The 57,671-nt window shown below is 66.9% G+C and carries 36 protein-coding genes (1 of these 36 running past the window's edge); 16 read left to right on the forward strand and 20 right to left on the reverse strand.

Annotated features, from left to right (window positions below; all coding sequences use genetic code 11):
- From U9983_RS04405 to U9983_RS04430, 6 genes are all read left to right on the forward strand, one after another.
- On the forward strand, positions 1 to 743 hold a 743-nt coding region (locus U9983_RS04405; RefSeq protein WP_322752788.1), incomplete at its 5' end, for a vWA domain-containing protein.
- A gap of 72 nt (positions 744 to 815) precedes the next feature.
- Entirely contained in the window at positions 816 to 2,411 is a 1,596-nt protein-coding gene (locus tag U9983_RS04410; protein WP_322752789.1) for an Hsp70 family protein, read from the forward strand.
- 43 nt (positions 2,412 to 2,454) lie between these two features.
- On the forward strand, positions 2,455 to 5,115 hold the full coding sequence (locus U9983_RS04415) for a hypothetical protein (RefSeq protein ID WP_322752790.1): 2,661 nt from the start codon (positions 2,455 to 2,457) through the stop codon (positions 5,113 to 5,115).
- A gap of 22 nt (positions 5,116 to 5,137) precedes the next feature.
- On the forward strand, positions 5,138 to 6,319 hold the full coding sequence (locus U9983_RS04420) for a TRAFAC clade GTPase domain-containing protein (RefSeq protein WP_322752791.1): 1,182 nt from the start codon (positions 5,138 to 5,140) through the stop codon (positions 6,317 to 6,319).
- The gene (locus tag U9983_RS04425) at positions 6,316 to 8,784 is read left to right on the forward strand and encodes a hypothetical protein (protein WP_322752792.1); all 2,469 of its coding nucleotides are present in this window, start codon (positions 6,316 to 6,318) and stop codon (positions 8,782 to 8,784) included. The genes U9983_RS04420 and U9983_RS04425 overlap by 4 nt, the downstream gene beginning before the upstream one ends.
- Before the next feature lie 48 nt (positions 8,785 to 8,832).
- On the forward strand, positions 8,833 to 10,542 hold the full coding sequence (locus tag U9983_RS04430; RefSeq protein ID WP_322752793.1) for a TRAFAC clade GTPase domain-containing protein: 1,710 nt from the start codon (positions 8,833 to 8,835) through the stop codon (positions 10,540 to 10,542).
- A gap of 159 nt (positions 10,543 to 10,701) precedes the next feature.
- Here the strand turns inward: U9983_RS04430 and grpE are convergent, their stop codons facing one another.
- A complete protein-coding gene (gene grpE / locus U9983_RS04435; protein WP_322752794.1) occupies positions 10,702 to 11,259 on the reverse strand; it encodes a nucleotide exchange factor GrpE in 558 nt (185 codons plus the stop codon).
- A gap of 624 nt (positions 11,260 to 11,883) precedes the next feature.
- Here grpE and U9983_RS04440 point away from each other — a divergent pair.
- The 6 genes from U9983_RS04440 (at position 11,884) to U9983_RS04465 (ending at position 21,944) form a co-directional block, all read left to right on the forward strand.
- The gene (locus tag U9983_RS04440; protein WP_322752795.1) at positions 11,884 to 13,137 is read left to right on the forward strand and encodes a toll/interleukin-1 receptor domain-containing protein; all 1,254 of its coding nucleotides are present in this window, start codon (positions 11,884 to 11,886) and stop codon (positions 13,135 to 13,137) included.
- Positions 13,138 to 13,615: 478 nt separating this feature from the next.
- On the forward strand, positions 13,616 to 14,839 hold the full coding sequence (locus U9983_RS04445; protein ID WP_322752796.1) for an effector-associated domain EAD1-containing protein: 1,224 nt from the start codon (positions 13,616 to 13,618) through the stop codon (positions 14,837 to 14,839).
- 225 nt (positions 14,840 to 15,064) lie between these two features.
- Positions 15,065 to 16,186 (forward strand): hypothetical protein, encoded by a 1,122-nt coding sequence (locus U9983_RS04450; RefSeq protein WP_322752797.1) that lies wholly within the window; start codon positions 15,065 to 15,067, stop codon positions 16,184 to 16,186.
- 82 nt (positions 16,187 to 16,268) lie between these two features.
- A complete protein-coding gene (locus tag U9983_RS04455) occupies positions 16,269 to 18,488 on the forward strand; it encodes a glycosyltransferase family 39 protein (RefSeq protein ID WP_322752798.1) in 2,220 nt (739 codons plus the stop codon).
- Between the two features lie 173 nt (positions 18,489 to 18,661).
- Entirely contained in the window at positions 18,662 to 20,083 is a 1,422-nt protein-coding gene (locus U9983_RS04460; RefSeq protein ID WP_322752799.1) for a cyclopropane-fatty-acyl-phospholipid synthase family protein, read from the forward strand.
- A gap of 151 nt (positions 20,084 to 20,234) precedes the next feature.
- Positions 20,235 to 21,944: a serine/threonine-protein kinase gene (locus U9983_RS04465; RefSeq protein WP_322752800.1), complete on the forward strand. Its 1,710-nt coding sequence runs from the start codon at positions 20,235 to 20,237 to the stop codon at positions 21,942 to 21,944.
- A 253-nt stretch (positions 21,945 to 22,197) separates the two neighbouring features.
- On the opposite strand, the gene purU is transcribed toward U9983_RS04465, so the two are convergent.
- From purU to U9983_RS04505, 8 genes are all read right to left on the reverse strand, one after another.
- Positions 22,198 to 23,055, reverse strand: a complete 858-nt coding sequence (gene purU / locus U9983_RS04470) for a formyltetrahydrofolate deformylase (RefSeq protein ID WP_322749105.1) — start codon at positions 23,053 to 23,055, stop codon at positions 22,198 to 22,200.
- Between the two features lie 39 nt (positions 23,056 to 23,094).
- Positions 23,095 to 24,957 carry a metallophosphoesterase gene (locus tag U9983_RS04475; RefSeq protein ID WP_322752801.1) on the reverse strand — a complete coding sequence of 621 codons (1,863 nt, stop codon included), beginning with the start codon at positions 24,955 to 24,957 and terminating at the stop codon, positions 23,095 to 23,097.
- The gene (locus tag U9983_RS04480) at positions 24,954 to 25,655 is read right to left on the reverse strand and encodes a hypothetical protein (protein ID WP_322752802.1); all 702 of its coding nucleotides are present in this window, start codon (positions 25,653 to 25,655) and stop codon (positions 24,954 to 24,956) included. Before U9983_RS04480 ends, U9983_RS04475 begins: the two co-directional genes overlap by 4 nt.
- Positions 25,652 to 27,391, reverse strand: coding sequence for a GMC family oxidoreductase (locus U9983_RS04485; RefSeq protein WP_322752803.1), 1,740 nt, complete (start codon positions 27,389 to 27,391; stop codon positions 25,652 to 25,654). The genes U9983_RS04480 and U9983_RS04485 overlap by 4 nt, the downstream gene beginning before the upstream one ends.
- Before the next feature lie 199 nt (positions 27,392 to 27,590).
- The gene (locus U9983_RS04490; protein WP_322749101.1) at positions 27,591 to 28,034 is read right to left on the reverse strand and encodes an SRPBCC family protein; all 444 of its coding nucleotides are present in this window, start codon (positions 28,032 to 28,034) and stop codon (positions 27,591 to 27,593) included.
- A gap of 66 nt (positions 28,035 to 28,100) precedes the next feature.
- Positions 28,101 to 29,933, reverse strand: a complete 1,833-nt coding sequence (locus tag U9983_RS04495; protein WP_322752804.1) for a hypothetical protein — start codon at positions 29,931 to 29,933, stop codon at positions 28,101 to 28,103.
- Between the two features lie 160 nt (positions 29,934 to 30,093).
- Positions 30,094 to 33,720 carry a TM0106 family RecB-like putative nuclease gene (locus U9983_RS04500; RefSeq protein WP_322752805.1) on the reverse strand — a complete coding sequence of 1,209 codons (3,627 nt, stop codon included), beginning with the start codon at positions 33,718 to 33,720 and terminating at the stop codon, positions 30,094 to 30,096.
- Positions 33,721 to 33,818: 98 nt separating this feature from the next.
- On the reverse strand, positions 33,819 to 34,832 hold the full coding sequence (locus U9983_RS04505) for a hypothetical protein (RefSeq protein WP_322752806.1): 1,014 nt from the start codon (positions 34,830 to 34,832) through the stop codon (positions 33,819 to 33,821).
- A gap of 396 nt (positions 34,833 to 35,228) precedes the next feature.
- On the opposite strand from U9983_RS04505, the gene U9983_RS04510 reads away from it, so the two are divergent.
- The 3 genes from U9983_RS04510 to U9983_RS04520 all read left to right on the forward strand — a co-directional run bounded on the left by U9983_RS04510 (position 35,229) and on the right by U9983_RS04520 (position 40,123).
- Positions 35,229 to 37,775, forward strand: coding sequence for an ATP-binding cassette domain-containing protein (locus U9983_RS04510; protein WP_322752807.1), 2,547 nt, complete (start codon positions 35,229 to 35,231; stop codon positions 37,773 to 37,775).
- A gap of 71 nt (positions 37,776 to 37,846) precedes the next feature.
- Positions 37,847 to 39,172: an ATP-binding protein gene (locus U9983_RS04515; RefSeq protein ID WP_322752808.1), complete on the forward strand. Its 1,326-nt coding sequence runs from the start codon at positions 37,847 to 37,849 to the stop codon at positions 39,170 to 39,172.
- Positions 39,173 to 39,262: 90 nt separating this feature from the next.
- Complete coding sequence (locus tag U9983_RS04520) at positions 39,263 to 40,123, forward strand: ParA family protein (protein WP_416211269.1); 861 nt, start codon at positions 39,263 to 39,265, stop codon at positions 40,121 to 40,123.
- Between the two features lie 96 nt (positions 40,124 to 40,219).
- On the opposite strand, the gene U9983_RS04525 is transcribed toward U9983_RS04520, so the two are convergent.
- The 3 genes from U9983_RS04525 to U9983_RS04535 all read right to left on the reverse strand — a co-directional run bounded on the left by U9983_RS04525 (position 40,220) and on the right by U9983_RS04535 (position 45,658).
- A complete protein-coding gene (locus tag U9983_RS04525; protein WP_322752810.1) occupies positions 40,220 to 42,628 on the reverse strand; it encodes a lamin tail domain-containing protein in 2,409 nt (802 codons plus the stop codon).
- A gap of 262 nt (positions 42,629 to 42,890) precedes the next feature.
- Positions 42,891 to 44,549 (reverse strand): metallophosphoesterase family protein, encoded by a 1,659-nt coding sequence (locus U9983_RS04530; protein ID WP_322752811.1) that lies wholly within the window; start codon positions 44,547 to 44,549, stop codon positions 42,891 to 42,893.
- Between the two features lie 146 nt (positions 44,550 to 44,695).
- Positions 44,696 to 45,658 carry a DUF2889 domain-containing protein gene (locus U9983_RS04535; protein WP_322752812.1) on the reverse strand — a complete coding sequence of 321 codons (963 nt, stop codon included), beginning with the start codon at positions 45,656 to 45,658 and terminating at the stop codon, positions 44,696 to 44,698.
- A 605-nt stretch (positions 45,659 to 46,263) separates the two neighbouring features.
- On the opposite strand from U9983_RS04535, the gene U9983_RS04540 reads away from it, so the two are divergent.
- Positions 46,264 to 46,428 (forward strand): hypothetical protein, encoded by a 165-nt coding sequence (locus U9983_RS04540; RefSeq protein ID WP_322752813.1) that lies wholly within the window; start codon positions 46,264 to 46,266, stop codon positions 46,426 to 46,428.
- 104 nt (positions 46,429 to 46,532) lie between these two features.
- On the opposite strand, the gene glgA is transcribed toward U9983_RS04540, so the two are convergent.
- The 8 genes from glgA to U9983_RS04580 form a co-directional block, all read right to left on the reverse strand.
- Positions 46,533 to 47,681, reverse strand: a complete 1,149-nt coding sequence (gene glgA / locus U9983_RS04545) for a glycogen synthase (protein WP_322752814.1) — start codon at positions 47,679 to 47,681, stop codon at positions 46,533 to 46,535.
- A 99-nt stretch (positions 47,682 to 47,780) separates the two neighbouring features.
- The gene (gene glgC, locus U9983_RS04550) at positions 47,781 to 49,019 is read right to left on the reverse strand and encodes a glucose-1-phosphate adenylyltransferase (protein ID WP_322752815.1); all 1,239 of its coding nucleotides are present in this window, start codon (positions 49,017 to 49,019) and stop codon (positions 47,781 to 47,783) included.
- A 460-nt stretch (positions 49,020 to 49,479) separates the two neighbouring features.
- Positions 49,480 to 51,576, reverse strand: coding sequence for an ArnT family glycosyltransferase (locus U9983_RS04555; RefSeq protein ID WP_322752816.1), 2,097 nt, complete (start codon positions 51,574 to 51,576; stop codon positions 49,480 to 49,482).
- Between the two features lie 16 nt (positions 51,577 to 51,592).
- Positions 51,593 to 52,969, reverse strand: coding sequence for a glycosyltransferase 87 family protein (locus U9983_RS04560; RefSeq protein ID WP_322752817.1), 1,377 nt, complete (start codon positions 52,967 to 52,969; stop codon positions 51,593 to 51,595).
- Positions 52,970 to 53,225: 256 nt separating this feature from the next.
- On the reverse strand, positions 53,226 to 53,981 hold the full coding sequence (locus U9983_RS04565) for a hypothetical protein (RefSeq protein WP_322752818.1): 756 nt from the start codon (positions 53,979 to 53,981) through the stop codon (positions 53,226 to 53,228).
- 67 nt (positions 53,982 to 54,048) lie between these two features.
- Positions 54,049 to 54,474: a roadblock/LC7 domain-containing protein gene (locus tag U9983_RS04570; RefSeq protein WP_322747977.1), complete on the reverse strand. Its 426-nt coding sequence runs from the start codon at positions 54,472 to 54,474 to the stop codon at positions 54,049 to 54,051.
- Positions 54,475 to 55,106: 632 nt separating this feature from the next.
- Positions 55,107 to 56,354 carry an FAD-dependent monooxygenase gene (locus U9983_RS04575; protein WP_322752819.1) on the reverse strand — a complete coding sequence of 416 codons (1,248 nt, stop codon included), beginning with the start codon at positions 56,352 to 56,354 and terminating at the stop codon, positions 55,107 to 55,109.
- A gap of 230 nt (positions 56,355 to 56,584) precedes the next feature.
- Positions 56,585 to 57,671, reverse strand: partial view of a glycosyltransferase gene (locus U9983_RS04580; protein ID WP_322752820.1) — the 3' portion only. Its footprint extends 74 nt past the window's final position; only the last 1,087 of its 1,161 coding nucleotides appear in the window; its start codon lies off the right edge, out of view; the stop codon is at positions 56,585 to 56,587.

The following is a 57,671-nucleotide window of genomic DNA, read 5'->3' on the forward strand; positions in this document are numbered from 1 at the left end:
CTTTCGAATCCACAGCCAGCGTGGCGGTCCCGCCGACCGATGTTGGCGGCGACGGCGGTCGTTCTCGGGTGAAGGAAGCGATCAACCGTCTCAGCGCGTCCGGCGGAAGCACTAACTGGGATGCGGCACTCACGTTGGCAGGGACACTCCGGCCAGATGTGATCGTGTTGGTCACTGACGGAATGCCAGACTCCTTGGGCGCCGCTGCACAAACTGCGGACAGGATCCGGGGCGATGGCGTTCGCATTGTCGCGGTAGGCGTGGACCTCCGGGCCGGCGCTGCGGTAAACATCGCCCGGGTGTCGGGATACGTGGAGGGCGACGACTACTTCACCTCCAGTGCGGACAACCTGCTCCGACAGCTTTACCAGATTGCAAGTAAATCCTGTGGTATACCGGTCGCTGCACTTCCTCAGCCCGAAGGCGGTTCATTCCCGCTCGCCAAGGTGATTGGCGGGATGTTGGGCGCGCTCGCTGTTCTGCTGGTCGCCGGCCTGCTACTCAGTCGGCAACGGGCCGGCCGGGCTCTTCAACCGGCACTCCCGACACCGCGGGTGACGGAGAAGACCGTCGGCTCCTTGGCGGACCCCACGATCGGCATCGACGACCCGCCGCCGGCCAACTCGTCGCCCTCGCGCGATCTGGAGCCCGACGGGGTGACACCGTCACCGATCAGAGGGAAGCGCCGGATCTCTCCGTCGTTCCTGTTTGACGATGGCGAAAGCGACACCGATCGCCGCTGACCCCACCGGCCGCCCTGATCAGAGCGGGTTGCTGGCGGCCTACTGACGGATCAACAACCTGGAAGGTGAACGATGGCGGACCGCCCCACGCTTGGTATCGACCTCGGCACGACCTACTCGTGTGTGGCACACCTCGACGAGTACGGCAAGCCGGTCGCCTTGCAGAACGGCATGGGGGAGTACACGACGCCGTCGGTCGTCTACTTCGAGGATCGTGACAGCATCGTGGTCGGCAAACCGGCCAAGAATGAGCTGCACCGTGACTCTGACCGGGTGGTGCAGCACATCAAGCGGCACATGGGCGAGGCCGACTTTTTCCTTGAGATCGACGGCCGGGATTTCTACCCACAGCAGATCTCCTCGCTGATCCTCAAGTCCATAGTAGAGGACGCGCTTGCTGCCCTTGACGTCGAGCAGTCGACGAACGGGCAGCTCGCCGACGTCGTCATCACTGTCCCGGCCTATTTCGGGGGCGCCGAGCGCGAGGCGACCCGGAAGGCCGGCGAGCAGGCGGGCCTGAATGTCCTGAGTATCATCAACGAACCTACCGCGGCAGCCATCGCGTACGGCCTGCTCAACCAGGGCAGCGAGCGGACCGTACTGGTCTATGACCTCGGTGGCGGTACCTTTGACGTCACGGTCATCAAGGTGTCCCCGGCGGAGATCCGTGCCATTGCCACCGGCGGCGACCGCGAGCTCGGCGGGGCCGACTGGGACAAGAAGCTCATCGACCTGTTTCTTGAGAAGTTCGAGGAGCAGTGCCCTGAAGCCGGGGACCCGCGTACGGATACGGATGCCGTCGGCGATCTTATCCTCCAGGCCGAAGCCGCCAAGCAGGACCTGTCCCGGCGTGCGAAGTACGGAATGAGTGTGACCGCGAATACCGTACGGGCAAAATTCGACGTCACGCGTGAGGAGTTCGAGGAACTCACCGAGGATCTCGTTGAACGGACGCTGAACTATACTGATCTGGTTCTCGATGCCGCTCGTGACAAGGGTGTGGCGCGTATCGACGAGGCGATCCTTGTCGGCGGGATGTCGAGGGTTCCGATCATCGGGACCAAGCTTGCCGAGCGGCTGCGCCGACGCTTTCCCGATCTACCCGACCCGAAACTCCAGGATCCCGACCAGATCGTTGCCAAAGGGGCCGCGCTGTTCGCGGCCAGCAAGGTCAACGAAATGTACGGTTCCGACGAACCGCTTGCCCGCGAGCCCGGTGGGTTTCTCGGCGGTGCGCTGCCACGCATCGTCAACATCACCTCAAGAGGCTATGGGGTCAGGACGTTCCGGAGTCAGTCCGACACAGATGGGTATATATCCTGGCACATCCGGCCCAATGATCCGTTGCCGGCGGAGCACAAGGACGATTACAGGACGCTCTTCGACAACCAGACCGCGGTGGACGTGGCCATCTACGAGTCCGCCACCGACATCCTCAACGACGACGTCGCGGTCAACAAGGTGCTGACCGAGGCCGAGCTCAGTGGACTTCCTCCGAACAAGCCCGCAGGCCAACCGTTGAAGGTCACGTTCTCACTCGGCGACGAGTCGATTCTGCGGGTGCACGCGGTGGGCCCCAGTAATCGGGAGCTGCACATCGAACTGAAGGTTGCCGGGGAGGCGCCGGCAGCGGAGCTCGCCAAGCCTCTCCCCAAGATCATTAAATAAATGTGGTGCTGAGGCGGCAGGAACAACCAGGCAGGAGGACGCGGTGGTGGCCAGACCGTGGTCGTTCGACGCGGCGCGTTTCGAGGAGGATGTGCTTCGGCCGGTCAGCCACGGCTGGGACCCGGCCGACAATCTCTTTCGCTGTTATCTGCTGCCTATCGACACGGATGACGAGGAAACAATCACGGTTGCGGCGGATGCGGTTCAACGTGCGATCAACAAGAACACGATCAAGGGTCATTACACGGTAGCCGCGAGGATCCTGAAACACCGTCACAAGGCTGCCACAGAGACGCTGCGGCACGATGATGCACGGGCTGCGCACCGCAGTCAGGTGGTGACCAATCGACGCTTTCTGGCTGCGGTGCTGCGGGGCGAACTGAAAGATCTCCCAGCCGTGCCGGCGACCTTCGTCGCGTCGCTGGTGGAGCGGTTCGCCGGCCGCTTCACCATGGATGAGGTCACGGAGATACTCGTTGGGCTGCGCCTGTCGATTCGCGACCCGGTCGCACTGCCGGCGTCCAGAGAGCTGCCTCGCGAATGGTCGGAACTGCGTGGAGCCCTGGGTCTGCTCGACCAGGCAACCCTCCGGAGCTACCTGCTCGCGCGTTTCCCTGCCTTGGCGGTCACGCCCGCTCAGCTGGCCGACCGGAAGACCGCGCTGAGCAAGACAGCGAGCGGAGAGGCGTTGACCGCCGAGACCACGGTCCTCGGGCGGGTCAAGACGTGGCAGCGGGAGGATCAACTGGTCGGCCAGTTACGGGCCGAGCTGGTCGGCCAACTCACCGAGGCCATGGCGTTCGGGCAGGCGGCCGTGCAGACGCTCATCCGATCCAGTGACGTTGCGGGCCATCTGCGAGAGCTCGACCTGCCGGACAACCCCGACGATCTGGCGTATGCGATCGTCTGCGTGGTCCGTTTCGCACCGACGTCCTCGGTGGCCTCATGGCGGATCGCCTACGAGGGTTGCCTCGCAGCTCGCGACCTGCGCGGGGCCCTGGCGTTGTTGGACGCGCAGCCCCACCTGCAACCGGGTGACGATAAGCAGCGAGATCACCTGCGCCACCAGGTGGCCGAAATCGATGAGCGGCTGGCCCACGCCCGGGCGTTGGAAGACAGCGATCCAGAGGCAGCAGTAGGTGAATACCAGCAGATAGCCAAGATCAGTCACGAGCCCGATGTCGACGAGGCGGTACGCCGCTGCCGACCGGCGCCACCGCGCCAGGTGGGTGCGACCGTGCACGAGGGGCGTGTGCTTGTGCGCTGGTCTCCCGGCGACGCCAAAATCGGGACCATTACATACCGCGTCCTGCGCGGTGTCGGGTCACCGCCGAGCTGGGCGGCGGGCACGCCGATGGCCGAAGATGTGGCCGAGACGGAGGCGGTCGACGCCGACCCGCCGGCCGGGCAGCGCCTTTTCTACACTGTCTATACGCTACGCGATGGGAACCCCTCGGCTGAAGGCGCCTGCACCGACCAGGGCGTCGTCATCCTTCGGGAGGTCACCGGTCTGGAGATCCGCGGCGGCGAGGGCCTCGTCGAGGGGCTATGGCGGCTGCCCGACGGGGCCCACAGCGCGCGGGTCACCCGATCGAACGATGGCGCCGCCGCAACGCGGATCACCGCGGGTTCGACGAGCTTCCGCGATGTCGACGTGCGACCTGACCTTGCCTACGAGTACCGCGTAGCGGCTGAGTATCGGCTACCCGACGGCGAGGTCAGGGCAAGCGACGGCCGGAGCGGCTTTGCCAGAACCCAGTCGAGGCCGGACCCGGTTCGCGATCTCGCGGTGGGGCAGGACGGCGAGACACTCGTCGTGAGCTGGACGCCGCCGGCGCGGGGTACCGTCCAGGTCAGAGTCTTCGATCGTCGTCCCGACCTGCGACCGGGCTCCGTCGTGGCAACGACATCGCTTCGATCGGCTGGAAACGAGCTGACATCGGTGCTGTCGAGCGGCCCCGGTGAGCTGCACGCCGCTGTCCCGAGCGACGGACGTCAGTACTGGCTGCTGCCTCTCACCGTCCTGGATGATCTAATTGCTGTGGGTCAGGCGTGCGAGATGGATACCCGCCTCCCGCCGGTGCTTGGGTTGCGTGCGGTCCGGCTCGGCCCGACAGTCCGGCTGACCTGGCAGTGGCCTAAGGGCGCTCCGGAGGTGGTGGTCGGTTGGAAGCGGGGTGGTGCGCCCACAGGCCTGGACGACAGTGGCGCAACCTACCGCCGGTATACCCTCGCCACCTACGCACAACGCGGGGTCGAAGTGCCATTGGCGTCTGGTAACCACACCTTCATCGTCTGCGCCGCCGCACACGCGTCCGGAACGCCGGTCTACGGCCCGCCCGCCGTCGTTCAGGAGCGTGTTCGCGGCCGCGCACGCTATGACGTCCAGCCACTTGGCAGGCGGATCGGTGCGCGCGGTTCGCGACGTTACCGCCTGATCGTGGAATCCGTTGACGGGAGCAGCCTGCCCCCTGTCCGGCTTGTCGCGCGGTCGCGTCTCGCGCCGCTGGATGCGTCCGACGGTGACCGAGTTGCCGATGCCGTCGCGGCTGCGGACGGCGCCGCCCGTATCGAGCAGGAGTTCGACCTCGACCAGTTCAGGAACACGCCGCGCCCGATCGTTCTACGGGTATTTCCGGCCGAGGCCGGGATCGGGACCGTCGAGTTGGTTCCGGCTGATCCCCGGAACCTGGAAATCGGATAGTGGAACAAGACGAGATGTGCCGATGGGGGAAGCCATGGCCCAACTGAACTGCCCATTCTGCTTTGAGGCGGTGCCGTTGAAAAGCCTGTGCCGGCGCTGTCCGGAAGAATGCGGCGAGGAGCCCGACGTCGAGCTCTCCCGGTTCCGTGGCCAGGAGAACCGGACCATTTCGCTGCCGAAGGTGTTCACGCCCACAACCCGTAAGAAGGATTTGTGTCCGCACGGGAAAATTGCGCAGCGTACCCACCTGTGCCCCCACTGTCATAACGATCTTGAATATGACTACGTCGTGACCGCCGCCGGTAGCAGGCCGATCGCCTTGATCGGCGCGTCCGGATCGGGGAAAAGCGTGTATGTCGGGGTCCTCGTGCGGGAGTTGAAGAACCGCGTCGGATCGGCCTTCAACGGGATGGCTGTCGAGTTCGTGGGCGACGCGTCCCGCGCCCATTACGACCAGGTATTTCGAGTTCCCATGTTCGAACGTGGCGTCACGCTGGAGATGACTGCCTCGATCCGCCGGAGTAAGCGGCTGGATCCGCTGCTGTTCACGCTCAAGTTTCCTGGCGCCGCGCGCCGATGGAGTGACCGTATGGCGATCGCCATGATGGTCTTTCTCGACACCTCCGGCGAGGATGTCCTTGAGGCCAGATTCATGAGCCGGCTGGCGCGCTACCTTGACGCCGCCGCCGGCATCATAATGATTGTTGACCCGCTGCAGATGCCGAACGTCCGGGACTCGGTCAGCACGACCGTCTACCCGCGTGGCGCGACGCGTCAGGTAGATGTCCTCGAGCGGCTGGGGGCGTTGCTGCGAGAGCAACGGAAATTGGGACCGGGTAAACGTGTCGATACACCGCTGGCAGTCGTCCTGTCAAAGATCGATACTCTTACCGATATCCTTCCGGATCAGTCGTCGCTGCGCCGCCAGGCCGAGCATGCGGGCTACTACGATGAGGCCGACGGTCAGTTGGTGCACGAGGAAGTGCGGGCGTGGATTCAGAAGTGGTACGGCGAAGGATTTATTGACAGCATCGAGGCGAGTTTTTCCGTTTACCGGTTCTTCGGTATGTCGGCGCTCGGTACGGCACCTCCCGCCGAGGGTCGTATCTCACCCTCGGGAATTCGCCCGCTGCGGGTCGAGGATCCCATGTTGTGGCTGCTCAACCGCTTCGGCTTCGTTCGGCCCGGGGAGGCGAAGATATGATCCATCAGCTCCATTACACGTCGTGTGAAACAGGCCGTGACGGTATCCAGGGATTCCAGATAAGCGCTGCGACGTCCGGTATCCCCGAACGCCTGGAGGACCTGGCGATCCAGCTCAGCGCCTACCACGTGCCGCCGAGATTTCCCCTCGAGCCCACTGTCGAGGAGATCCGGCGGTGCCCGGTCAGCTTCGGTTACATCGCGTCGAATGCCGGTACGGTTGTCTTTCGTAGCGTCTACGTGGGGACCGACTTCACCGGTCGGCAGGGGAATTACTTCGCCCACGCCCTCGTCCTCGACGATCCCGCGGAGTTGGGTGGGCTGTTACCCATCGAACTCTGGGAATCTCGGCTATGGGTCCAGACGTCACCGGCATCAGGCACCCTGCCCAACGTCGGGGGTCTTACGCCGAGCGGTTTCGCCGAGCCTGAGCAGCTACGGAATTTCCTGCTCATCGGCCGCCGGCTCGACATCTTCGGAGCGCTACTCGACGCCGTTACGAACGCTCTGCTGCCTGGCGGCCGGCGGGTGATCGTCGTTACTCCGAGTTCGCGGGACGCAGCTCGTTGGATCGGCGCTGTGGTTCGCTCACTGCCCCAAGGCCTCGCGCGGGACATCTCCTTCTCGACATTTGCCGCCGTACCCACCGGCGGGGAGTTCCTACTCGTCGCCACCACCCCGGACGTGACGGTCATCCCGAGTCCGTACGACCCGCACGTACTCATCGACCTGACTGGCCCTGGTCCGATCGACGACGATCCCCGGACGGGCGCCAGCAGGTACGCCGCTGCCCTTACTGCTGTCTGGCGGGCGTCCGCCACCGATGTCCTGGCAATCGTCGAACACGCCGGACGTGCTACCCCGCCCATTGCTTCCGATGAGCTCGACGTGTTCATCGACGGCTGGCATATGCTCGCCGGTTATCCCGTGAACACGAATTTAGCCGACGCTGTCGAATTTCTCCTGCGGCGCTTTCCCGCTGCGTACCAGGCTGATGTGTGGACACGCGCTGAGGCTGCGGCTCTCGCTGGAGCACCCTTCGGGGAGCTGGCACGCTGGTCCCGCCTGCTGCGGCAGACATCGCAGGCGGGCGAGTTGCCGCAGCAGGCTATCGAGGCCATCTACCTGCGCGCAGTCCTGAACTCGGTCGTCGCCGGGCAGGCGTCCGACGATCTGTGGCTGCCCGATCTGACCCGGGCGTCTCTCGAGACAGTCGTCTCCAACTGGTTGCATGGCCAACTAAGTAGCTCCGCCAACCCGAGCATCCTCGCTCTGGTGCGGGTCGTCGTTTTCGTTGTCGGATCATGCTCGGCCGCGGAACAGGCACGGATAGCTGATGCGATCGGACCTGTGCTCGCCCGCTCCGGTTCGCCCGAAGCGTGGGACGAGATTGCCGCTCACCTCGCACACGGCGAGCTCGCCGCCCGCCTCGTCGCGGCGCTTGAACGTCATATCAGTTCGGACGACGAAGCCCTGGCAACGGTAGTGCGGTCAATGCCGGCAGCCGCAGCGGACTTCCTCGCGCGGGTTGCACCGCGGTCGTCGCGGGTCCACATCGCGGTTGCGTTGGTGCGTGCACACATCGGCGGTGGTGACAAGGTTGAAGCTTTCCGGAACGCGTTGGGTGCCACGCACGGCGAACCGTCCGCATCCCTTGTCAAACTCTTTACCGATATCCTCTGGCCGGACTCGCTGCCGACTCCGCAGGAGGCACTGGACCTTCTAGACATCCTCGATATTGACACCGTGGCGGCGACGAAACTGCCCGACAGTTTCTATCAGCTGCTAGTCAATGATGCAGAGAGTGCCGATGGTCTCACTGAACATGACTGCGCGCTGGCAACGCGCCTCGCGCAGCATGATGCATTCCTCCTGAAAGACCTCGGTACCGGGCCGCAGCACACTGTCCTGGCCATCCAGTACGGCGCCCATTTCCGCACGGGGCCGTCGCCATCGAAGAAGAGCTCCACCGCCGCGGTCGCGGCTGTGGAGCTCTACCCGCGGACGGTCCAGGCAGTCGGCGGCTGGCTGCTCGACGCAATCGCGGACTGGCTGCTGCACGTGGGTGATGCCGAATACCACCTGCAGAACCTCACAGAGCTTGAAAAGAAGGGCGGTGGAAAATTCTGCACCGCCTATTCTCGCCGGGCCGCGGTGGCAGTCGACTCGGGTACCCCGGCCGACCTCGCTCTCATCATCCCGGTTTGGCTCGCGTTTTCCCAGAAGAATGAATTCGGTGTGAAACTGATGGATCAGACCCTGCGTAGGGGAATAGCCCGGTGGCGCAAGCGCGACCTCGACCAGGTTGGGATCAAGATGGGAGCGCTCTCGCGCCGTCTGCACCGGCTCGACTATGCGCTCGACCCGACCTGGCGAAATGACTGGGCGAGTTGGTGGGCACACTGGCGGGCATCCAACCTGAGATCGATCTTCGGCCGGATCCGACGCCGGTCGGGCGAAAAATGACGACTGGGCATCAGTCGTGAGGGGGAGGTTGTCATTTACTACATCTTTATGCTCTCTGCTGCGATAGTAGGTCTTTACCTGTCATTCACGCTGCTGGCACCATTCGCTTTTCTAGGAGCCGCTGGACTAGCAGCCTCGATTTTCTGGATCGAATTCTGTGTCGCTGCACACACGGTATACCGAGGCGCCGGGTCCATCGGTAACATTAATATTCTGCCGCCCCCGCCACTTGCTTCGGGCGAGCCGCAGACCCGTGAACCTGCCTATCGCTCCTACTATTTCGGCCCAGTCTTCTACGATTATTTCTTTGTTCTCCGGGACGCCTCGGAGCAAGGTCAGCAGCGGATTTTCGGCGGTCCGACCCAATCCCGGAACGGGGGGCGTCTGCCGCCGACGCCCTTACTGAGCCGCATTCTCGAAACCCGTCAACGGCCCTACCCGACACCGGTGCGAATTCTTGGAGCCGGCCCGTTCTTCGGTGCTCTTGCCGGTATCGTGATCGGTTTCGCCGTAGCGGCCGCGGTCGTGGCCTTGGTGTCTGTCTTCTACCTGGTCGTACTCACTCTCACCATTGCCGGGTCGCTGCTCGTGGCCGGAGTGATGCGGGTGATCGAGCATACTATGCTGGGTATACGCGGAATCACCCTCGAATGCCAGACATGTCACCGCAGGGTCACCTCCCCGGTTTATTCCTGCCCATCGTGTCGGCCGGAGACACCCGGTCTGCACCGCAAGCTCGTGCCCGGTTCCCTCGGCGTCTTCCATCGACTGTGCCGGTGTGGCCAGATTTTGCCCACCCTGCTGATGGGCGGAAAATGGAAGCTTCCAGCTTACTGCAACAAATGCAACCAGCAGCTGCCGGTGAAAGGCATGACAGCGCCGACTTTTCATGTCCCGGTAGTAGCGGGCCGACGGGCCGGGAAGACTGTTTTCATGATGTCGGTGATGGCGCGTATGGAAGCCCGTGTCCGCGCTGGGGAAAAAGGATTCGGCTTCGAGTTCGCGGACCAACGGGCGAAAGAAGAGTTCGCCCGGGCACGCTCCGCGCTGGAAGCGGGCTCCCTGCAGGCGATCGCTGCGACGCAGGCAGTGGCTCGCCCGCGCGCCTACAACGTCTATGTGGGTCCCACGGGATCGACAAGGCGTCGGCTTTTGTACTTCTACGACGCCGCGGGTGAGAAGTTCGAGCACAAGGAGGTGCGCGGTGGGCTCGCAGGTTTTCACTTCCTTGGCTTCACCCACGGCATTGTCTTCGTGATCGATCCGTTCGCGTTTCCCGACGTACGCAGCGCCGCGGGCACGGCAGTCTTGTCCGCCGTTCATCCGTCGGTTGTTGAGCCAGAACAGGTGTTCGGGCGCGTAGTGCAGAGTCTCCGGGAACATCGCCGGGCTAAGGTCGATCGTCACCTGAACCTTGCGGTCGCGGTTACCATCACCAAGACCGACGCGTTGGTCGGTCTGGACGACTACCCCCATCCGTACGAGACGCTCGTCAATACTGCGGGTAGAGAACCCGCCCGCGAGGAACGGTCCACAGCGGTGCGCGACTGGCTTATCACGACTGCCGGCCAACGCAGCCTGGTGGCAAACATCGAAAGCACCTTCGGCGAGCATAACTATTTTGCGATCAGCGCTCTGGACGCCTTCGTCGTTCAGGAACACACCAGTGGACGGACCGGCACGAAATTCCGGAACGACGACCCGAGCGACCCCGTGTCGTGGCTGCTCACGACACAAGGACGGAGGAAGAAGCAGTGAATGATATTCCCCGGATCATCGTACGCGGACGCCAGACGGCGGGAATACTGCTCATCTTGACGAGTACGGCAGTGCTTGCGATGTCTATCCTGTTAATTGCGTGGCTCGCGACGAGACCCCCCACGCTGTGAACATGACCGTGGGATGTGTTTCACACGGTCATGCCCACTGTTCGGAGCTCGCCTCAGCCGGGACGTGTTTCCAAACCACCACATCAGCGAACCGGAGTGTGCGTGCCCCGTTTCGGTACCCGGGTCGGAGCGTAGCTGCGACCATCCCGCCGTTGGCTTCGTCGGATGTGGTTTCCGTGCGTACGGATCGCTGCTGCTTCCGGTCGAAGGGCGTACCCGCCGCGGGTTCGTACACTTCGATGCCCTGCCGCTCCAGGATCAAGGTCAGGTCGCCGGCGACGTTATCGAGTACCTGTGCGGTATCCGCCGGTGTGGTCGACGATCTGGCCAGCCACGCCTGTGCAGTGCGGAGACACGTATCGGAGAGTGCAATGAGATCCCGCACGATCGGATCGAGCATGCGGTCGAATTCGCCGCGCCGCAGGCGTTCGTTTTCTTCGTGTAGCTTGTCGATCAATCCTGCCTGTCGGTCGACGACGGCGTACATTTTTTCGACCGAGCCTCGTAACTGCTCAAAAGCATCAACGAGAAAGGGCGCGTCGAAAGGCACTTGGCTTGTCGCCTCCGTGTCCTCCTGACTGGGCACTTCGGGCCCCTGAGCCGGAGAGTCGTCCCACGGCTCACCGCTGCTGGCGTCGGAATCGACCAGTGGTGGTGAGTCACTCGGTCCGTAATTGTCATTGTGCGACTGCATCAAACTCCAATCCGAGTGAAGAGAAGATTGGCGCCTCGGCCTGGGCGGGTGTACTTTCATGCGTTTTAAGTGATCTTACCAAGCGTAGCGTACGATCTTGAAACTATCTTTCGATGATACTATACCAGTGACGCAGAATACGAGCTGTTTTCAGCTTCCGCCGGCTGCGACGGCTTACGGCACTGCTGATCGATCTGGCCGGCCTTGCTCCAAATCACCCTGGGATCACTGGGTCGTTGACGGTCTTACTGGCGGGTGGCCAACCCCCGGCAGTCAGGTGCCGGGGTAAGTTGTGACCGCCTGTTCGCCACAATTTACCGTGGTTGCCGCCGCACGTCTCGGTGTCCCGTCGGCGGCACGCGGTGGTGTGGAGGACGGCGCCGGTACGGAACCCGGGGAGGTGAGTTGTCGGTGGTGTGGGCGGGAAGTGGACCCGGTGCACTTGCTGTCACGTCAGCAGCGGCAGTGCCCAGCGGGCTGACCTCTGCTGTCGGCCTGTTGTTTATGGTCGGTAGGATGATCGTAGCTGTTGACCTTGGCGGTCTTGCCTGGATGCTGGCATGGGTCCCGTTGATCATCTATCGACCGGGTCACATTCGTGGGTGGGCGGCAAGGAAGGCGGGTCTTAGGATCGATCGGGTGGCAGCTGTTCTCTCGACCGACGGAAAGGCCTTTCCCGCCGCTAAGTTGAAAGCAGCTGATGCACGTCGCCGCCAAATTGCATGGCGCGAATGGATGCTCGTGCTACCCGTTCTGATCATTTGGCTCGCCCTTTTCTCGAGTGTATCCGGGTGGGAGCTCTGGGTTACGGCTCCATGGATGAACCCAGCTGTTCCCAGCTGGCCTTTCTTCGTCACAGCCGAGCTCTGTGCGGGATTCTTGGTCGAGATTTTCCTGGTCAACCGGATCCAGAAATGGGCCTACAACCAGAATTCCGATCTCTTTGCCGTGGACTGTCTGCTGTCAGTCATGGAACTGCTGATCAAGGTTCGCGACAACGCCAGCCTGGACATGACGATAGTACGGCGGGACGTGGCTTTCCGGCTGGGTGCCGCCGCCGGGTACATGAAGCGGATGATCAGCAGGACGCGCCCGGCGGGGAACTATCGCGGAAAGAGTCGTCCAGATATCGCCAAGCATGCCGACGAACTGGCTGAAGCCATCAGGAAACTTCAGGTCACGGCGCTCACTGCTCCATCCAGTAAGGTTGTAGATCTGTTACCGATGATCCGAGAAATTCTAATCGCCCTGACGGAAGGTCAGATTCCTGATATTCCGTATACACCGCCGGGACCGAACCCGCCATCGGTGACACCGGCACCGGCTCAGCCGGACCGCGCGAAAGATCCCGACCCGAACGACGTCCGTTCGGCTGACCGGTCGGGAATTTTTCTGTGCCACTCAAAGGCTGACAAGGATCGGGTTCGGGAGATTTACTCGAAGCTGCGCGCAGACGGGCTGTCGCCATGGCTGGACGACGAGGATATCCGACCGGGTCAGGACTGGGAGCACGAGATCCGAAAGGCGATTGATCAATCGACGGTCGTGCTGGTTTTTCTGTCCGAGCGGTGGGTGACGAGCCGAGGTTTCGTTCAGAAGGAGATCAAGCTGGCGCTCAATCTTGCCGATGAGCAACCTGAAGGGTCGATTTTCCTGATCCCGGTGCGCCTGGAGGAGTGCGAGGTTCCGGAAAGGCTACGCCGCTGGCAGTCGGTCGACCTGTTCAGATCGGACGGCTATGGTCGTCTGGTGGCTTCGCTCCGCGATTAACAGGGACGATCAATGGCGGCAGGGCCGGTTCAAGCTTCTTGCGGGATGAGGCTGGAGGGTGCGGTGGGGGAATTCCCGGACAGCGCCGGGCTGGTACAGGATTCCAGGTTCTCGGGAGTGGTCGAGAAAGGCCGTGAGATCGCTCGGGAAGCGGTCGCGCCGGGGGAGTCAGCACCGGGCCCAGCCGGCCGAGCTGAACCCGGCCGGGCGCGGCTGAGCGCCGGCCCAGCCGGCCGCTGCGGGGCTGACCGCGAAGGCCATCGCCGACCAGCATGCCGGCCAGGCAGTGAAGGCAGCCCTCGCCCATTATCGTTGTAGATCTTCATGATTTTGAGTTATCGCGAGGTGGACTGTGGCTACAACGCGTGGGCGGTCTATCGTGGTACGAGGCAGTACGCTCTTGGCACCCCACGGTCGGATAAGGCGGCGTTGAGAACAATGGTGGAACGGGCAGGGGCGGAGGCACGATGACTCGTTGGTGGATATCGTGAGCGGCTTGGTTGTGCTCGCGGTTATGCCAGCTGCTGCGGGATCATCGTCGGGTTCTGCTGGTTCCGGCGACACGCTGCTTTATCTCGGCGTCCTCGTCATGGTTACTGCTCTGAGTGTTTTCGGCTCTGCGTTGACCCTTGTCCCTTGGGTGAGCATGCGGCCGCGCGGCACTCGCCGGTGGGCGACCAGGAGAGCGGTGTCCAGAGTCGAGCCGGTGGCGACTGCTCTCTCAAGATCGGGCACGGTCTTCCCTGCAGCCGAGCTCATCGCTGCCGATGCTCGTCGTCGCAGGCTCGTATGGCGGACGCTGTTTCTGTTGATGCCTGTTTTTATCCTGTCGTCCATCGGGTTGGCGCTTGGAAGTCTTGGATTAATGCTTGGGGCCAAACCATGGAGGATCGGCGCAACGACTGTCACGCCTGAGCTCTGGTTGCCCATTGGAATGATCGTTCTTGTTGGGGGTTTCTTCACCGAGTTGGCCCTGGTGCTTCAGACGCAGAAGTGGATGTATAATAGAAGCGCAGACCTCTTCGCGGTGCATGGCCTGTTGCGCGCAGTTGAACTGGCTCTCCAGGTCCAAAAAGATCCAACTCTCGACATGGTGATGGTACGTCGGGAGACGGCCGCTCAACTCGGTGCCGCCGCCCGCGACCTCGATCGACTGATCCGCAGGATTCTCCCACTTGGCGTCCGTGGGGAGGAACGGGCCGATATCGCCCGGCATGCCGGTGAGTTGGCACGGTCCGTCCGTCAGCATCAGGTCACGGTGGTCAGCGGCTCTCGCGCGCAGCTCGTGGGATTGGCGCCTATGATCGGTGCGACTCTTGCCGCGCTGGTCGAGGACAGGTTCACCGACCTCCCGCGCACGCCGAAGCCGAAGAATCCAGTGCCATCAATCGTGTGCGGTCCGCAGGACGATATTAAGCTTTCGGAAGATGATCGGCAAGAATTTATCCTAGCTCTTTCCCGGGTATTCACCTCGGATTCTTCCGCCGACCTCGTGCTCGCCAAGATCGGATATGAACGGCAACGGCGACGCAGCATTGACAACTCTCCCCCCGAGCAGGTATGGAATGAGATTTTTGTTGACCTGGAAAATGGGGTTGTGGTAGCGCCGTACCGTAGGCTACTGCAAGTAGTGCTCCGTCGAAACCGAGGTAATTCAACCTTTTGTTCGCTTGCTGAACGTTACGGCATGCTTCCTGAGTGAGTTGCCCGACCGTCCCGAAAGAATAGGGCGACACAAGCGCGATCGCGATGTCGGCTCTGCTTGCATGATGACCGGTCGGCGGGTCCGCCGGCCGGATCGACGTGTCAGGCCGGCGGGGTCCGCGGGTCGGTGACCTGCCGTGATCTGGGTGTGTCACAGCGATCCACAAGGACATCCCAAGGTTTCCGAAAGCTTCCCCTCAGGCGCGACCGCCACGGTATGCACATGACACACGTGTGGGTGAGCCCGAGTCTCCCCGCCGACCCGGGCGTGCTGGCCCAGGCGCTCGGACCCGGTTATGACGTCCTGACGCCGTCGGCCGAGCCACCCTTCGGACAACGGCTCGATGATCAACTAAATGATCAACTGTCAGTCGGTTCGGCGGAACCGGCGGAACCGGCCGGTGCGGACCTGTTCGGGCACCGGCCACGATCGCCGCTACAGATGATCCTCGTCGTCACGATGTACGAGCGGGAGTTGCTGGCGACGCTCACGGCTAGGCCCGCCGGCGCCGTCCTGGTGCTGGTCACCCCGCCGGGTGTCGATGTGCCGCCGGATCTGGGGGCTGCGGCGCGGCCGCAGCTGGTCGGCGCCGCGTCGTCGGTCGCCGACGTGGCCGCGCTCATCCGCAGCGTCCCCATGGCCACGTCCGTGGATGTCCTCGGATCGGCCCAGGCCGACGCGCCCTGGTGGGTCGGCTCTGGCCGGCCCGAACCCTACCCGGCAGGCGGGTCGACAGGCGGGTCGGCGGATCGGCCCACGACGGTGGCGCCCGCTGTGCGGGCCGGCCGAGGACTCAGCCGGCGCGGTGGCCTGATTGCCGCAGTCGCGGTACTCGCCGTCGTGCTGGGTACCAGCGCAGCTGTCATGGCCGCAGCCGGCGGGGGAGGCGGCACCAGCCAGGCCGCGAACGATTCGACTCCCGCGGACGGGCTTTCCGGTTACGGGACCCGAGGCGGTCAATTCTCCGGTGGTGAATTCCCGGGCGGACGGTTGCCCGGTGGTGGATTCCCAGGCGGTGGTCGGTTCCGGGGCGGCAACGGGCCTGCGATCGATCTGGAGAAACTCCAGGCGTGCCTGAAGGACAAGGGCATCACGCTTGACGGCAGCAACGGGCAGCCCCGCCCGGACATGACAGATTCAACGGTCCGTGAGGCGTTCCGACAGTGCACGGCGGACCTCCGGGGCTCAGTTCCGTCAGCCGGCGCATCCGGTGGCGCTCCGTCAGCCGGCGTACCCGGCGACGACCAGTCGGGCGGTTCGGGTGGTGGCACCACCGGCGGTAGTTCCGCCACGGGCTCGGCCAGACCCGCGACCTTCGTCGTGTCGGCGGTAACTCTTACGTGAGGACGGCAGCACCGCCAGCACCGGGACGTCCGCCATCGGCAACGGAACGTCGGCCAGATCGGCACATCGAGGAGATCACGCAATGACCACGAACGTCGGCGACCTCGACTGGGGGTCGGTCAGGCCCGACGTCGACCTCCCCGAGCAGCGCGGGGACGGATCGCCGCAGGCGCCGGACGGGCCTTCGCGTCCGACGCCGGGCGCGCCCGCGATACGCCTGCCCCGGCAGTTGCGAGGGCACGCCGCGGACCCCTGGTGGGTGCGCCTGGCATTGCTCGTTCTGCTGGCCACGGCCGCGGTCCTCTACCTGTGGGGGCTCGGCGCGTCCGGCAACGCAAACAGCTTCTATGCCGCCGCGGTGCAGGCCGGAACGCAGAGCTGGAAGGCGCTGTTCTTCGGGTCGTTCGACTCGTCGAACTTCATCACCGTGGACAAGCCACCGGCGTCATTGTGGGTCATGGCCCTGTCCGGGCGGATCTTCGGCTTCAGTAGCTGGAGCATGCTCGTACCGGACGCGCTGGAGGGCGTGGCGTCCGTGGGCATCCTCTATCTTGCGGTTCGCCGTTGGATCGGGCCGTGCGCGGGTCTTGTTGCCGGCGCCATGCTGGCCCTGACACCGGTCGCCGTGCTGATGTTCCGCTTCAACAACCCCGACGCGCTGCTCACGTTGCTGCTGGTCATCGCCGCCTACTGTGTGGTGCGCGCGACCGAGGACGGCAGCTACCGGTGGATCGCCCTGACGGGCGTGGCGGTCGGGTTCGCCTTCCTGACCAAGATGATGCAGGCGTTCCTGCCGGTACCGGCGTTCGGGCTTGTGTACCTGGTGGCAGCTCCGACCTCGATCGGCCGGCGGTTGCTGGGCCTGCTGGCCGGCGTCGGCGGAGTGCTGGTCGCCGCGGGCTGGTTCGTGGCGGCCGTGGAGTTGTGGCCGAAGAATGCCCGACCGTTCATCGGCGGCTCGACCAACAACAGTTTCCTTGAGCTGACCTTCGGCTACAACGGGCTCGGACGGATCTTCGGCGGCAGTGGAAACGGCGGTGGGGCTGGCGGCCCCGGCGGTCAGGCCGGTGGGCAGCTTCCGGCCGCCATCGCCCAGTATCTGCAGGGGACGCCCGCCGGTGGTCGGTTCGGTGGCGCAGGCCGCGGTGGTGGCGCCGGTCCCGGTGGGATGTTCGGCGGTCCGACCGGCTGGCACCGGATGTTCGGCAGCCAGTTCGGTACTCAGATCTCCTGGCTGCTGCCGGCCGCACTGATCGTCCTGCTGGGCGGGCTGTGGGTCACCCGTGCGGCGCCGCGCACCGACCGCGTCCGCGCCGGCCTGCTGCTGTGGGGCGCGTGGACGCTGGCCACCGGTGTCGTGTTCAGCTATATGAGCGGCACCATCCACCCGTACTACACGGTTGCGCTGGCGCCGGGAATCGCCGGCGTCGTGGCCTTCGGTGGCACCGCGTTGTGGCGGGCGCGGAACTCTCGGGTCGCCCGGACGCTGATGGCGGTCGCCGTCGGGGTCACCGGCGGGTGGGCGTTCGTGCTGCTGGACCGCAGCCCCGGCTGGTACCCGGCGTTGCGGTTCGTCGTGCTGGTCGCCGCGATTCTCGCCGCTCTCGCCCTGCTGGTCGGTCCTCGCCTGGTCGGTCGTCGGTTGGTTGGTCGTCCGTGGGCCACCGTCGCCGTGGCGGGTGTGGCCACGGCTGTGGCCACGGCTGTGGCGATCGCGCTGGCAGCGCCGTCGGCCGCATACGCCCTCGACACCGCCTCGACGCCGCACATGGGTGCGATCCCGACGGCCGGGCCGGCTACGGCCGGCGGTGGTGGGTTCCCCGGCACGAGGGGAAGCCAATTCTTCGGCGGCGGGAACGTCCCCGGTTTTGGCCCCGGCGCCGGTGCCGGCGGACAGCCAGGCAGCGGGCAGGGCGGCGGCGGTTTCGGTGCTGGTTTCGGTGCCGGGGAGAGCGCCAACTTCGAGCTCGTCCAGTTGCTGAGGAACGGCCAGAAGGGCTACCGCTGGGTTGCGGCAACGTCGGGATCCCAGACGGCCGGATCGCTCGAGCTTGCCAGCGGTACCGCGATTATGGCGATGGGTGGCTTCAACGGCGGTGACCCGGCACCGACGCTCGCCGAGTTCAAACAGTACGTCGCACAGCACAACATCCATTACTACATTTCGGGTGGCGGTTTCGGCGGTGGCGGAGGCTTCGGCGGCCGCGGCAGCAGCGGGATCACATCCTGGGTGCAGAGCACCTTCACCGCGAGGACCGTCGGTGGGCAGACGGTCTATGACCTGACGCAGCCCAGGACCTGACGCAGCCCAGGACCTGATCCCGGGCTGGCGTTGCGTCCCGACACGGGGCCATGACGGGACGCAACCGTGACCGACAGCGATGATGGGGGTGAGCCGAGCGCGCGGCGAGATGGGTTCCCGCCGCACCGGATGCGGTCGGTGCGGAGGTGCCAGTGAACCGGGGTGACGCTGCAGTGTCCGGAACTGACTCGGCCAGGGCCGATCTGCCCGCAGCCGCGATCCCGGGCCAGGGTGTGCCCGCAACCGCGGTTTCGGGGTCCGCCGTGCGCACAACCGCGGTGTCCCGTGCTGTGATCGATCTGCTGACGGGCCTCGTCGGGCCGAAACCACCGGTACGGATCGAATTGTGGGACGGGACGGTCCTCGGGCCTGAAACCCCGACCAGGGTTGTCGTGCGGACGCCGGAGGCAACGCGGCGGGTGCTGTTCCGTCCCGGTGAACTCGGTTTCGCGCGAGCGTATGTGGCCGGAGAGATCGACGTCGAAGGCGACATTTTCGACGCCCTCGATCTGCGGAGCCACCTTGGGGTCCAGACCGTGACGCCGACCGTGCTGCGCGCGGCGGCGACGTTGCTGCGCCTGTTGGGCCCCCTGCCCCCACCACCACCCACGGCCGAGGCGAGGCCGCGGGGCCGCCGCCACAGCCGGGCGCGGGACGTCGCCGCCATCACCCATCACTACGATCTGTCCAACGCCTTCTATCGGCAGGTTCTCGGTGCGGCGATGACGTACTCGTGCGGCCTGTGGGCGGCGCCCGACGTGGGGCTCGCAGCGGCGCAGGACGCCAAGCACGAGCTGGTCTGTCGCAAGCTGGGTCTGCGCGCCGGGATGCGTCTGCTCGATGTGGGCTGCGGCTGGGGCAGTCTGCTGCTTCACGCCGCGCGGCACCACGGAGTCGAGGGGGTCGGCGTCACCATCTCGCCGAACCAGGCAGACCTGGCCCGGCGGCGGATCGCCGACGCGGGTCTCGCCGACCGCATCCAGATCCGGCTACAGGATTACCGGGACGTCGGCGACGGTCCGTTCGACGCGATCAGTTCCATCGGGATGGTGGAGCACGTCGGCGCCGCGATGCTGCCGGTCTATTTCCGCTACCTGTTCGATCTGCTGCGGCCTGCGGGCCGGCTGCTCAACCATGGCATCGCCTTCCCCGGCGACCCTGCCGGGCAGGCGCGTAACCGTCCGCGGCTCGGACCGCTGCCGCTGCCGGCCGGGCGTAACTTCGTCGCGCGGTATGTCTTCCCCGACGGTGAACTGCACGAGATCGGCGTGCTCGTCAGTGTCATGCAGGCGGCTGGTTTCGAGCTCTGGCACAGCGAGAATCTGCGTGAACACTATGGTCCGACCTTGCGCGCCTGGGTGGGAAACCTTGAGGCGCACTGGGCCGATGCCGTGGCCGAGGTCGGTGAGGCCCGGGCCCGGGTATGGCGGCTGTACATGGCCGCCTCCGCGCTGATGTTCGAAGCCGGCCAGGCCCAGATCCACCAGGCGCTCGCGGTGCGGCGCGCGGGCGGGCGGTCCGGTATGCCGCGCCGCTCGTCCTTCGAGAGCATGCTGGTTGTTGGGGAGTCTGCGCCCGCGCTGGGCCTGGGATGAGTGACGATGGGAGCCGTGTACGGGCGGGCCACACGTCGGTGGGCCACACGCTGGCGGGCCACAGGCTGGCCGGACCACCGGCGGGCGGGCCGTGAGCGGGTGGTTATGAGCGGGGGGTTATGAGCAGGCGGGCACCAGCACGGCGGCGGGCATGACACGGCCAGGTCGAGCGGGGGGTGGAGCGACGGCGGAACCACTGGAGCCGCTACAGGCGGACGACCCGGTATCGGTCGGCAGGTATGTGCTGGACAGTCGCCTCGCCGCCGGCGGCATGGGCACGGTCTATCTCGGTCGGGACACGGCGGGCCGCCACGTTGCGGTCAAGCTGATCCGGCCGGACCTCGCGGCCGACCACGACTTCCGGGAACGGTTCCGCCATGAGGTTGCGGCGGCCCGGCGGGTCTCGCCGTTCTGCACGGCTTCGGTGCTTGACGCGGACCCGGACGCCTACCCGCCGTACCTCGTCACCGAGTACATCGAGGGCAGGCGGCTGGACCGGGTGGTCATGGAGGACGGCCCGCTGCCCGCCTCGACCCTGGCCGGTACCGCGATCGGGGTGGCAACGGCGCTGACAGCCATCCATCACGCCGGGATCGTCCACCGTGACCTCAAACCGGCCAACGTGATCATGTCGTTGTCCGGACCGAGGGTCATCGACTTCGGGATAGCCAAGCCCGCGGCTACCGTACGCCATGACCTCGACCGGGGGCTGATCTTCGGGACCAGTGGGTGGATGGCGCCCGAACAGATCCTCGACGATCCGGTCGGTCCGGCCGCGGACATCTTTACCTGGGGTCTTCTGGTGGGCTATGCGGGCACGGGCCGCCACCCGTTCACCGAACCTGGATGTTTCGGGCCGGCCGCCGACGCGAGTCTGGGGCAGCGGATCGTGGACGCGGCGCCGGATCTGACCGGCCTCGCCCAGCCGCTGCGCGGGCTGGTCGAGATCGCGCTGACCAAGGATCCGCGGGCCCGACCGGCCGCGCGTGATCTGCTCATGCGGCTGGTCGAGGGAAACGCGGACGTCAACGCGTCCACGCCGATCGACCAGATACTCGGCAGGACGCAGCGGATGGCCGCTGTCGTGCCACCGACCCGCCTCGGCCCGCCGGCATTCGCGACCGGCTATCCGCCGGGCCCGCCGGGCCAGTCCGGCCAGCCGGGCCGGTTCGGGCAGCCGGGCCGGTTCGGGCAGCCGGGCCGGTTCGGGCAGCTGGGCCGGTTCGGGCAGCCGGCGCGGTTCGCCGAGTCCGCGGCCCAGGCCCCGCCTCCCTTGTACCCGCCTGCCGCGCCGCCGCGCCCACGCCGCTGGTGGCTGCTGGCCCTGGCCGCAGTGCTCCTGTTGCTGGTCGGCTGGGTGGCCCTGCGGAGCCTGCGCGGCAACGACTCGGGCGGGGGGCCGTCCGCCGCCCCCAGCTCGTCGGCTGCGGGCTCGGCGTCCCCGTCCCCGTCCCAGTCCCCGTCCGCGAAGGCGGGGATCGGCGTCCCGGTCCGGGACGGGCAGCTTGAGTTCACCGTGACGAGCGTGCAGTGCGGGGTTGATCAGCTGAAGGTCACGTTGATCACCAGACATCCGGACGGCCAGTACTGCCTGGTTGCGCTCACCGCGCACAACGTCGGCAGCTCGACCCGGAACCTGTCGTTGGCTTCGCAACGGCTTGTCGACAGCGCCGGATCGGACCACGATTCCAGCCAGCTCCTGTCGCGGGCCGCCTTTTCCGAGGGTATCTGGGGAAACCTCTCCGAGGGAGAGACCGCGAGCGGCACCCTTGTCTTCGACATCCCCCGGGACGTCACCGTTGATCATCTGGAGCTGCACGACGGCCCCTTCAGCGACGGGGCCACCGTCCTGCTCCGATGATCTCGATCTCGATCTCGATCTCGGTTCTGGTCCCTGGCGCGGCCGGCTCTCAAGGATGTGATTCGGGTGCTACTGCAGCAGCACCCGAATCACATCGCTAAGAGCGCCCGGCGATGGGGCCCCGCGACGCCGCGTCCCCAATTGCCGGTCGCACTTCGGCGCTGTGAACCGTAGACGATCGTGGGCGGCCTTTCGTCGTTCCGGACGTTCGCCGGCGCCCTCTGGAGCACCAGACGGTCGGATGACCGGCTGGTCAGGCGAAGACGACGGTGCGGACGCCGTTGAGGAGCACCCGGCGCTCGGCGTGCCAGCGCACGGCCCGGGCCAGGACCTGAGCCTCGATGTCACGGCCCACGGCAACGAGCCGGTCGACGTCGCAGCCGTGGTCGACCCGGGCGACATCCTGTTCGATGATCGGACCTTCGTCGAGGTCCGGTGTCACGTAGTGAGCCGTGGCGCCAATGATCTTCACGCCGTGTGCGTGGGCCTGGGCGTAGGGCCGGGCGCCCTTGAAGCTCGGCAGGAACGAATGGTGGATGTTGATAATCCGGCCCTCGAGCTCCTTGCACACGTCGGCAGACAGGATCTGCATGTAACGCGCGAGCACAACAAGATCGACGTTTTCGTCGGCGACCAGCTGTAGCAGCCGCTGTTCCTGGTCGGTCCGGGTCTGTGCTGCGACCGGCAGATGGTGGAAGGGCACGCCGTGCCAGCGGACCAGTTCTTCGGCGGCACGGTGGTTGGACACGACGCCGACAACCTCGACGGGCAGTGTCCCGGCACGGCGACGTGACAGCAGGTCGGCCAGGCAGTGATCGTGTTGTGAGACCATGATCATTATTCGGGGTCGGACGGCGGCGTCCCAGATCTGCCAGTCCATCGAGAAGGCTTCGGCGACCGTGCCGAAAGCGTCGCGTAGATCGTTCAGGCTGGCGCGTGGCTCCTCGACGTCAGCGGCCAGGCGCAGGAAGAAGTGGGTGGTGTCGGGGTCCAGGTACTGCTGAGCCTCGACGATGTTGCAGCCGGACGCGGTGACGAAGGAGGACACCGCCGCGACGATGCCCCGCCGGTCGGGGCAGCTGAGCGTGAGTACCAGACGCTGGTGTGACACCCCGCCAGCCTAGTCGGGCGCCGCCCGCCGCCCACGCGATCATGCTCCTTCCCGCGCGCCCGGCGGCCCCAAGCAGTCTGGCTGCTGGTCAGGAGCGGCTCGGGTGATGGTGATCGGCGATTCGATGAGGAATGCCTCCAGCGGCCGGTCGATCGGGGTGAACCAGGGTGTGCCGGCCGCGGCGTCCGGGGCGAAGCGCCAGCGTTTCGGGACTGCGCGAACCCCGACAGGATAGATCGTCAACTGTCCGTCCGGGCCGATGCGCAGCCGCAGGAAGTTCTTGTAATCGGCGATCCCCTGCGCGGCGAACAGTTCGTTGGTGTTCAGGCCCGCAATGCGGTCGGCCAGCCAGAGGTAGGCGGCGAGCACCTCGGTGGCGGCCAGACCGCCGACCGCGACCACCAGCGGTAGCACCCCGGCCAGCAGCCACGTGCCGGGCAGCGGGCCGGCGACGGCGACGGCGCCGGCGATCACGGCGACGGCCAGGACGAGCTGGGTGAGCCCGTGCGCGACTCCGGCGACCCCACCGCGGGCGGTACGGCCGGCCTTGGTCAGCGCGACGCCGGCACCCATGACCCCGAGGCTCAGCGCGAGCCCGGGAACACTGTTGATCAGACCCTCGAACAGGCCTGGGACGCCGGCGTGCCGCAGCCCGGCCGCGATGGCGTCGAGGCGGCCCACGGCCCCTCGCCCGGTGGTCCCGGCAGCGCCGCCGATCGCCAGCGCCAGCAGCAGGTGGACGCCGCCGAGCAGTGCGATCAGACCTGGTGCGAACGCCGGCAGGCCGACGATGCCGGCGGCAAGCCGGCGGGACGTCTGCGCATCCGGAAAAGTGCTGCTGGCCAGCTCGTAGTGCGCGGGCGGGTCGCTCTTGCCCGGTGCCCGCGACGCCGTCGGCGGCAGAACCAGCCGTTGCGGCAGCCGGTGGGTCGCGGACAGATAGGCGCCGCCACCACCGGCGGTGAACTTCTGGGCGGAGCCGCCGACCTCGGTGTCGCGGGCACATTCGCTGTAGCGGGCATAGTGGTGCCGGTCTCCGGTCAGGGACACCCGCACCTGTGCGCCGACCTTTCTGATGATCGTGCGTTCGAAGTAGTCGAGGACGGCATACGCCTCGGCATCCCCGTCGGCCGCACTCAGCCAGCTCGGTTTCGCGGAGCACAGGATGACCGCGTCACCGGGACGCATCCGCGCCGCGATCTCGATGAAGTACCGGCGCTGAGGGTCGTCGATGTAGGAGTCGAACTGGATGTCGATCCCGAGTAACCACCATCGGTGCGGTAGCTGTACCGCGAAGTAGCTGCGGGTCTGTTCGGTGCGCCAGCCCCCGATGCTCGAACCCTGGCAGAAGACCCGCATGAATGCGGTGAGCCCGTCGTACCAGTCGTGGTTGCCGGGCAGCACGAACAGCCGCGGCGCCCCGGCGGGATCCGGGCACGTCCTGGGCAGCGCGGCGCGGTACGGGCCGATCAGCTTGTTCTCGTAGCCGGTGATGCTCGGCGTGGGGTAGCACTGGTCGCCGCCCATCACCAGCATCCGGCCGCGTGGGGTGGTCGTCCCGGCAAGGTCGAGGCTCGGCGTGGCCAGCAGCGAGGCCATCGCGTAGGTCGCGTCGAATCCGTCCCCGAGGTCGCTGACGTAGTCGAACCACAGCTCGCCACCGTCCGGCGCCTCGGCGTAACCCGGCGGTTCAGCGCCGTCCGACAGGTCAGCCGGCGGCGCGGCCGGTAGCGCCGCCATCTCCTCCCGCTTGTCGGCATAGGAGCCGAGCACCGCGCTGATACCCACCCGCACGGCGGTGGCGAACAGCAGCGAGGGCGAGAGCCATCGGGTCATGGTGGCACGGGCGAACCCGAGCGCGCGTTCGCTGTCGTCGGCGGGCCGGGGCGGTAGCTGCGTCACCGCGGCTCCCCGATGGCGTCGGCGTTCCCGGCGGGCACGAACGCACCGTAGACCTTCCAGAGGTCCCCGAGAAACAGCCGGCCGAACGTCTCCAGGCCGCGGGTGGCTTCGAGCGCAGAACCCGATACCCGAAACGTCGTGAGCTGCCGCAGAAAGTCCGGGATGTGGATCGTGATGATGCCGGCGGCGACGACCCGCGCACCCGCTTCGGCGGCGGCAGGGTCCGCAGGGTCGGCAGGGTCGGCAGGGTCCGCAGGGTCCGCAGGGTCGGTATGGACATGGCCGGCGAGGATGCGGGTGTAGAGCGTCGAGGTGTCCCGCCACAGGTCGAACCCGGGGTCGTCGTGGACGTCCTTGAAACCGCTGAGCGTGAGCGGGTGCCCGGCCGCATCCTGGAACGGCAGCCGGTAGAGCATCCGCCTGCGCCCGGGTGCATCGCCGACGAAGAGGTTGAAGACGCCTCCCTCGACCGGCTGCCGGCCGCCCAGGACATCGCAGTCGACATAGCCGTCGGCGACCGCCTCCCGCATCGGGTCGGCAGCAAAGGCGTGGACGTCCCCGGTGCGGATGGTGAGCCGGAAGTGCAGTGCGGTGGCCTCGGCCCGGCCCTGCTCGTAGCCACGCTGCGGGTCGGTCTCGTCCAGAGTGATGAAACCCTTCATCGTCTCGGTGAATTCAAGGCTCGTCGGTTCGGTCATGGCGCTGCCTCCGAAGCGTTGTGGGCATCGCGAACCGGATCGGAGGCCAGGACGTGTTCGGCGAGCCGATCGGCGAAGGCCGCGATGGTCAGGGATGGATTGGCGCCGACCGGTCCGGGCATGGCGGCGCCGTCGGCGACATACAGGCCCCGGTGGCCGAACACCTCGCCCCATTGATTGATCACCCCGCTGGTGATGTCCGCGCCCATGCCGGCGCCGCCGAGCGGGTGCACGGTGATGACCCGGGACAGCAGGCTGAGCGGGTTCTGCTGGAAATCACCGCCCATTTCCTTTGCGAGGTCATTCATGATCCGTTCCAGTCGGTCGAAGTACGGCCTGCTGCCAGCGGGATAATCCGTAATCTGCAGGTAGTCGTCATGTACCGACATGCGTCCGGTCGGGACGTCACGTCCCATGCCGAGCAGGGGCATCGAACCGGCGGATGCGGTCCCCGAGCCGAGCAGCCGACTGATTATCATGTCGATCTGGGGCGCCGGGTTGTCGACGATGCGTGATCGGATCAGCTGGTAACCCGCGCTGACGACTCGTGCGGCCATGCCGGTCAGCTGGGCCGCCTCGATGAGCCATTCCGCGAAACCGGGATAACCGGCGTCCTCGATGTAACAGCCGCGCTCAGTGCTGGCGGGGATGGCGCCGTCACCATTGACGATGTCGTCGACCTGGTCGGGTACGCGAACGGCGGTGGTGATGACCGGCGCGTGCGCGCTGCCGAGGGACGCACCGGGCACCCCGCGGACGAAACCGAGCAGGTCACCGTTGCCGGAGAAACGCCGGCCGAGCATGCGGGAGATCCCGGGCAGGGCCGCGCGATTGCGTAGCAGCAGATAGGTGGTGCCCAGAGTTCCGGCGGCGAGGACCAGGCGGTCACACGTGATCATTTGCTCCGGGATGGTGGCGAGGGCACCGGTATCACCTGGAGTGTGTAACACATAGCCAACTGTGTAGCCTCCACCATCCCGCGGGGTGATCGAACGTACCTCGTGGTGGACCCGAAGGTCCGCGCCATGGTGCGCCGCGGCGGACAGGTAGGTGTGGTCCAGGGTGTTCTTGCTGCCGGAGTTGCACCCGAGGTCGCACTCGCCGCATAACACACAGGTGATTCGCGGTCGCCCGTGGATGTTTCCGTAGCTCGGATCCGGGATGGGCGCGCCCGGCACGGGCTGGGCACCGCCCGCCGCGAACGTCACCGCCAGCGGTGGCTGCTCGGCGGTGTAACCCAGGCGCCGCCCGGCCAGCGTGAGCAGCTCGGTGCGGCGGGAGGCCTGGTAGCCGGGTTGCCCGGCCGGGAACCGCTGGGCGCTCAGCATGGTCTCGACGGCCGCGTAGTGCGGTTCGAGGTCGGCCCGGGTGATCGGCCAGCTCTCGTACCCCCCGCCCGCGGGCGCATCCCGGATGAACCACTTCTCGTCCTTGCGGAGCAGCACGTTGGCATAGATGAGTGAGCCGCCGCCCAGACCGCTGGATACGACAGCCTCGAAGTCGGCGAACGACCATATGTCGAAAAGACCGTGGCGTCCCTGCATCGGGTCCCAGAAGTTCGCCGCGATGTCGGACGGCGAACGGGCGAATGACCCGGGGGGATACGCCTTTCCCCGCTCAAGAAGGACGACGCGTCGTCCTGCCTCGGCGAACCGGTACGCGGTTACCGCGCCGCCGAACCCCGACCCGACAACCAGTATGTCGGTGTGTTCAGCTCGAGTATCCTCGCGCGTCATGTTTCCATCCCCCATACCCGCGGCATGCAGACTGGGAACACTCCGCCTACGGGCGGGATTGAGTCAACCACACCGACCCGGTGGCTGTGCAGCGCGTAGTCGTGTCCCCGACAGGGGATCCGGTGGCCTTTTCGCGAAGCCGTCGAAGGCCGACATCCGCCTCCGGACCGAATTCCGTCAGCCGATTGTCAGCCGATTGTCAGCCCAGCCGAGGCGCGAGGTTGTCCAGAACGCCGTTCCACAGCTTGCGGATGCCGATTGGCGCGAAGGTCCGCTCGAAGAAGCCACCGATCCCGCTCGCGCCCGACCAGCTCGTCTCCACCGATATCCGGGACGTTCCCGCGTCGGCGGGCGCGACGGTCCACTCCGTGCGCAGAGTGGAGTTCTGGTCGGCTTCGATGAGCGTCCGGCCGGGAACGGGCGCGGAGACGACCGCCTCGACGGTGCGGACGCGGCGGCGGGTCGCGTGCAGCTGGTAGCGGATCCGGGTACCGGCGCCGGTACCGCCCTCGACCACCTCGTAGTCGGTGATCATATCGGGCCAGGCCTCAGCGCGGCTGCCCTTGTAGTCGCCGAGCACATCCATGACCGTCGCCGGCGCCGCCGTCACGACCCGCTCCACCACTACCTTGATCTGCGCCACCTGAACTCCGTTTCATGACCACGCCGTCCCGGCCTCGCGGCCCGGTAGGCCTCGGTGAGTACCTTGTCACGACCGGCCCGGGGCACTGTCGAGCAACCATAGATCGACGCCGTCGACGTACCGCCCGGGTGCACCCGCCAGCCCCGTCAGCAAGGTCACGAGCTCGTCGTGGTGGTCGCTGGGGCCAAGGATGATCGTGTTCAGATGGTAGCGGTCGAAGGTGGCCGCCAGCCCGGGTTGTCGCAATGCCGCCGCCGCGGTGCTCTGGCCCGTCGCGACGGCGATGAGGGCCGAGTTCAGCGGGTCGGTCTCCGGGTGGAAGCTGGACCGCCCAAAACGGTCGGGGACCGTACAGTAGCAACCCGGCATGGCGAAGCGGAAGTCAGCCTGCGCCTGCCAGAGCATCGCGATGTTCTGCTGGGGATACGGGTAGGGCACGACCAACGCTGTCGCAGCCGCGGGCAGGTTGTCGACCTGCGGGCCGGTGAAGAACCTCGGTGTGGCGGTGCTGAAGGTGATGGGCGTGGCCGGTACCAGCGGTACCAGTGCGGCGGCGGCAACGACGCCGGTGGCGGCGCGCAGCCGTGGTGGCCGTGCCTGGTCGAGCCAGAGCGCGATCATCACGCTCGCCGCCAGCGCGAGGTACAGCGACAGCCGGGACGGCAGTGCGTTGTGGAGCACCGGCCCCAGCTCCAGCAGGCGCCATGGCAGCGGGATGCGGGTGCCGCGCCCGCCGACGTGCAGGTGCGGGCCGAGCGACAGGACGGCGACGACGGCGAACAGCGGCGCACACACGGCCACGAGCGGGTTGCGGCGCAGCCGCACCGCGATGAACGCGAGCAGGGCCAGCAGCGGGAGGCCGACGTAGCCGCTGACCTCCACCGCGTTGCCGGAGAACCGCAGGCTCTCCCGGACCGCGACGTCCGGGCCGAGCGCCTGTAGCGGTGTGGGCGTGGCGAAGGTGAGCAGGTCCGACACTGCGATGTCCGACGGCTGGATTGATCCGTGGACGCGCTGCGGGCCGAAGAACTGGATGTAGAGCGGCCAGGCGAGCAGCACGGTGGCGACGACCGCGCAGACCGCGAGTCCGCGTACCGCCGCCGCGGCACGCGGACGGACCTGGTCGCGGTGGCCCATGCACAGGATCGCGATGCCGATGACCGCCACCACCGCCGATGTCGCCAGTACCTCCTCGCTGATCAGCGCCTGGGCGGCCACGGCCGCACCGAGCAGCCCGCCGGTCCGCGTGACGGTGCGTTGGCGGATGAGCAGGTCGTCCAGCAGCAGCAGGAGGATCGGGGGAAAGAGCGCGAACGACAGGTGCAGGTGCCCGTAGGAAGCGCCGATGATGTACGGGCTGAAGCCGTAGAGCAGTCCGGCGACGGCGGCGGGGAACGCGGCGGTCCAGCGCCGCATCACCAGGAACATCACCCAGCCGGACAGCGCCGGTGCGAGCGTGGTCAGCACCTGGAAGGCCACGAGCGGCCCGGCCAGCACGGTGATCGGCGCGGCCACCACACCGAGCAGCGGCACGCCGGTGCTCCACATGATGTTGACGCCGTCCGGAGCGTTCAGAAAGTGGGTGACGAACGGGTCGAGCCCGTGGGAGATCGCGTAGGGCGTCCAGGCCAGGTACCAGGAGAACAGAATGGCGTCACCGCCGCCGTAGGCCCTGCTGCCCAGCGCCGTCCAGCCGTCCCAGAATAACGCTACGGACAGTGCGCAGAACATTGCGAGGATCCCCGCTGCGACCAGCCACCTCTTCCTCCACGTGGCGGTATTCCGCACCGGGGCGGCCACCGGGGCGGCCAGCGGGCTGCCAGCGCCGATGTCTGTTGCCACACCGGTGTCTGTTGCCGCATCGACCTCCGAGAGCGCACCGATCTCAGCAGCCGTCACGGGCATCCCCTCACGTCGTCGCCGGCGAGCCGCCTCGTCCGGAGCACCGTCGTGGCGCGGACATCGCGCTGTGTGCTGGACTCTGCTGTCCTGGACGTCTCGCCAGCGTTTCGGACTCTTCCCCGCAGAAGCAGGAGTGTAGGTCACCGGAAACAGGTGACTACCGGTGGGCTTCGGGGCGCTGCGAGGGGAAACCGGTACGGGCCGTGGCCCGCAGCCGCGCGAGGCCCGCCAACAGGCGCAGCTCGTCGACCGTGCGCGCGGTGCTGTCGAGCAGCGCGGGTGACATCACCAGCGCCGCCAGTACCTGCGCCCGCGACAACGCGACGTTCAGGCGGTTGCGGGAGAGTAGAAAGTCCAGCCCGCGGGGAGCCTCGGACGCGCTGGACGTGGTCAGCGACACGATGACCACGGGCGCCTCCTGGCCCTGGAACCGGTCGACCGTCCCGACCCGGACGCCGTGGATCCCGGCGTTGCGCAGTGCGTGCTCGATGGCACGCACCTGACGGTTGTACGGGGCGACCACCAGCACATCCGGACCGCCCAGGATGCGTTCGCCGTCGAGGTCGACCAAGCGCCGGCGCAGGACGGTCTCGACCAGGCCGCGGACCGCCGCCACCTCCGGATCCGACCGGGTGGTGTTGGCGTGGTGCGGCACGTCGTGCAGGTAGAGGCCGGCTGCGATGCCGTCGACGCTGCGGGCGGCGGTCAGCGGGTGGGCGTGCAGGCGTCCCCGGTAGGCCAGCGCCGAGACCGGCTCGCACACATCCGGATGCATCCGTCTGGTCAGATCGAGGAAATAGCCGAATTCAGCCGGGATGACATCGTCCGAGCCGAGCAGGTGGGAAAGGGCTGAGGCGTCCGCGCCGTCCGGGTGGATTCCGGTGACAACCTGCGGGAGCTGCTGCGGGTCGCCGAGCAGCACGAGGTTGCGGGCGGCGCCGGCAACGGCAAGCGTGTCGGCGAGCGCGAACTGGCCCGCCTCATCGATGATCAGTACGTCGAACGGCTCCGCGCGCAGCGCGGGGTTGGCAAATGCCCACGACGTGTCACCGACCAGATGCCCGTCCGGGTGCGCCGCACGCCAGGCGACCAACGCGCGGAGATCGCGGGGGCAGTCCCACGGCGTGAGGGGGTCGGGCTTCTGCCCGGCCCGCAGCTTCTTCGCCGCAGGCATCCCGCTCCCCGGCATTCCTACGGCCGCGAGCATGGCGTTCTCGATCGCCTTGTGGCTGGTCGAGCACACCCCGACCGTGCGGCCCTGCCCGACGAGATGGCGGATCAACCGTCCGGCCAGATAGGTCTTGCCGGCTCCGGGCGGCCCCTGCACGGCCAGGTAGGACCCGGCGAGCGCGTCGACGGCGGCGAGCACCGTGGTGATCAGATCACCGCCGTACTCGGCCGGGTCGGGTAGACCGACCCGGCCGGCGGGCTGACCGACCAGGCGTGGCGGGCGGCGGCGCAGCAGATCCATCGCCGGGCCGTCGACGGCCGCACGGTTGGAAAGGCCCGCGGCGACGGCGCTGGCAAGCTCCGCGATCGCGGCCGGTTTCGGTTCGGGACGCACCGGGGCTCCGGGCAGCACCGCGATCGGCAACTCGGTGGTGGTCCCGCCGGCGCCGGCCCCGTCGGGCATGGCGGTCTCGCGGATGAGCAGCCGGTCCGGGCCGGCACGCTCGATCTCGCCGTCACGGGTGGTGCCCGCCGCCCCGCCGGTCCCCGGGTAGAGCAGTCGCACCCGTTCGCCGTCGGAGTACGGGTGGGTGCCGTCAGGGTCGAGGGTGGCCAGCAGGCCACGCCGGGTTCGGGTGCGCCGCCCGGACGGGACGACCCAGTCCTCCACGACGGTCCAGTCCAGCGGGACGGCGCAGTTGTCGTTCGCCTCCAGCGCCGCCCGGTCGGCGGCGAGCCAGCTGAAGAACTCCCACCACGCCGGTTTGTTCTCGCGCCGGTGGTAGCCGACGGCGGCGGCCAGCAGCGCCCGCGCCCGCTCGTCGTCCGTCCAGGTCGTCGGGTCGTCCGGTAGGCCCGCGACCAGCGCGTCGACGGCCGCGCCACGATGAGCCGCGGGCGTGGCCGCGGTGTCGAGGTCCGCCGGCGGGTCCACCGCCGCCACGCCCACTATGCCCTGCGCCGCGCGCAGCTCCAGCAGCCAACGATGCAGACGGTGGGTGGATACGCAGTCGACCCGGTTGTACTCGGCGATCTCACCGAGGATGTGGTCGGCGGCGGCGCGCTCGGAGTTCGCCAGGTGCGCCACGACACTCTCGTAGGCGACGATGCTGTCGACCGCGGTCTTGACCTCCGCGCCACGGGCCCCGGGCAGGTACAGCGGTTCCAGATACTTGATCGAGTATGAGCGCTGGGAGATCTTCAGGCTGCGCCGGACAACCGTGTAGAGGTCGACGAGGCTGTGCCCGGCAAGCAGGTCGTCCACCTGCCGTTCGCGGGTGCCGTGCCGGGCCGCCAACCGCTTGAGGGCGTTCGGCTCGTACGGGGCGTAGTGGTAGATGTGCGCCCGTGGATGGTCGGCGAGCCGCGCGGTCGCCCAGTCGATGAACTGTTCGAAGGCGCGTTTCTCCCCGGCGCGGTCGTGCGCCCAGAACGGGCGGAAGACCTCCGCATCCGCGCCATCCGCGCCATCCGCGCCATCCGGCGGCTGTTGGCCGTCTAGGACTACTGCGCCGAACAGGTATTCCAGACCGGTGTTACCCAGGGCGTACGGGTCGCCCTCCATGTCGAAGTAGATGTCGCCGGGGTCCGGGGCGGGTAGGGACGCGAGCCCGTCCGGGACGACCACCCGGACGGTGACGGTGCCGGTCGGGTCGTCGTCGGTGCGGGTGGCGTCCTGGATGACCTGGAGCTCCGCCTGGAGCCGGAGCCCGGCGAAGGTTGCCGCGGCCATCGTCGGTGGACGTTGGTCGTCACCAGCCGTGGCGAGATCATCGACCGTGGTGATTGCGGCGGCCCGCAGCTTGCGGCGGGAGTCGGTGCGCAGGCCGGCGACCAGCGACAGGTCACGGGCGGCTTCCCGCCCCTTCGCGCAGTGGCCCGCGAACGCACAGGTCGGGCACGCCGGTCTGGGCTCAGCCCAGGAAGGTGCCGGGATCGCCGGCTCGGTCGCGAGCTGCTCGGCCAACCGGATGCGCGCGTGATCGACCATGGGTGCGACGTCGTCGACCCGCAGCGACTCCAGCCGGTCGTCGCCGAGCAGCAGGTGGATGTGCGCCGCGACCTCCACCCCGATTGTCGGCAGCGCCTGGGCGTAGGCGGCGAGCTGCAGCACCGCGGCGGGGCGGGTATGCCGGGCGAGTTTGGCGTCGTACGGCTCGTAGCGGCCGGGTAGTGGTTCACCGGTGTGTTCGCCGGTGATCGGATCGAGGTGGCTGGCGATCAGGAAGTCGGGTCGGCCCTGGAAGGAGCCGTCGAAAAGCACGCCCTGGTAGATGACGGCGACGCCGGCGGCGACGGCGTTGCGGGTCTGATTCCTCGCCGCGGCCAGCGCGGTCAGGGTGTTCTCGGGTCGTTCGATCACCCGGACCGCAGCCGGGCCGAAGACGTGGACGAGCCGCTCCAACCAGCGCCGCTCGTGGGCCTCACCGTGGCGGACCAGCAGGTCGTCCGCCTCGGACGTGTTGATCGGCGCGCCGGTGTCGTCAAAGCGCACGCCGGCCGCGCGGGCATGGGACAGCGCAAGCCGGTGCCCGCACTCGAGCGTGTCGACGACATCGCCGGCAGACACGACCCACCGCGCATGTCCACCGGCGACGCCGTCGAATCGCTGCATGTCCCCCCCCATCCGCCTGATGCCCACGAACCCCGTAGTCGTCCTGCTCGACCATCCTGCCTCGGCAGTTCGACCATCCTGCCTCGGCCGGTGGCGGCTCAGCCCGGCCGGGTGCCGTACCGGCTGGTGGCGTTCCTGGCCAGCTGGAGTGAATCCGGGTCGGCGGCCAGCTGTTTGCCGTCCATGAAGCTGAACCCGAACAGGCCCGCGGCGGTGATCTGCCGCACGTATTCGTCGGTGAAAATCGCCCGCAGGTCGTTGGTCCAGGTGGCAGCGGTGCCGTCGTCGGGTTTGTAATGCGCAACCATGACCGGGCCGTACCGGCCGAGAATCTGCGTCATCCTGCGGATGTCGTCGACATTGCTTTTCGAGTCCATCGCCTGGAAGCTCTGGAAGTCCGACTGGCGCAGCACGTCGTCGAAATGCCCGATCAGTGAGCGCCCGCCGCCCTTTGCCGGGTCGTCCCAGCGGGCCTGCCAGCCACCCCAGCCGAGTGAGACCTTCGCGTTCGGCGCCATGGAGTGGAAGATGCCCATTGCCGCGATGTACTGGTCCTTCAGCTTCAGGTAGTAGTTGGTCACCTCGGGTGTGGCCGCCCAGGTGTTGGCCTGGCACGGGTAGGTCTGCAGTTCGGTGAACAGCGTGATGTAGAGCGGCGGTCCGTCCGCCGGACCGGCGAATATCTGCGCGAGTCGTCGGGTGTCACCCAGAAAGGCTGATGACAGCGGGTAGTCTCGGCCGCACGCGGAGCCGTACTTGGTCTGGACCGTGGCGACGTGACCTGCGCCACCGAGCCACACGACGAGGTGGATCGCGCGCCGCTCCGCGTAGACCCGCGGGATGAGATCCTTCGCCCAGTTCGTCATGAATCCAAAGTCGTTCGGGCTGTTGTACCAGGTCGTGAGCATTCCCAGCTGGTCGGCGATGGGCGATGTCGAGTCGCTGTCGAGAGAGGGACCGAGGCCGAACACGAGCTTTCCGGTCTTGCCGAATACGGCCGGTCGGGGCGATCCGCCGGCGGCGGCGCTCGTCACAGCCCCCACCGCCCGCGTCTGGCCGGTTATATCCGGTAGCGACCAGGTGAGGATGCCGGCGAGTGTCGCGAGAAACACAAAAGACGCTTCAAGTGGGCGAAACGACTTCAATACGAACAAGGCGGGCTTCTCCGCGGTTTCTCCCGAAGTGTCCCCCCGGACGGGGGGTAGCGTACATGCTGCCATCGCGCGCAGATGGACCATGTGGAGATCGCCGCTCGAGTGTCCGTGATGACAGCCGGTGTCGGCAGGCACCGGTTACCGGCCCGTTTCGTCGAAAAGACGCAATTTCGCGGGGCGGCGGCGGTTACGATCTCTTTCAGCTGGCGTGAGTGGTCTGCCCCGGAGGCCGGGGTCCCGGCCGGATCGGTGAGGACCGCTCAGCCCGGCGAGCACTGCTCTTTTCACGCCCTCGGAGGCACCAAGGGCCGCCGGAGGCCGACAACCTCTGGCCGCGGGGGGAAAGGAACGCAGGTGGACCGGACCTCTCTGCAGGTCAACACCCCGATCGGCCAGGTGGTCCTGGCTGGTTGCGGACCGTACGTGGTGGGGCGGGCGCGCCAGTCCGACATCGTCATCGTCGACAGCCGGGTGTCGTGGCGCCACTTCGTGCTGGAATCGGGGGCCGACGGTTGGCAGGTGCGCGACACCAGCGCCAACGGTCTGTGGCAGGACGGCCGACGTGTGGGCAACCTCAACGTGAGTGCGGCGGCGGTCCGGCTCCGCCTCGGCGCCGCGGACGGGCCGGAGGTCGTTCTCATTCCACAGCCGCGGCTGCCGCGGCTGCCGCGGCTGCCGCGACAGCCCGTCGGACCGGAGCCCGGCGATCGGCCGGCCGACCGCCCGGCCGACCCGGCCGCCGCGTTCGCGGGAGGCGACGACGATGCCGGCCTGTGCACGTCCGAGCAGCCGATCGTCGGAGACGAGCGCAAGGTCCACCGGTTGCGTCCGGGGCAGGTCACCCTGGGTCGTTCTCGGGACAACGACCTGGTTGTCGACGACTTACTGGCCTCTCGGCACCATGCCCAGCTTCATGTCGGCGCGGGCGTCGGTGGTACCGGTCGGGGCGCCGGCGGTTGGGGCGCACTGGGTCGGAGCAGTGATCGACATGGTGGCGTCGAGGTCGTCGACCTGGGATCGGCCAACGGCACATTCGTCAACGGCCGGAGGATCACACATGCGCCTGTGGCGCAACGTGACGTTGTCGCCATCGGCCACCATCTGTTTCAGCTTGACGGTGACACGTTGGTTGAGTACTTCGACAGCGGTGACGTGACGTTCGAGGTGCAGGGCCTGTCGGTGTGGGCCGGTGCCAAGCAGCTCATGAACGACGTCACCTTCCGGCTGCCGGCCCGGTCACTGCTGGGGGTGGTCGGTCCGAGCGGCGCGGGCAAGTCGACGTTGCTCAACGCGCTCACCGGATTCCGCCCGGCCGATGCCGGCACGGTCCGCTATGCGGGCCGGGATCTCTATGCCGAGTACGACGAGCTGCGCCGCCGGATCGGCTACGTCCCGCAGGCCGATCCTCTGCACAGCCAACTGACCGTCCGCCAGGCCCTGGAGTACGGCGCGGAGCTGCGCTTCCCGGCGGACACCACCGCGAACGAGCGGCGCGCCCGGGTCAGCGAGGTCATCATCCAGCTGGGATTGCGTGACCATGCCGACACCCCGGTCGGTCGGCTCTCCGGCGGCCAGCGCAAGCGGACCAGCGTCGCGCTTGAGCTGCTCACCCGTCCGACACTGCTGTTCCTGGACGAGCCGACCTCCGGCTTGGATCCGGCGAACGACCAGTCGGTGATGGAGGCGCTGCACGGACTCGCCCGGGGCAGCGACGGCGCCGCCACGGCTCCCGGTGCAGGCCGCACGGTGATCGTGGTGACCCACAGTGTGCTTTTTCTTGATCTTTGTGACTATCTGCTGGTCCTTGCACCCGGTGGCCACGTGGCGTACTTCGGGCCGAGCGCGGGTGCGCTGCGATTCTTCGGGAAGAAGGACTTCAAGGAGTTCGTCACCGTCTTCCGGGAACTGGAGGCAACCGCGGGCGCGGTGCTCGCGGCCCGCTTCCGCGCATCGGAGGACTACGTCCCCGCCGCGGTGGTCGCGCCCCTGGTCCGACGGAGTCCTGCGCTGCTGCCCAGCGTCGGCCAACAGCCCGTGCTGGCGCAGCTGTCCACCCTTACCCGCCGCTACCTGCGGGTGGTGCTCGCGGATCAGTCCTACCTTCGGTTGATCGTTGTTTTTCCGTTCCTGTTGGGGATCATCCCGCGGGTGATTCCGGCCCGGGACGGGCTCGCCGCGTTGCCGGTGCCGAACCCGGATGCGACCAAGGTGCTGGTCGTGCTGGTGCTGTGCGCGTGCTTCATGGGGATGGCGAACTCGGTTCGCGAGATCGTCAAGGAGCGGCAGATCTACCGGCGGGAACGCACGATCGGTCTGTCCCGCACCGCCTACCTGGGTTCGAAGGTCGTCGTCCTTGCCGTGATCACGACCTGTCAGTGCGTGGTATTCACACTGATCGGATTACTGGGGCGGATGCCGACACGGTCGGTGCTGCTCGGCTCCCCGCTCGCGGAGTGCATCATCGCGGTGCTCGTGGCGGCGCTGTCGTCGATGATGATCGGCCTGCTCGTGTCGACGCTGGTGGACAACGCCGACAAGACCATGCCGGTGCTGGTCCTGGTCACCATGGGCCAGCTCGTGCTGTCCGGCGGGCTGGTGTCCGCGGTCGGACGCTTCGGACTGGAGCAGATCAGCTGGCTCGCGCCGGCACGCTGGGGCTTTGCCGCCCTGGGCGCGACCACCGACCTCAACAGCGTGGCCAAACTGGGCACGCTGGGCAGGATGGGCCCGCGGGGTGATCCACCGGATCCGCTGTGGGCCCCGAACGCCGCAACCTGGCTCACCGACGTCATCCTCGGCACCTCGGTGGGTGTCGTCGCGCTGATCCTGACCGCCTATATGATCCGCCGGATCGAGCCCAAGGTCGGCCGGCGCAAGACGGGCGCGGATCCGCCATCCTGATGCCGCGGATCCGCCATCCGAAGCCGGCGGATCCGCCATCCGAGCCATGCGAATCTGCCATGATGGACGCCGTGGCGGACTCATTCCGAATCGACGGTTCAGCCTTCAACGTGCGCCGGTCCCTCCAGCCTCTGATCATCGAAGCACTGGCCGACACCCGTGTCGTCGGCGTCGTCGGACCTCGGCAGGCAGGCAAGTCCACGCTGGTGCAGCGCATCGTCGGTGACTCGCCAAACGGTGTGTACGTCTCCCTGGACGATCGTGACGCCCGGGTCGCGGCGGCGGCGGATCCACGTGGCTTCCTGATGGGACGTCCGGGGCTCCTCGCCATCGACGAGGTGCAGCGGGTCCCCGAGTTGCTGATCGCGCTGAAGGCGGCAGTCGACACGGACGAACGTCCGGGCCGGTTCCTGGTGACTGGTTCCTCGCAGCTCAGCGCCAACCGCGGTGTGTCGGAGACACTCGCCGGCCGGATTGAGCGCTTCGAGCTGTGGCCGCTGAGCCAGAGCGAACTAGCCGTAGCGGGTGTGCTTGGAGCGGGTGTGGTTGGAGCGGGTGTGGTTGGAGCGGCTGACACGTTCCTTGACCGGCTCCTTGGCGGCGAACTGCCGCTGGACCAGGTCGGCGAGTTGACCAAGCACGACTATCTGGATCGGGCTGTCGCAGGCGGGTATCCGGAGGCTGTCCGCAGATCAGGGGCGAGGCGAGCCGCATGGTTCGACGCCTATGTCGAGACGGTGGTGGAGCGGGAGGCTCCAGGGGTGTCGGCCTCACCGCGCACAGCCGAACTGCCACGTCTGCTCCGCCTGGTCGCGGCCAGGCAGGCCAGCCTGCTCAACGTGGCCGACCTGGCACGTGACGCAGGGCTGCCGGAGCGAACAGTCCATCGTTATCTGGAGGTTCTCGAAGCGGTCTTTCTCGTCCGCCGCTGCCCCGCATGGGCGGTGAACCTCAGCCAACGGGAGATCCGGGCGTCCAAGATCTTCGTGACCGATCCTGGTCTTGCCGCTCATCTGCGTGGTGCTGACATCACGTCGCTCACGCGCCCGGAACTGTCCCACGGCGCCGACGGCCCGGTTCTTGAGGGGATGGTGTACGCCGAGTTGCTACGGCAGTCGGGTTGGTCGGCGGTCAGACCGTCGCTGTTCCATTATCGGGACCGGGCCGGGGCCGAGATCGACCTCATAGTGGAGGACCGGTCCCTGCGTGTCGTCGCGATCGAGGTGAAGGCCGCGGCCGACGTCTCAACCCGCGACATCCGCCACCTCGCCGCCGTCCGCGACCGACTCGGTGACCGTTTCGTCGCCGGGCTGGTGCTGCACACTGGCGCTCGGGCCTTTTCACTGGGCGACCGCCTGGCCGCGGTTCCCGTCAGCGCCCTGTGGGCTCCGAAATGATGAACGATTTACGCTATGGTGTCCTGGATCATCCGGATGAGGAGCTCGCCGTGACAGGCATGACCGGTCAGCGTAAACGGGGGCATGGACGTGGCGCACATCGTCTCGACGATCAACCTTAAGGGTGGCGTCGGCAAGACGACGATCACTGCTGCGCTCGCGGAGATCATGGCGGCGGACCACGGGAAGCGTGTGCTGCTCGTCGATCTCGACCCGCAGACGAACCTGACCGTCTACATGATCGGCGAGGCGCACTGGAAGGACCTGAACGACTCGGACCGGACGTTGGCCACCCTCTTTCGCGACGCGGTGGAGCCGCGCTCGGCCGGCGGCCTGTTCGACATCGATGCGGCACTGCAACGGGATGTGTCCCCGGTGCGAACAGTCACGCAGGTCGACCTGCTGGCATCCTCGCTTGATCTCATCGACATCCAGGACCGGCTGCTCGCTCCGTCCGGGGAGTTCCTCCATGATCGGGTCGAGCTGCTGGCGCGGCAGATCGAGAAGATATCCGGCAACTACGACTACGTCCTGGTGGACTGCCCGCCGAATCTGAGCATGCTCACCCTGAACGGGCTGAGGATCTCGCACGGCTACATCATCCCGACTGTCCCCGACTTCATGTCGACCTACGGAATCACGCAGGTCCGGTCCAGAATCGCGAAATTCGCCACCGACGTGGGCGTTGACATCCCCGCGATCGGGCTGGTCATCAGCAAGTACCGCTCCGAGGTGACCCTGCACCAGCAGATGGCGGACTACCTCCAACGGACCGGGCAGGATGACGGGCTGCACGTGTTCGGGTCCAGGATCCCCGAGTCGGGTGACATAGCCGCCGCAGCCGAGTTCAACGACTGGGGAACCCTGCGGCAGCGTTACGGCTACAAGGGCCAGTATGACGCGCTGGCCGCGCTCACGGTGGAGTTCATGGGCCTCGTCGAGAGCAGCTGACCCCGGTGCCGCGCAGCGACTGGCGGTCGCGACGCGGCACCGGGCCGGCACGGGTCAGGCCCTGACGATCAGATGTTGGTGATCAAGACGAGATGATCAGGGCAGGGTGAGTCGGACGACCTGCGGGTCGTGATCACTCTGCTGGGTTGCGAACTCGGAGTTCACATGCACCACGTTGTAGCTGTGCGAGGCGCCGGTCAGCGATGACGACAGCAGGATGTGGTCGAGGACCTGCGAGTTGCCCTCGTACACGTAGGTGTAGCGCTCGGCGTCGGACAATGTCGCCGGCAGGTCCGTCAGGCCGGCGGTGTCCAGGGTCTGCACGGGCGCGGAGTAGGTGAAGTCGTTCAGGTCGCCGGCCACCACGATCCGAGCCTGGCTGTCGATCGCGAGGATCGACTGGACGAAGCTCTTCACCACAGCGGCCTGCTGGCTACGCTGCGTCTCACTGGACAGCGTCGGCGGCTGGTAACGGCCGAACAGCGGGTTGTCGCCGCCCTTGGAGTTCCAGTGGTTGGCGATCACGAACAGCGGCTTGGAGTTGAAGGAGAACTTGCCGACCAGCGGCTTGCGGCTGGTACCGAAGGCGGTGTTGGTCGGGTCGATCCGCCCGGGGTTGTAGCTGAGGTTGACCCGGTCGGCGGAGTTGCCGCTGTCGGAGACGCTTTCCGCCGTCGTGGAGTCGCCGGGAGTGCCGGCGGCGAAGGTCAGCCCGATGTCGGTGCGGTAGAGGAGACCCACCCGGATGTTGCCGCCGGGCTCACCACCATCGGAATCGTCCACCGGGTTGATCTGCTGGTAGGTGTAGGTAGGCCCGCCCGCGGCGCTGATCGCGTTGATCAGCTTGGTCCAGGTCTGGTCGGCGGCGACCACCGAACTGTTGGTGGCCCCGTCGTTGTCCTGGATCTCCTCGACGCTGATGATCCCCGGCGCGGCCAGGTTGGTCACGATCTGGCCGGCCAGGCCGTCGAACTTGCTCTGCGGGTCGGTCGGGTCCAGGTTCTCGACGTTGAACGTGGCAACCGAGATCTGGCCCGTGCCCGGCCCCGTGGTGCTCTGCGGGGTCAGCCCGCTGTCCACCCTGGTGATCGGGCTGGTCAGCAGCAGGTGGAAGTTGGCAAACGAGTAGTCGAGCACACCGGCCGCGGGGCCGGAGAAGTGGTCGCCCACGTTCACCCCGGTGGGAACCGAGCCGGCGAGGATGGCGTCGTCGATCACCAACCGCTCCGGGTTTCCGTCGGTCTGGCGCAGCACGATGCCGCCGCGGTTGGTGCGCACCGACGCGTTCGCGCCGTCGTCACCGAGCACCGGGATCTCGTTGTAGCTGTTGCCGGGGCCGACCGCGACCGGGTTGTTCACCTGGACGCGCATGCCCTCCAGGGATTCGTAGAAGTCGATGCCGTCGGTGGCCACGTCGAAGGTGCCCGAGGTTTCGACACTGCCCGTGGCGTCGTCGTCGATCACGGTCGTGGGCGGTACCCGGCCGCCGGTGCCGATCACCGTGGCTGCCGGGACCGTTCTGGTGCCCAGCACGGAGACCGACGGGGAGGTGATCTCAGTGGTGGTCAGGTTCGCCGTGGTGGCCCCGCTCGGCCGGTACTCCGACACGGTGCCGCCGACCGCGATCTCCTGGCCGACGCTGACCGTCGGTGTGCTGGAGGTGTACACGAACACACCCTCGGAGGTGGCGTCGCTCGTGTCCGGGCACGGGTCCTGGAACCAGAAGCCGGTGCTCTTCACCGCGGTGACGACGCCGCGGACGTTCGAGACCGCCTGGCCGTTCAGCGGTGAGATGTGGGCGCTGCCCTGGATGTCGCGGATGCGGGTGGTGTAGCCGGTGCAGGAGCCGCCACCGCCGCCGCTCTGGGAGTTCTGCGGGGTCGGGCTGACCTTGGCGAAGTCGTTCGCGTTGTTGTCGGTGTCAGTCGCCGGGTTGGACCTGGTCGCCGACGTGGTGTTGGACAGGGTTGCGGCCGGTGACGTCTCGTAGTCGTTGGCGGCGCCGTAGCCGATGAAGTCCTTCACGCTGGACGTGGCGTGGCAGTTGCTCCCACAGGTCAACGCGGTGGTGGTGGTGACGAGCGCGACCTTGCCGGCGGTGGCGGACATGTTGGTCGTGCCGGTCGCGTCCGGGGTGGGCAGCGCGACGCCCTGGCTGCCCGCGGACCCGAGCTTGACCAGGTACTTCGAGCCGGGCTGGATCGTGCCGGACAGCGCGGTGACCAGGTAGTTGGTCCCGGACGAGGCGGCGTACTGGGTCGACCAACCGGAGAGGCTGACCGCGGCGCTGCCTCGGTTGTAGAGCTCGACGAAGTCGTTGAGATAGGGGGCGCCGCTGTTGCCACCGCCCCCGTAAACTTCGCTGATCACCACGTCGGGCGACGTGGCGAGCGCCGGCACCACGACCGTTGCGGTGTAGCCACCGATGAGGGTCGCGGCGAGTAGAGGCGGTAGCAGGCGCCGCAGCGGAGAGTGGCCACGTGGCGAAGGGCGAGGAAGTGCCATGAACGGGCTCCTGACCAACAATGCGTGGACAACGAAATGAGCCCGTTATCTCTATCGAGTCGACGGTGTTGATTTCTATTGGGTAACGGCGACGATCCGTGGACGCTCGAATGAACTTCTGTCACCGCACGATCGACGCCACGCTGATCCACTTCTACTGTGGTTGATCGTGTTGTCGGATCGCAGTGGCGGGATCCGACAACACGATCAACGTACCGAGTGGGGCTACAGATGGGGCTACAGATGGGGATTCAGGTGGGGATCAGGCGGCGTCGAAGTCGGCCTTCGCGTCGGACACACCCCGGGACCCGACCGTGCACAGCCCGGCGGTGCGCACCAGCGTGACGCGGTCGAGCTCGGCTCCGCTCTCGGCAACCGCGCGAACGGTCAGCGTCGCCGGCTGGCCCACGCGTGCCGGCGTGACGTCCACCGCGACGAACGAGTACCCGGTGTAGCGGACCCGGGACCAGGTCACCACCTCGGGGGTCTTCACCCCGACGCCCGTCCACGAGTAGGTGTTGACCGAGGCTGCATCGTTCACGTGCCCGGCGTAGCTGTCCGGGGCCGGGAAGCTGTACAGGCTGCGCCCGCCGCCGCCGACCGACAGATAGGTCGTCCCGTCGGTGTCCGGGTGGATGGTCCCGCCGATCGGCACCGCCTTGCTCGGGCTGCCGCCACGCAGCGGGTCGCTGCGCTCGTAGATGTGGTTGTGGCCGTTCAGGACGAGGTCGACGCGGTAGGCGTCGAACAGCGGCACCCACTCGGCCCGCACGCCACCCTCGGACGCGTGTGCGTTCGTCGTCGAGTAGGTGCAGTGGTGGAAGAAGACGACGATGAAGTCGACGTCGGGCTGGCGACGCAGGAACTTCAGCCGGGACTTCAGCCAGGACGTCTGGGAGCCCTTGCTGTAGCCGAGGTTTGCGGGGATCTCGTTCGAGACGTCGTTGGCGTCGAGGCTGATCACACCGACGTTCCCGTAGATGAACGAGTAGACCGACGGGCAGGCCTTCGGTCCGTTACCGGGGAAGTCCCACCGGGCGATCTGGCCACCGTAGCCCTCCGGGGAGTACAGCGCCTCCATGTCGTGGTTGCCGGTGGCGACCATCCACGGCACCCGCGAGGCGACCGCTTCGATCTGCCCGAGGTAGGAGTCCCAGATGGTCGGGTTGAAGATGTCGGTGCCGTTGGCACCGGTGGCGCTGACCGGCCTGCCCTGGCCGCTGGGGTCGGCGTATGCGATGTCGCCGAGCAGCAGGTGGAAGGCGGGGTTCTGCTGGGCTACGACGCCGTCGTTGGCCAGCGCATGCGGGCTGACGCCCTGGTCGCCGAAGGCTGTGAACGTGAACGGCTCCACGTCCCAGCGTCCCCGCTGGGGTGCGGTGTGCACCGTCGAAATGGCGCCCGCGGCGGAGGCGGGCTCATAGCCCTTGTGACCCACGCCGTAGTAGTAGGTGGTGTCCGGGCGAAGCCCGTCGAGCTCGACGTGCAGGTAGTACTGATCGACGGGTCCGGCCGCTCCCGGCACTTCCGAATGCAGCGGACGGACCTCGGCCGGGATGCGGCCGGACAGATCGGACGGGTCGGTGCCGATCCGGATGAACGGCCTTCTGACGGGCGTCGGTACCTGCCAGCCGATGCGGATCTGACGGCGGGGGTCGGCACCGAAGGCCAGGTGACGGGCGAAGGGTGCGACCGACGCTCCGTCCGCGGTGGAGTTGGTGGTGGCCAGCGTCGGGCCGGTGCCGGCGGACGCGGCCGAGCCGAGCAGGCTGGGACCGGCGAGGAGGGCTCCTGCACCGAGGGCACCGGCGCGGAACACGCTACGGCGGGACGGGCGCTGAGACATCAGCCATTCGTGCTGCTCGGCCATGCTCATGCGCTCGGCGAGGCGGTCGGGAATCCCCATACGTGGTGTCTTCACGACATGTGACACTTGACTGATCAACTCACGCGACGTGATACCCCAGGTGAACGAATTCCTACGGTTTGCGGCTGAAATGGTAAACATGTCGCGTGAGTTCATGACCGGAGCGCTGGTGGGATGCCGGTGTTACTGCGACACCGGTGTTACTGCGACAGCAGCGGGATCAGCGCGTGGATGTCGGCGAGCGCTCGGAGCTGGTCGGTGAGATGGGTGCAGGTCGTCGGTCCGATCATGTCGGCGCGCAGCATCTCGCGGAGCCCCGTCAGGCGCTCACCGACCAGACGGGTGGCACTTGCCGCGGCGGCCGGGCAGTCGGGGCCTGGCAGGACATGGGGTGTCGCGCTGGCCGAACTGATCGTCCCGGTGGCACGGTCGACCGTCGTGTGGATGGCGTATTCGTGGATCACTTTCTGAGTGCCGTCCGGTTCGCAGAACGTGTCGCGAAAAAGTCCCTCGACGGTCACAACGCCGAGGTGTGGGCCAGGCACCACGTCGAGCCTGCGCCGACGTCGGATGCTCCCCGGCGGCAGGTCAGGCATCGTGTGCCAGCCCAGCGGATCGGTCGCGTCCGCCAGCTCCGGGGCGGATGGTCCCACGCCGAGAAGGGAGAAGCGGCCTTCGCGGTGGCTCATATCCATCTCGCCGCCGGCCTTCCAGCCCGCGCAGACGTCCGTGGGTGGCATGACCGTGTTCCGCGGCCGTTCCCCGGAGACGCGTGCGATGGCTGATCCAGAGATCAACGTGACCACCGGTACTTCGTCGAGGAGGAGTCCGAGCAGGGTGCCGTCGGCGGTGAGGTGGGGCGCGGCCTGGTCCAGCGCTGTGCGGAAGCCCGAACCGGCACGAACGCCGACCAGTGTGTCACTGCCTGGCATCGCCGGTTCGCAGTGGACCTCGGTCACCAGACGCCCACCGAAGTAGTCGATGGTGACGCGGGTACTCGCCTCGGCTACGAGCTCTGCATCCCAGCCGGTATCACTGGCTATGCCTGTCTGGTACCTGGTTGCCGGGTTTGCGGTTGGAAGGCTTTTCGTCGTGCGTATGTCGCGGGCCCTGCCGACGAGGACGAGCGGACCTTCGAGTCCGTCCGGACGCAAAGCATCCACCGAGCTGGTTCGACGTACCGAACCCGGGATGCGCGGCGGCGTGCCCGCGTCTGGTCCGACGGTCCCTGGCCACAGAAGAACACTGGTCACTCTTCCAAGGGTTAGCAGCCAGGACGGGCCGACGCACGCTCGAAGCCTTGATCCGGTGCCGGAAGTCGGCAATGTCACGTCCCCCGTGACGCCTTCATGATTGTTTCGCGGTGTTCCCCGACGCGCGGCGAACGTCTCGATCCAGGAGTCTCGTAGCGGGCCGGGCGTCGGTGTGTGGTAAGTCTTGATCATACCGAAGCCCTCAACGCGACCGAATCCGCGTACCTACAAGAGCGGCCGCCATAGCGACCGATTCCACCTACTGTCGGACGACATTCGGCTGAATGGTAGGTGGTTCCGGTCATCAGGATGGCCTTAACGACCTACGCACCCCGGCCCCGTCACCCGGATTCTGTTCACCGGCGGCATCAAAGTAGCCGGGACACACCGTCTGTTACCCGACATCACCCGTATCGTGTCGATCTCCCCGGCGGCCTCGGCCCGCTCCCACTCCGCGACGTCACCTCGTGAGCCGGCGTTGACCTGGCTGACCCCAACGGACTATGACTCGACAGGTGAATGGTGCCGGATCCGCTGAAACACGAGCCCGCTTCGACCATGCGGCCAGCGCGTTCGCATCGCTCGTGGCCGGGATCGCCGTGGCCCTGCCCGACGCCGCCGACATCCTCCTCCTGCTCACCGGACGCGCCGACCTACCCGCCGGCCTGAGCGTGGTCTGACACCGGCGAGATGCCGGCCGGTGTTCATCCGTCCTGTCGACACGTCCTGTCGACACGTCCTGTCGACACGTCCTGTCGACACGTCCTGTCCATACGTGTCCTGTTCAGACCAGGGACTGGTAGAGGCGGGCGGTTTTTTCGGCTACCGCCGGCCAGCCGAACTCGGCGACGGCGCGGTCCCGGCCGGCTTGGCCCATGGCTGCGGCGCGTGCCGGGTCGGTGAGCAGTTCGTTGACGGCGGCGGCCAGCGCCGCGGGGTCATCGGGTGGTACGAGCAGCCCGGTCACGCCGTTGTCCACCACTTCGGGGATGCCCCCGACCCGGGAGGCGACCACAGCCGTGCTGCAGGCCATGGCCTCGAGGTTGACGATCCCGAGCGGCTCGTAGACCGACGGGCAGGCGAAGACGGTCGCGTGCGAGAGCAGCTGGATGACCTCGGGCTTGGCAAGCATGCCGGAGATCCACACAACACCCTTGCGGACGTCACGTAGCCCGTCGACCAGGTCGGTGACCTCGGCCAGTAGCTGCGGGGTGTCGGGCGCGCCCGCGCAGAGCACCAGCTGAGCCCGAGGGTCGAGCTCGGCCGCGGCCCGCAGCAGCACCGGCACCCCCTTCTGCCGGGTGATCCGACCGACGAAGACCACCGACGGCTGCTCCGGGTCCACCCCGTGGCGGGCCAGGACATCGGTCGCGGGGTCCGGCGCGTATTCGTCGGTGTCGATCCCGTTGCGGATGACGTGGACCTTCGCCGGATCGACCGCCGGGTAGGCCGACAGGACATCGGCTCGCATGCCCTCACTCACCGCGATGACCGCCGCGGCTGACTCGATGGACACCCGTTCGCACCATGATGACAGTGCGTAGCCACCGCCGAGCTGTTCGGCCTTCCACGGCCGCTGCGGCTCAAGAGAATGCGAGGTCATCACGTGCGGGATCCCGTAGAGCAGGGATGCCAGATGCCCGGCAAGGTTGGCGTACCAGGTGTGGGAATGTACCAGGTCCGCGTCGGCGACGGCAGCCGTCGCGGACAGGTCGGCCGACACCGTCCGCAACGCCTCACCCGCGTCCGCGAGCTGGTCCCACGGCCGGTGCGCGCGTACCGTGATGCCGTCCGAGCCCGGCCGGTCGGCCCCCTGGCAGTGCACGGTCAGGTTCACCAACCGGGAGACTTCGCGGGCGAGGTACTCGACGTGCACTCCGGCGCCGCCGTAGACCTCCGGCGGGTACTCCCTGGTCAGCAACGAGACGCGCATTACCTGCCCTTCAGTGCTCCAGGGATTGCGGCCTGCGGGCGCGCGATCTGGCGATCGTCGCGCGCCCTTTGGCCCTTCAGCGTTCCAGCGACTTCGAGCTCACTCGGTGATTGTCACGCCCTTGCCGACGACAGTGACGCCATCGGGGCTGACCGTGAACCCGCGGGCGGTGTCGTGTTCCTTGTCCACCCCGACCTGCCCACCTTCGGGTACCACCACGTTCTTGTCGAGGATCGCGTTGAGGACCACGGCATGCCGTCCGATGACCGTGTTGTCCAGTATGACCGCATTTTCGACCTGCGCCCAGGAGTTCACCCGTACCCCGGGCGACAGGACTGACCGGCGCACCAGCCCGCCAGAGATGATCACTCCGTTGCTGACGACGCTGTTGAGCGCCATACCGGTCCGGCCCGGTTCCTCGTGGACGAATTTTGCCGGCGGCAGGGACGGGACGTTCGTCAGGATCGGCCAGTGCCGGTTGTAGAGGTTGAACACCGGGTCGAACGCGCACAGGTCCATGTGCGCGTCGAAGTAGGAGTCGAGGGTGCCGACGTCGCGCCAGTAGCCCCGATCCCGTTCGCTTGCTCCGGGCACCTTGTTCTCGGTGAAGTCGTAGACCTGCGCGACACCTTCTTTGGTCAGCATCGGGATGATGCTGCCGCCCATGTCGTGGACGCTGTCGTCGTCGTCCGCGTCGGCCCGCAGCGCCTCGATCAGGACGTCCGTGGAGAAGACGTAGTTGCCCATGGACGCGTACGTCTCATCGGGACTGTCGGGCAGGCCGGGCGGATCCGCCGGCTTCTCAAGGAAGGCGTCGATCGTCCGGCCGTCCGCACCGGGGCGGATCACACCGAGTTGCCTACCCTCCATTCGGGGCACACGCAGCCCCGCGACGGTCACCCCGGCCCTGTTGGCGAGGTGCTGCTCGACCATCTGGCGCGGATCCATCCGGTAGACGTGGTCGGCGCCGAACACGACCACGATATCCGGTTGATCATCGTAGATGAGGTTCAGCGACTGGAGGATCGCATCCGCGGACCCCGTGTACCACCGGGGGCCGAGTCGTTGCTGCGCAGGTACCGGTGTGACGTAGTTGTCGAGCAGATTGCTCATGCGCCAGGTCGTGGTGATGTGGCGGTCCAGGCTGTGGCTCTTGTACTGCGTGAGAACACAGATCCGCAGGTAACCTGCGTTGGCCAGGTTCGACAGGACGAAATCGATCAATCGGTAGAGGCCGCCGAACGGGACGGCCGGCTTGGCGCGGTCGGCGGTGAGCGGCGCGAGCCGCTTGCCCGCACCACCGGCCAGCACGACGCCGAGCACTCTTGGCGTTGACATCCCACACCTCCCCGGGGTGGCGATCGATGATCGGCTGGGAATCGATGATCGGCTGGGACCGGCAAGGACCGACTTCGGGTGGTCCAGCCGGTATTTTCTGAGCCTAACAACGCGTAGCTAACTGCGATGTTCAACCCAGAAGGCCGCAGGACCCGTCCCACCACCAGGCCTACGCTGACCACCCTGGACGCACCGAGCCAGACACGAGCTGGACACCCGTTAAAAAGATCATCTGTTGTGATTGGGTCAAACCTGTCCCCAGATTGCGTTCATGGTGTCAGGTCGATGTCCCGTGGTTGGCGTCCCCGGTCTGGGCCTGTCTATGCGCGGGATCCCCGGCGGTCCGTCCCGGTGCATCAACCGTATGCCCTGGGACGGACCGCCGGGGATCACACGTGCTTGCGCTATGTGACTGGTCTTGCGGGATGGATCTTGCGTGGCGGGCCCGCTGCGGTGGGCCTCAGGTGCTGGTCCTGGTCAGGTCGTAGACGGTCGTACCGCCGATCGTTGCCGGGCTGAAATTCTGTTGGACCCACGCGGCGATGGCGCTGGCCGGGCTATCGGACTGGCTGCCGCCCATCCCCATCCCCATCCCCGTGCCGCCGCCGATGAAATAGTGGATCTTTCCCTGGCGGACGTACTCCTGGAACTGCGCGAGAGTGGGTGTGGGGTCGGTGCCGTTGAAGCCGCCGATGGCCATCACCGGGTCGCCGGTCGCGAGCTGGACGCCAGCCGCGGAGTTGGAGCCGACCGTGGCCGCGACCCAGGTGTAGTGCGCAGCGTCCGCCTTCAACGCTGCGACCAGCGCGGCGCTTGGCGTCCCGGCGTTGAGCAGGCCACCGATGCCACCCGCGCCACCCCCGAACCTCGCTCCGCCCTGCCGACCGAAGCCGCCGCCCAGACCCCCCGTGCCTCCCTGAGCGGTCGTGCCGCCCGGTGGTATTCCCTGCGGTGCGCCGCCGCCGAAGGCACGGCCGCCGCCGAAGGCACGGCCGCCCCCGCCGGGGCCACCGGAGCCCGCGGGGCCGGCGGATGGGATGGCACCACTGTGCGCGACGGAGGCTGTATCGACCGCGTAGGCGGCCGGCCCGGTGACCCCCGCGACGATGCTCACCGCGGCCAGTACCGCGGCGGCGCGGCGAGCCAGCGGTGCCGGCAGCATGAGGGTGAGGATCAGCGCGACAACGGCCGCGCCACCGAGGATGACCACCAGCGGCCGTAGCCACGGATGCCAGGTGGGCGTCCGGTTGAGCAGGACGTACGCCCACGCGGTGGTGGCGGCGAGGGCCGCGGCCAGGATGAGGCAGGCGACGAGCCGGTCACGCCGGCGCCACAGGCTGGTGCCGCCGATGCCGACGACGGCGCCGATCGCGGGAGCGAGTGCGACCGTGTAGTAGGGATGGATGATCCCTTGGGCGAGGCTCAGGGTGAGGCCCGTGACCACGAGCCAGCCGCCCCACAGCACCAGGGCCGCCCGGGTCCGGTCCGTGCGCGGGGCTTGCCAGCCGAGCGCGAGCGCGCCGACTCCGAGGATCAGCGCGGCCGGGATGAGCCAGGAGACCTGCCCGCCCATCTCGGAGTTGAACATCCTGGTCAGGCCGGTCGCCCCCCAACGACCGCCGCCGGCACCGCCCATCCCGCCGACGCTGCCGGCCTCGTTGCCGTTGAGCCGGCCGAAGCCGTTGTAACCGAAGATCAAGTTGAGGATGCTGTTGTTCTGGGAGCCGCCGATGTAGGGCCGCGAGCTTGTCGGCAGAAGTTCCACGGCCGCGACCCACCAGCCGGCAGCAACGATCATCGCAGCGCCGGAGAGCAGGAGCTGGCCGATTCTGCGCCGAAACGACGTGGGGGCGGCCAGGAGGTAGGTGAGCGCGAACGCCGGCACGACCAGGAATGTCTGCATCATCTTGGCGAGGAACCCGAAGCCGACGAAGACGCCGGCCCACACGATCCAGCGGGTGCTTGCGTTCTCCACGGCCCGCACGGTCGCGTACGCGCCGAGAACCAGCAGCAGGACGAGCAGCGAGTCAGGGTTGTTGAATCTGAACATCAGCACCGCGACCGGTGTCAGCGCGAAGACCGCTCCGGCCAGCAACGCCGCGCCGGGGGAGAACCAGCGCCGAATCGTCGCATACAGCACGCCGACGGCCGCGACACCTTCCAGGGCCTGCGGGACGAGCATGCTCCACGGGTTGAGCCCGAAGATGCGTACGGAGAGATCCGTTACCCACAGTGAAGCCGGTGGTTTGTCCACGGTGATGAAGTTCGATGCGTCCGACGAGCCGAAGAAGAACGCCTTCCAGCTTGTCGAACCGGCCTGGGCGGCGGCGGAGTAGAAGGCGTTCGCCCATCCGGAGGCCCCCAGACCCCAGATGTAGAGCAGCGCGGTCCCGGTGAGAAGGGTGAGCAGGGCCGGGCGCACCCAGGGCTGGTCGGCTTCCCGGCCGCGCAGAAGACTGCGCGCCCATCGAGCGGGTGACGCCCGGACCTGCGCAGCCGCCGGGCCGACTGGGGCCGGGGGCACTCCGGCCGCCTGGTCCGGAAAGGTTGTGGTCACGTTCAGGTCCTCATCGTCAGGGGCGGGAGTCGACCGGCGGCGTACCGGCCGCGGTACCGGCTGCGGTACCGGCCGCGGAAGTCGCCGTCATAGTGCCATCGTGTCGGCTCATGCTGATGTGGACCTGACGCAACCCTGGGAGTCGGCTGAAAGCCCGCGGTGGGCGACAGCGGCTACTGCACGCCCGGTTGCCTGTACCGTCGGTGGCGGGAGTTGATTGAACCTGTGCGCGGAATTCTCGGACCGTGGTCCAGAGTACGGCTACCAGGGCCAGTGCCATGAGCGCCGCCGCCAGTCTGAGTTCTGGTGCCGGCGGGAATGCCGCCGCGTTTCCGCCGGCACCGCTCACGGCGCCGTTCCCGGTGGCGCCTCCGCCCGCGGGTTGGGAACTCTGCGCGAAGTACGTCAGGTATGTCAGGAAGGATGCGACCTGAACGGCGACCGGTAGATACCACAATCGGCGGGGTAGGTAGCAGGCGGCAATTACGCTGAGGACGTCCGCCGGGTAGAAATACCGTTCGTGCATCGACGGTAGAAAAAACGGTACAGCGATGACCGACGCGGTGGCAAGCAACACGATGCGGGTCGGGGTCAGGTCGACGTGACTACGGACAGTAAGGCCGGTCAGGATGGCCACGAGCGCGCCGGTGAACACGACTCCCGCCGTACGCAGGATGTCAGCGTGTGTGCCCGCGGCGATGAACTGATATACCGAAGCGGCGTTGAGTGTCAACTGCTGGTAGGCGCCGGTCTGCCTTGCGTAGACCGTCAGAAGCTTTTCCGGTGATGCGCCCAGGAGCAGCGCGGGCACATCGAGCGCCAGGTACACCCCGGGAATGGCAAGCAACGACGGCCATGGCAGCCGTCTGCTGAGAGCCAGGATGCCCAGGAGCGGAAAGATGAAGACTGCCTGCAGTTTGAACCCCAGCGCGAGGCCGAAGAAGGCACCGGCCAGCCAGGGACGGGCCCGGAGCACGTAGTAGACCCCGCCGACCAGGAAGGCCGTGAAGATTGAGTCCGCCTGCCCCCAGCGCGCGCTGTTCGCAACCACCGTGGGCAGGAACAGCACCGCAGTCGCGGCCGCGAACGATTGCCATGAGTCGGGAAAGCGTAGCTGCACGATCCGATATGTGAAGAATGCGAGCAGTAGATCGAACAGCACCGAGATGATTTTGATCCCGGCGAGCGCGGGTACCGGCAGGTACGTCAGGATGGTCATCAGGTAGAGGTATGGAACATTGTAATCTGAAAAATCAGCTCGAAGGGCGTGATATCCGCCATTAGTGGAGATATGGTCATACCAGGGTTTCAGGAACATGACGTAGTCCGCCGAGTGATAATCGAACATCGTCGCCCGCACCGTGAGCGCGATCATGACAACGGCTGCCGCCATTGCTGCCCGACCGGTCCGTCGGGGTGGCTTCGTCGCGCTCCGCATGCGTGCCGGCGCCGGCCGCGGGGCCATCTCGGTCATGAACGTATTGTCTGTATTGATACTTAGCCGGCCCTTGTATGAAACTTGGCACCGACTGAGCACCGCACCGTGCGTCCAGACACCCGTGCGTCCAGAAACCCGTGCGTCCAGAAACCCGTGCGTCCAGAAACCCGTGCGTCCAGAAACCCGTGCGTCCAGACACCCGTGCGCGGGCTCAACGGGTGTCTGGACGGCCGGCGATCAGATCGAAGATCCGATCCTTGCGGTGGATCCACCGTTGGTCGTGGCGCACGGCTCGACCCTGCGCCCGGGAGGCCTTGTGGGAGCCGCCGCGATAGCGCCACCGCGCCCATGGCGAGCCGGGCCGAGCCAGCCGGATCGCGCCGATCAGCGCGAGGAAGGGAAGGAGCAGCCCGATGGTCCCGAGACGCAGTTTGCCTTTCAGAAATGTGATCACAACCAGGAGAATGTTGAGGACCAGCGACGCCACGTAGTCCCATAGCGCCGTGCGATGGCCGCTGTCGAGGCCGTTGACCCCGAAGGGCAGGCTGCCCAGTACGAGCAACCCGGTCACCGCCACCCCGAGGACGACTGCATCTACCGAGACGCGGCCCTCCTCGCTCCAGTACACGTCCTGGAGGTGCAGAACCAGGGCGAACTCGTCCAGGACGAGCGCGATCCCGACACCGAACAGCGCCCCGAGCAGGTCCCACCACGGTGATCTGCCGGCCGCCGGGGTGAATGCACCTACTCCGGCTATGCACATGAAAATAATGCCAAAGACGACATGATGGATATGTGTTCCGCCGGCTGCGACGTTACCCGGCCACCACGAAACACCGGCCCGGATCATTCGGACGCTGAGCCGGATGAACAGAAATGTGGCCACGAACGACACCAGCAGCAGGAACAGCGGTTGCTTCCCGGGCTCGACGATGACCCGATGATAGAAGTCTGCGACCGCGTTCACCTGGACCCCCGCGAAGAATCTCGGCCCTGCCCGGTCGGGTCCATTCAGACCCAGCTTCGCCAGGCGGTCATCCTACGTCGGACCGCTCCTGTGGTTCGCCGCGCTTCGCCGGGGTGAGGAAATCGGGCGCCTGCGCCACCAGCCGGGTCATCTCATATCCGACGAGACCGATTTCGCATGTTTTGGCGGCGAGGACGGACAGGCATGCGCCGTCGCTGATGGCCATGAGGAGCAGGGTTCCGTGGTCCATCTCGACTATTGTCTGGCGCACTGCTCCTGAGTCCATGAGGGTTGCCACCCCGAGGGTGAGGCTGAGCAGACCCGAGGAGATCGCGCCAAGTTGTTCTGCCCGGTCGCGCGTGAAGCCGTCGCAGACCGCGAGCAGGATCCCGTCAACCGAGACGACGATGGCGCTCGCGACCCCGGGTACCGAACCGACGAAATTGTTGATGAGCCAGTCCAGCCCGTGATCCGCTGCGCCCGCCCCGGTCACCTGAGCCTCGGCTGTCCACACGGGGTACCCGGCCCGATGCGGAAGCCCACCCGTGGTTCTGCCGGGCACCTCGATCCCCCATGACGTCGGTAGTACAATTAGCTACCTCTCTGACAGATTTCGCCCGCGTTCGGCGACCGGCGTAAGTCGTGGTTATTTCCTCCAAGGTATCGGCTTGCGGCGACCGGCCGCATCCAGGTTCCCCGCGCCGCAGCGAGTTGTTGCCGCACGAACAGCGTAGCCGCGGCTGCTGCGGGGACCAGTTTATGCCCATTAGGCCGCGGCCCTGACCGCCGGTGCTCGCGTTGCGCGGAGCATCGGGAAACATATCCAAATGTAAACTGATTAAAATCTTTTGTCGGTATTGTCGCGAGCATCCACTAGTTCCCGCTTTGATCCGGACTCTGGTACGGGCCGCCCGGTCCGGTGGGTTCCACCGGGCCGTTCCGGTACCCGTGCTGCCGGTGCGACCCGTGCCACCGACGTGATCCGCCCCGCTGGACGGTTTGTTCAGCGGGGCGAAATCAAGCGGTCATACCGAATATTTCGGCCGTATGCCGGTCTGGCCACCTGTCCATCGATCGATGGACAGGTGGCCAGACCAGGGTGGTCTCAGCACAGGAAAGCTGATCTCAGTCGACGAAAAGATCGGTCCGCGCAGACACCCGCTGGGAACCGAATGCGACCCGGGACGCGTCGACGGACACCGGCGGGGCGGCCGAACCGACCGGTGGGTTGGTTTGCCCGGCGACATCCTTGTCCTTGGCGCCTGAGAACAGCATCTTCGCCTGCCGCGCCTGCATCCCCGTGACCATCTCCACGGCCGGTCGCCGCTGCTGCTCGAACTGACCGAGTGTGCCGCGGTCGAACTGCCCACCTGTCAACGACGACATGAGGATCGGGTGCAGAAGTGCCGCGTCCTGGATCGCAAGGTTGACCCCCTGGCCGCCGATGGGCCCGACCGTGTGCGCCGCATCTCCAATGAGGACCAGGCCATCGTGAGCCCAGGTGTCGGCGAAGCCGGCGAACACGTCCAGTACCGTGAGGTCACCGGGTGCTTGGATGAACCTGTCGATCAAATCGGCATACCGAGGGACGGATCGGCATATCTGCTCCTTGATGTGGTCGATTCCGTGCTGAGCCATCGACCGGTAACTCCGATGCGGAAACGTCCAACCCAGCTGAAGGCTGTCGGGGTAGGCGTCGTAGACGATGATCGGGTTACCGTCACCCTGGAAGACTGTCACCTCAGGGCCGTGTCGCTCCTGCACGGGCAGTTTGAACCACACCACGTCGTAGTCGAAAGCGTCGATCTTGGTGAACGCGATGTCAGCCAGCCGTCGGGTCTTCGAGTGACGCCCGTCCGCGGCCACCACACACTGGGCCTCGATCGTCTGCTCCCCGTTCCCGTCCCCGTCGCCGTCGTCGGCCGGCATTCGGATGCCGACGACGCGCTCGCCGTCTACAAGCAGCCCGGTCGGCGACCGGCTGTCGAGATACACGAAGCGGTCATACCGCTTACAGGTCTCAAGAAGTTCCTCCAGTACATTTTGTTGCGGAATGCTGAGGAAGTGGTCGTACGGCAGGTCGAGCCGGCTGTAGTCGGCCTCGAGTAGCGTGCGACCGGCGGACACGATGCGAAAGCGCGAGCACTCGTAGTGGCCTCGCTTCCGGGCGGCATCAAGGACGCCCATCTGGTCCAGCAGCAGCGCACCCCCCGGTTGGAGAATCTCGCCGCGGTACTCGCGGTCGAACGATGTCGTCCGCTCGACGAGAACAACCCTGGCGCCGGATCGCACCAGTAGTAGCGCTAAGCTCAGTCCGGCTGGGCCGGCTCCAATGATACAGAAGTCCGTTTCCACGATTGTAGATGCTCCCACCTCAGGTCGTCCGACACGCCGGAAGATCCGCGACCGAACAGGACGGTAGTCGCCCCTATTGCCGGGCGCTCTAAGTTGATGATCTTTTGTCGTTCGGGTCGCACTCCTTTCTGCGGAGGATATCTGGACGGGCGGTTCCCCGGGCGGCGAGGAACGTCTGTAATCCGTGGATCAGTCGGGGATTGGTGCACCGTCAGATTTCGAATCGGACCGGCATCCTGCGCCACACGTCAGACCAGGGCGGGGATGAGGGTGCATAGGACTGAAACGACGTCGGCGGGCGTAGGCTGGGCGGCGTTCTCGGCGGTAAGTACCGCCGCCCGGTCGCGATAGGAGGGGTTCCCGAGCATCTCGCGGCACGCCTCGACGATCAACTCGGCCGTGACGTTGTCTCCCACCAGCTGCCGGCCCGCACCGAAATCAGTGATGCAGGTGGCGTTTTCGAACTGGTCCGCGGCCTGCGGAAGTGCGAGCTGGGGCAGCCCCGCCGCCACCGCGGTCAGCATCGACCCGGAGCGGCCGTGATGGATGATGAGGTCGCAGGAGGGGGCTACGAGGCCCAGCGGGAGCCAGCCGGCGCTGTGGACCCCGGCCGGCAACGGCGTCCAACCAGATTCGATCGTGTCCTCCAGGCCGACAACGAGATCCACACCGAGACTGGGCAGGGCGGCGGCGACCTCGGCCAGCATCGCGGTGAAGTCCCGGAAGCCGGCTCTGGCGAGGTGACTGCCCAAGGCCAGGCATACCTGAGGTCTGTCCTGTTTGCGCAGGATCCAGTCCGACAGCACCGCGGTCCCGCTGTAAGGGATGTAGCGCATGTGTTGGTTGCGGGATCCGGGTGCTTGCGGGCGCTGCAGGCCCGGCGGGCACGGATGCAGGTGCAGGTCGGGCTCGGGTAGGTCCGGCAGCCCCAGGTGGGCAAGCTCTGGCGCAAGCTCTTCTCGCGCAGGCGACCGTGCCTCGGGCATCGTTGATACGCCCCAACCGTGTTCGATCCACGGCACGCCTCGTATCTCGGCGGCGAGCGAGCCCGCATGTTCGCCCGGTTCACTGATGATCATATCCGGACGCCAGCGGTCCGCCAGTTCGAGCGTGCGGTCGAGCGTGCGGGCCGTCAGACGTCCCCAGGCCCGGCCTGCGGCTTCCTGCCGTTCCCCGGCCGTCCGCGCGGGCGCGATTTTCTTCCCGTTCCGGTCGACCGTCATGATCTCCGAAAAGTTGAGCGGAGGCGCGGAGCGAGCGGTTGGAAGCCCCGCATCGGTGACGACGTCGGTGAAGCTCGCTGGTGTGGCGACGAGAACCTCGTGACCTGCCGCG

The organism is Protofrankia sp. Cas3 (assembly GCF_963555955.1).
GTDB lineage: Bacteria > Actinomycetota > Actinomycetes > Frankiales > Frankiaceae > Protofrankia.

Coding starts and splice junctions, on each gene's coding strand:
- U9983_RS04425 (WP_322752792.1), top strand. CDS start 6,316: ATGATCCATCAGCTCCATTACACGTCGTGTGAAACAGGCCGTGACGGT.
- U9983_RS04455 (WP_322752798.1), top strand. CDS start 16,269: ATGACCACGAACGTCGGCGACCTCGACTGGGGGTCGGTCAGGCCCGAC.
- glgC (WP_322752815.1), bottom strand. CDS start 49,019: ATGTCAACGCCAAGAGTGCTCGGCGTCGTGCTGGCCGGTGGTGCGGGC.
- U9983_RS04525 (WP_322752810.1), bottom strand. CDS start 42,628: ATGGCACTTCCTCGCCCTTCGCCACGTGGCCACTCTCCGCTGCGGCGC.
- U9983_RS04410 (WP_322752789.1), top strand. CDS start 816: ATGGCGGACCGCCCCACGCTTGGTATCGACCTCGGCACGACCTACTCG.
- U9983_RS04485 (WP_322752803.1), bottom strand. CDS start 27,391: ATGACGCGCGAGGATACTCGAGCTGAACACACCGACATACTGGTTGTC.
- U9983_RS04480 (WP_322752802.1), bottom strand. CDS start 25,655: ATGACCGAACCGACGAGCCTTGAATTCACCGAGACGATGAAGGGTTTC.
- U9983_RS04430 (WP_322752793.1), top strand. CDS start 8,833: ATGCTCTCTGCTGCGATAGTAGGTCTTTACCTGTCATTCACGCTGCTG.
- U9983_RS04500 (WP_322752805.1), bottom strand. CDS start 33,720: ATGCAGCGATTCGACGGCGTCGCCGGTGGACATGCGCGGTGGGTCGTG.
- glgA (WP_322752814.1), bottom strand. CDS start 47,681: ATGCGCGTCTCGTTGCTGACCAGGGAGTACCCGCCGGAGGTCTACGGC.
- U9983_RS04465 (WP_322752800.1), top strand. CDS start 20,235: ATGACACGGCCAGGTCGAGCGGGGGGTGGAGCGACGGCGGAACCACTG.
- U9983_RS04420 (WP_322752791.1), top strand. CDS start 5,138: ATGGGGGAAGCCATGGCCCAACTGAACTGCCCATTCTGCTTTGAGGCG.
- U9983_RS04450 (WP_322752797.1), top strand. CDS start 15,065: ATGACACACGTGTGGGTGAGCCCGAGTCTCCCCGCCGACCCGGGCGTG.
- U9983_RS04440 (WP_322752795.1), top strand. CDS start 11,884: ATGATCGTAGCTGTTGACCTTGGCGGTCTTGCCTGGATGCTGGCATGG.
- U9983_RS04560 (WP_322752817.1), bottom strand. CDS start 52,969: ATGGCGGCAGCCGTTGTCATGATCGCGCTCACGGTGCGGGCGACGATG.